The organism is uncultured Parabacteroides sp. (assembly GCF_902493135.1).
In the GTDB taxonomy this organism is placed as follows: Bacteria; Bacteroidota; Bacteroidia; order Bacteroidales; family Tannerellaceae; genus Parabacteroides.
In genome coordinates, this window is record NZ_CABUOD010000036.1 from 1 (window position 1) to 48,460 (window position 48,460).

The 48,460-nt window shown below is 50.1% G+C and carries 37 protein-coding genes and 1 pseudogene; 17 read left to right on the top strand and 21 right to left on the bottom strand.

Annotated elements, in window-relative coordinates; translation table 11 throughout:
- Nucleotides 1-56: 56 nt before the first annotated feature.
- Nucleotides 57-521 (top strand): annotated as a pseudogene (locus RDN79_RS14585) (DUF6383 domain-containing protein); the annotation flags it as partial.
- A gap of 286 nt (nucleotides 522-807) precedes the next feature.
- Here the strand turns inward: RDN79_RS14585 and RDN79_RS14590 are convergent.
- From RDN79_RS14590 to RDN79_RS14620, 7 genes are all read right to left on the bottom strand, one after another.
- Nucleotides 808-1,953, bottom strand: coding sequence for a Rid family hydrolase (locus tag RDN79_RS14590; protein WP_298549765.1), 1,146 nt, complete (start codon nucleotides 1,951-1,953; stop codon nucleotides 808-810).
- A gap of 122 nt (nucleotides 1,954-2,075) precedes the next feature.
- Nucleotides 2,076-2,786 (bottom strand): hypothetical protein, encoded by a 711-nt coding sequence (locus RDN79_RS14595; RefSeq protein ID WP_298549764.1) that lies wholly within the window; start codon nucleotides 2,784-2,786, stop codon nucleotides 2,076-2,078.
- Nucleotides 2,787-2,796: 10 nt separating this feature from the next.
- Nucleotides 2,797-4,011 carry a porin gene (locus tag RDN79_RS14600; protein WP_298549763.1) on the bottom strand — a complete coding sequence of 405 codons (1,215 nt, stop codon included), beginning with the start codon at nucleotides 4,009-4,011 and terminating at the stop codon, nucleotides 2,797-2,799.
- A 22-nt stretch (nucleotides 4,012-4,033) separates the two neighbouring features.
- Entirely contained in the window at nucleotides 4,034-5,467 is a 1,434-nt protein-coding gene (locus RDN79_RS14605; protein WP_298549762.1) for a di-heme oxidoredictase family protein, read from the bottom strand.
- A 16-nt stretch (nucleotides 5,468-5,483) separates the two neighbouring features.
- Entirely contained in the window at nucleotides 5,484-6,749 is a 1,266-nt protein-coding gene (locus RDN79_RS14610; RefSeq protein ID WP_298549760.1) for an imelysin family protein, read from the bottom strand.
- Between the two features lie 35 nt (nucleotides 6,750-6,784).
- Nucleotides 6,785-8,125, bottom strand: coding sequence for a hypothetical protein (locus tag RDN79_RS14615; protein WP_298549759.1), 1,341 nt, complete (start codon nucleotides 8,123-8,125; stop codon nucleotides 6,785-6,787).
- Between the two features lie 501 nt (nucleotides 8,126-8,626).
- On the bottom strand, nucleotides 8,627-8,923 hold the full coding sequence (locus tag RDN79_RS14620) for a DUF4884 domain-containing protein (RefSeq protein ID WP_298549757.1): 297 nt from the start codon (nucleotides 8,921-8,923) through the stop codon (nucleotides 8,627-8,629).
- Between the two features lie 277 nt (nucleotides 8,924-9,200).
- Here RDN79_RS14620 and ahpC point away from each other — a divergent pair, with 277 nt between their 5' ends.
- Together ahpC and ahpF are read left to right on the top strand one after the other, a co-directional pair.
- Nucleotides 9,201-9,767: an alkyl hydroperoxide reductase subunit C gene (gene ahpC / locus RDN79_RS14625; RefSeq protein ID WP_298549755.1), complete on the top strand. Its 567-nt coding sequence runs from the start codon at nucleotides 9,201-9,203 to the stop codon at nucleotides 9,765-9,767.
- Between the two features lie 5 nt (nucleotides 9,768-9,772).
- Nucleotides 9,773-11,338 (top strand): alkyl hydroperoxide reductase subunit F, encoded by a 1,566-nt coding sequence (ahpF, locus tag RDN79_RS14630; RefSeq protein WP_298549754.1) that lies wholly within the window; start codon nucleotides 9,773-9,775, stop codon nucleotides 11,336-11,338.
- Between the two features lie 322 nt (nucleotides 11,339-11,660).
- On the opposite strand, the gene RDN79_RS14635 is transcribed toward ahpF, so the two are convergent.
- The 4 genes from RDN79_RS14635 to RDN79_RS14650 form a co-directional block, all read right to left on the bottom strand.
- Nucleotides 11,661-14,129 (bottom strand): S9 family peptidase, encoded by a 2,469-nt coding sequence (locus RDN79_RS14635; protein WP_298549752.1) that lies wholly within the window; start codon nucleotides 14,127-14,129, stop codon nucleotides 11,661-11,663.
- 80 nt (nucleotides 14,130-14,209) lie between these two features.
- Nucleotides 14,210-16,534: a glycoside hydrolase family 20 protein gene (locus RDN79_RS14640; RefSeq protein ID WP_298549750.1), complete on the bottom strand. Its 2,325-nt coding sequence runs from the start codon at nucleotides 16,532-16,534 to the stop codon at nucleotides 14,210-14,212.
- Between the two features lie 37 nt (nucleotides 16,535-16,571).
- Nucleotides 16,572-16,958: a Dabb family protein gene (locus RDN79_RS14645; RefSeq protein ID WP_298549748.1), complete on the bottom strand. Its 387-nt coding sequence runs from the start codon at nucleotides 16,956-16,958 to the stop codon at nucleotides 16,572-16,574.
- 200 nt (nucleotides 16,959-17,158) lie between these two features.
- Nucleotides 17,159-18,010 carry an MBL fold metallo-hydrolase gene (locus RDN79_RS14650; protein ID WP_298549746.1) on the bottom strand — a complete coding sequence of 284 codons (852 nt, stop codon included), beginning with the start codon at nucleotides 18,008-18,010 and terminating at the stop codon, nucleotides 17,159-17,161.
- Between the two features lie 98 nt (nucleotides 18,011-18,108).
- On the opposite strand from RDN79_RS14650, the gene RDN79_RS14655 reads away from it, so the two are divergent.
- The 4 genes from RDN79_RS14655 (at nucleotide 18,109) to RDN79_RS14670 (ending at nucleotide 22,145) form a co-directional block, all read left to right on the top strand.
- Nucleotides 18,109-19,035, top strand: a complete 927-nt coding sequence (locus RDN79_RS14655) for a Mur ligase family protein (RefSeq protein WP_122298488.1) — start codon at nucleotides 18,109-18,111, stop codon at nucleotides 19,033-19,035.
- Nucleotides 19,032-19,580: a DUF4924 family protein gene (locus RDN79_RS14660; protein WP_298549743.1), complete on the top strand. Its 549-nt coding sequence runs from the start codon at nucleotides 19,032-19,034 to the stop codon at nucleotides 19,578-19,580. Before RDN79_RS14655 ends, RDN79_RS14660 begins: the two co-directional genes overlap by 4 nt.
- Nucleotides 19,581-19,586: 6 nt before the next feature.
- Nucleotides 19,587-20,447, top strand: coding sequence for a dTDP-4-dehydrorhamnose reductase (gene rfbD, locus RDN79_RS14665; protein WP_298549742.1), 861 nt, complete (start codon nucleotides 19,587-19,589; stop codon nucleotides 20,445-20,447).
- Nucleotides 20,448-20,564: 117 nt separating this feature from the next.
- Nucleotides 20,565-22,145: a peptide chain release factor 3 gene (locus tag RDN79_RS14670; protein WP_298549740.1), complete on the top strand. Its 1,581-nt coding sequence runs from the start codon at nucleotides 20,565-20,567 to the stop codon at nucleotides 22,143-22,145.
- A 90-nt stretch (nucleotides 22,146-22,235) separates the two neighbouring features.
- Here RDN79_RS14670 and RDN79_RS14675 read toward each other — a convergent pair whose 3' ends face one another.
- The 6 genes from RDN79_RS14675 to RDN79_RS14700 all read right to left on the bottom strand — a co-directional run bounded on the left by RDN79_RS14675 (nucleotide 22,236) and on the right by RDN79_RS14700 (nucleotide 25,706).
- A complete protein-coding gene (locus tag RDN79_RS14675) occupies nucleotides 22,236-22,364 on the bottom strand; it encodes a hypothetical protein (RefSeq protein WP_293731162.1) in 129 nt (42 codons plus the stop codon).
- A gap of 5 nt (nucleotides 22,365-22,369) precedes the next feature.
- Entirely contained in the window at nucleotides 22,370-22,615 is a 246-nt protein-coding gene (locus RDN79_RS14680) for a DUF6722 family protein (RefSeq protein WP_186931464.1), read from the bottom strand.
- A gap of 79 nt (nucleotides 22,616-22,694) precedes the next feature.
- A complete protein-coding gene (locus RDN79_RS14685) occupies nucleotides 22,695-23,387 on the bottom strand; it encodes a YjjG family noncanonical pyrimidine nucleotidase (protein WP_298549767.1) in 693 nt (230 codons plus the stop codon).
- Nucleotides 23,387-24,259, bottom strand: a complete 873-nt coding sequence (locus tag RDN79_RS14690) for a hypothetical protein (protein WP_298549738.1) — start codon at nucleotides 24,257-24,259, stop codon at nucleotides 23,387-23,389. The genes RDN79_RS14685 and RDN79_RS14690 overlap by 1 nt, the downstream gene beginning before the upstream one ends.
- Before the next feature lie 18 nt (nucleotides 24,260-24,277).
- A complete protein-coding gene (gene rsmI / locus RDN79_RS14695; protein WP_298549736.1) occupies nucleotides 24,278-24,988 on the bottom strand; it encodes a 16S rRNA (cytidine(1402)-2'-O)-methyltransferase in 711 nt (236 codons plus the stop codon).
- 16 nt (nucleotides 24,989-25,004) lie between these two features.
- The gene (locus tag RDN79_RS14700) at nucleotides 25,005-25,706 is read right to left on the bottom strand and encodes a hypothetical protein (protein WP_298549735.1); all 702 of its coding nucleotides are present in this window, start codon (nucleotides 25,704-25,706) and stop codon (nucleotides 25,005-25,007) included.
- A gap of 224 nt (nucleotides 25,707-25,930) precedes the next feature.
- On the opposite strand from RDN79_RS14700, the gene dxs reads away from it, so the two are divergent.
- From dxs to RDN79_RS14715, 3 genes are read left to right on the top strand one after another with little or no spacing between them, the layout of a single operon-like run.
- Complete coding sequence (dxs, locus tag RDN79_RS14705; RefSeq protein WP_298549733.1) at nucleotides 25,931-27,835, top strand: 1-deoxy-D-xylulose-5-phosphate synthase; 1,905 nt, start codon at nucleotides 25,931-25,933, stop codon at nucleotides 27,833-27,835.
- 29 nt (nucleotides 27,836-27,864) lie between these two features.
- Nucleotides 27,865-29,202: a Trk system potassium transporter TrkA gene (gene trkA, locus RDN79_RS14710; protein WP_298549732.1), complete on the top strand. Its 1,338-nt coding sequence runs from the start codon at nucleotides 27,865-27,867 to the stop codon at nucleotides 29,200-29,202.
- Nucleotides 29,203-29,230: 28 nt separating this feature from the next.
- Nucleotides 29,231-30,685: a TrkH family potassium uptake protein gene (locus RDN79_RS14715; protein WP_298549731.1), complete on the top strand. Its 1,455-nt coding sequence runs from the start codon at nucleotides 29,231-29,233 to the stop codon at nucleotides 30,683-30,685.
- Between the two features lie 32 nt (nucleotides 30,686-30,717).
- On the opposite strand, the gene RDN79_RS14720 is transcribed toward RDN79_RS14715, so the two are convergent.
- The 3 genes from RDN79_RS14720 to RDN79_RS14730 all read right to left on the bottom strand — a co-directional run bounded on the left by RDN79_RS14720 (nucleotide 30,718) and on the right by RDN79_RS14730 (nucleotide 32,302).
- A complete protein-coding gene (locus RDN79_RS14720; protein ID WP_298549730.1) occupies nucleotides 30,718-31,059 on the bottom strand; it encodes a type II toxin-antitoxin system RelE/ParE family toxin in 342 nt (113 codons plus the stop codon).
- Nucleotides 31,029-31,265 (bottom strand): hypothetical protein, encoded by a 237-nt coding sequence (locus tag RDN79_RS14725; RefSeq protein ID WP_298549729.1) that lies wholly within the window; start codon nucleotides 31,263-31,265, stop codon nucleotides 31,029-31,031. Before RDN79_RS14725 ends, RDN79_RS14720 begins: the two co-directional genes overlap by 31 nt.
- A gap of 230 nt (nucleotides 31,266-31,495) precedes the next feature.
- Nucleotides 31,496-32,302 (bottom strand): DUF4469 domain-containing protein, encoded by an 807-nt coding sequence (locus RDN79_RS14730; RefSeq protein WP_298549720.1) that lies wholly within the window; start codon nucleotides 32,300-32,302, stop codon nucleotides 31,496-31,498.
- Nucleotides 32,303-32,497: 195 nt separating this feature from the next.
- On the opposite strand from RDN79_RS14730, the gene ruvA reads away from it, so the two are divergent.
- The 7 genes from ruvA (at nucleotide 32,498) to RDN79_RS14765 (ending at nucleotide 45,720) form a co-directional block, all read left to right on the top strand.
- A complete protein-coding gene (gene ruvA, locus RDN79_RS14735; protein ID WP_298549719.1) occupies nucleotides 32,498-33,091 on the top strand; it encodes a Holliday junction branch migration protein RuvA in 594 nt (197 codons plus the stop codon).
- A gap of 36 nt (nucleotides 33,092-33,127) precedes the next feature.
- Complete coding sequence (gene sprA, locus RDN79_RS14740; protein ID WP_298549718.1) at nucleotides 33,128-40,600, top strand: cell surface protein SprA; 7,473 nt, start codon at nucleotides 33,128-33,130, stop codon at nucleotides 40,598-40,600.
- A 163-nt stretch (nucleotides 40,601-40,763) separates the two neighbouring features.
- Nucleotides 40,764-41,954, top strand: a complete 1,191-nt coding sequence (gene pstC, locus RDN79_RS14745; protein WP_298549716.1) for a phosphate ABC transporter permease subunit PstC — start codon at nucleotides 40,764-40,766, stop codon at nucleotides 41,952-41,954.
- Between the two features lie 8 nt (nucleotides 41,955-41,962).
- On the top strand, nucleotides 41,963-42,850 hold the full coding sequence (gene pstA, locus RDN79_RS14750) for a phosphate ABC transporter permease PstA (protein ID WP_298549714.1): 888 nt from the start codon (nucleotides 41,963-41,965) through the stop codon (nucleotides 42,848-42,850).
- Between the two features lie 13 nt (nucleotides 42,851-42,863).
- The gene (gene pstB, locus RDN79_RS14755) at nucleotides 42,864-43,616 is read left to right on the top strand and encodes a phosphate ABC transporter ATP-binding protein PstB (RefSeq protein ID WP_298549712.1); all 753 of its coding nucleotides are present in this window, start codon (nucleotides 42,864-42,866) and stop codon (nucleotides 43,614-43,616) included.
- 38 nt (nucleotides 43,617-43,654) lie between these two features.
- Entirely contained in the window at nucleotides 43,655-44,329 is a 675-nt protein-coding gene (gene phoU, locus RDN79_RS14760) for a phosphate signaling complex protein PhoU (RefSeq protein WP_298549711.1), read from the top strand.
- 188 nt (nucleotides 44,330-44,517) lie between these two features.
- The gene (locus tag RDN79_RS14765) at nucleotides 44,518-45,720 is read left to right on the top strand and encodes a porin (RefSeq protein ID WP_298549710.1); all 1,203 of its coding nucleotides are present in this window, start codon (nucleotides 44,518-44,520) and stop codon (nucleotides 45,718-45,720) included.
- Nucleotides 45,721-45,745: 25 nt separating this feature from the next.
- Here RDN79_RS14765 and RDN79_RS14770 read toward each other — a convergent pair whose 3' ends face one another.
- Entirely contained in the window at nucleotides 45,746-48,175 is a 2,430-nt protein-coding gene (locus RDN79_RS14770; RefSeq protein ID WP_298549709.1) for a glycoside hydrolase family 95 protein, read from the bottom strand.
- Nucleotides 48,176-48,460: the final 285 nt, after the last annotated feature.

Genomic DNA, 48,460 nt, shown 5'->3' on the forward strand with positions numbered 1-48,460 from the left:
CTTTTATTAATTAAATACACAAAAAGTAACCATACAGCAAAAGTGAACAAGACCCCCGTTATGTACATCCTGAAAATGCTAATAATGTAACAGCTGAAGGCAAAGAAAACTCATTCTTGTTCGAATCCAACAACTATGACGGTGAAAACATCGCTCCTGAAAATGCAGCATGGTTGAAGATCCAGAACGGTTGTGTTGTTCTGACAAAAGATCCTTCTGTGTTCTCCAATGCTAAGACCGGTGGCGACGGCGCCCTGATCTTCAACGTTGAAAACAAAGAAAACGACGAGTTGGCTACGGACAACGAAACAATCGCTACATCTGAAGTGACTGTTATCGCCGGTAACGGAAACATCCGGATCGCTGGTGCTGCCGGCAAGAAGGTTGTTATCTCTAACATCTTAGGCCAGACAATTGCCAACACGGTTATCACTTCTGACAATGCTGCAATCGCTGCTCCTCAGGGTGTAGTCGTAGTCGCTGTCGAAGGCGAAGAAGCTGTTAAGGCGATCGTTAAATAATAACGACATATTCATCATAAAGTAGAGATGCGGGTGACCGTATCTCTACTCAGATTGAAATAAAGAATTTATAATCAAAATAATGAATCATGCGTCCGGTCTTTACGACCGTTCAATTACCCCGCGAGGGCGAACAAGTGATACATTAATACTAAAGTAAAAAATAAGAATGCTGCCCGTACTTCTGTGAGGAAGGAGAGCAGACAAAAAACAAGCCCCGGTTGTATTCGTACTGCCGGGGCTTCGTTATTCTTCAATTATAGGAATATCGAAAAACTATTTCTTGTTATAATGCCGCAAACCGTTCCTCCCCTTTTGCAGTCACCGCCGTGCATTCCATTTCGATCAGCCAGCCGGTCCGGCAAACCGGAGCACGGACGATGATATAAGGAAGGGTTGGATGGTGTTCGTCTATATACTGTTTGACGCGTGCATAATCAGCCGTATCGCGGATATAGATTATCGCCTGCATGATATCGTCTAAAGTGGCCTCCGCCTCTTTCAGCAGAGCTTCGATATTCTCGATCATGCGGGAAGCCTGTTTCATGATATCGCCGGCATGCACGATTTCCCCGTACCGATCGATACTGGCCGTGCCGGAGATAAAGATATGGCGGCGGTCGCCGTAGGTGACAGCCGTTCCCCTTTCGAACGTGACGCCATATTCATACGTGCGGTTCAAGTGTTCGGGAGCGTATAGATAGCGGATTTGTTCAGGGCAAATACCGGAAACGGCATATGTGTCCATTGTCACGAACACCATCGGGTCGAAATAGCGGCCCTCGATCCCCGTACTGGCGATGAAATGAGTCTCTTCCGTCAGGTTCTGTGTCGCGAATACCTCTTTGCGGGCTTTTACCACACCCGGATAATTTACGTCTACATTCTGTACGAAGATCCACGTACGCAGGCAGTTGGCTGCCAGTGTGCAATTGGCTTCCGTCAGTTGAAGGATATAATCGCGGAAGATCAGGCGGGTCTGGTATTCCGAATTGGCTGCCCGGTTGCACTGGTTGGCGCCTAAAAATTGGCTGTATGCCCCGTGACGCGCCTCGAACAACCCGCTTGGCAATACCTGTGTCTGCACACCGGTCTGCAACCAGGCCCACAACGCGATCTTCGTCCCGTTCATCGGAGCCTGTTGCACGATTGACAGTGCGCAATAAGGGGAAAGCCGTTCCCGTTCCATCAGTTCATCCGTCTGGTTGGTTACGTCGCTCAGGAAATAACGCCGGAAGATGGCGACCGGATTGCCGGGCAACTCTTCCACCGAACGGGTGTAGGCATCTTGTATATGTTGCAACTGAGCGTGAAAATCCTCCATACAGTCCGTTTGTTGGAAGAAGAGATGGTATTCTGTTATACCTTTGGAAGATTGGAATGAGGAGATTTGCACCTCCGTCGTGCCGTATGTTTTCCTTATCAGGTTCATATCTGTATTATGTTTTGCTATAGGTTGTAAAAATAAAGCTATTTAATTGAAATTTGAAAATTGAGAGTTGAAAATTACTTAATAAAGTAAGGAACGGTATCAGGTACGGAAGTGGCGGATACTTATTCCTTAGCTCCGTTATTGATCCAATCGTCGAGCAACGTCAGGGTGCCGGACGTTGTGATGATGTTGGTATGATCGTATTTGAGAATGTTTTCGTGCAGGATGATGTGCAGGAAACTTTCTTCCGCGCTTCCCGGCTCGACCAGCTTCAGCCCCTTCTCGCTTTTATCGGCTACGACATCGACCAGAGCCTTGTGGCTTTTACCTTCCGTGAGGTACAGCCCAGCAGCCGGTGCCGTGCTTCCTCCGTGGCAAGCCGTACAGGAACGGTTGAAGATTCCGGTCTGGATGCTGTTGAACATGCCGGCATCCAGGTTCCCGGCGTCCAGCCGTATGGTGTCCGCCTGTTCCGTGTAGTCGGCGGTATAAAAGCTGGCGACCCTTTTACGCAGCTTGTCGATGACACAAACTTCGATCTGTGTCACTTCGCCGGGAATACCGGCCAAGACCATGTCTATCGTTCCGTCGGCCGACTGGCTGATCCCTTTTGCCGTTTGTGCGAAAGCATTGTCGGGAGTGAATCCGGCCAGCACGACGCTGTAACCGCCCGGCCAGGAATCGGCCCCGCTGATTCGGGCGGTCAACTTCACCGTTCCTCCCTCCCTTTCCGCTTGGTTGTTTTCATCATATATCTTGCCATCATCGCAGGAGATGGCAAGGCCGGAAAAGAACAACAGTCCGGAGATGAATGAATAAACTTTTCTGTTCATGACGTAAGGGTTAGAATGTGTACTGAAGTAAAACGGTTCCGGAATGCATGGCCAGTCCTAAGTCGTCGTTGTCGCGGTCAAGCTGCGTGTCATGTCCGGTACGTCCGATGAATTGATACATGGCTTGCAGTTTCAGGTTGCAGCCGGTGAAGAAATAGTTGAATCCGACGGCCGGCATATTCAGAAAACCGTTTGTGTCCAATCCATTGCGGTTGAAGAAGTCATAGCGGGCTGTCGCTTGCAATTTGCCGGTGACGAAATAACCGCCTTGCACGTAACCGCCTAAATAGTCATAGCTCTCGTCGATTTTCTGCCGTTTGGTAAAACCGACATTCATATAATAGATTTCAGCGCCGAGGTACAGGCGGTTCTTCAACATGGCGAATTCGGCTCCTGCCCGGAAGTCGTTCGTACTTTCGCTTTCGCTCTCCACATTCAATGAAGTGGAAAGACCGAACAGCATCTTGTCTTCCTTCAAACGGTTCGGACTGCCCTGGTTTGACGGCATGACTCCCTTCGGCATGTAAGTGACGCGGCCGGCATACAGCAATGACGGGATATGCCAGTCGTCGCTGAACGTTTTGGACGCCACATTGACGGAGCTTCCTGTTCCGTTGAAAATCCCCACCTCGTAGCCGAACTTCTCCTTTACCAATCCGTGCACTTCCACTCCGAGGTCAAAACCCATGCCGATATTCGGTGTCACGGCATTAAGGGAATAAGGCAGGATGACGGATGAGGTGAGCGATGCCGGCAATGTCGGCATTAACGTCTCACCCAGCGTAGTCAGGTAAGCGTGCGAGAACGGAGTCTTGAACTTGCCCACACGTATGGCGAAACTCCTCTTCATCTCTACGTCGAACCAAGCCTGCTGCAGGATGTTTCCCCCGCTTCCGGCGGCATTGATGGAGAGGTTGAATGTCACCCGGTCGAATGCCTTGCCCGTGAAACCAAGAATGGCGTAAGGGATCGAGAAACCGCTGTTGTGTATATTGTCCTGATTATAGGCAGGATCCAGTCCTTCATCGTCGTAGTAGTTGATGTTGGCGCTGGTCTGAACCAACATATAAGGTTTGAAAACGAAATCCCCCTTCTTGGTAGCGATCGCAAAACCTTCTTTGCCGTTTAATGAGACGACACCGTTTTCCGTCTCTTCCTCATATTGGGCCCTGACGGCCAACGGCAGGAGTAATAACGCTGCAATTATGATGATCAGTTGTTTCATTTCAGTTTGTCTTATGGATAAATTATAAGGAGTTGAGGAATGCGATCACTGCCTTACGCTCTTCCTTGCTCATTTGTTTGAATAAATTTTTAGAGGCTTCCCCTTCGCCTCCGTGCCACATGATGGCTTCGGTCAGGTTGCGGGCGCGTCCGTCGTGGAGGAAATAGGTATGGCCGTTGACTTTCTCCTGCAATCCGATGCCCCAGAGCGGCGTGGTACGCCATTCGTTTCCTCGTGCCAGGCCGCTGACATAATTGTCGTTCAGCCCGACTCCCATGATTTCCGATCCCATGTCATGCAGCAGGAAATCCGAATAAGGATGAATGGTTTGTCCGCCGAGCCACGGCAAACGCGTACCGTTGAGCAGGGTGGAACCGCCTGCCTGTGTATGCAACGTAGTGACGTGGCAAAGATGGCATTTGGCCTCGTAAAACTTTTGTTCTCCCAAAATGACCACAGGGTCGTTTAGGTTGCGTCGTGCCGGCACGCCGAGACTTTGCATATAGAGGTCCACATCTTCCATATCGGCGGTCGATATGTCGAGCTGGTCGTACGAGAGCCCCATCATACTGCCCTGGTTGATCTGGACCTGCCCTTCGCAAATCTCTTCCGGATAGCGGCTGTTGGTCACACCCATATCGCTTGAGAACCCAAGTTCGACAGTCAGGTCGAGATGCTGTGCCTTGTTGCCGGAAAGGCCGACACCGGTGACGCCTTTCTCGGTGATATAGTTGCAACGTCCGCTGATACCGTATTCCGGATAATGGCTTTTGGCTGCGAGCGCTTCGATTTCCCGGCGGTCGATCGCCATCATCTGTCCCATGCCGACGTGGCGTAGCGGGATGCGTACGGTGCAGAACAGATCTTCCGGGGCGATGCTGTCTTTATACCATTCGGTTATCGTGTAATTGGGTTTGCATAGTTCGTAAGTCTCTCCGTCGGGGAAGGAAAAAGTCTGCTTGTCATATGTGACGGACAACTTGCCTTCCGGTTTGACGCCATAGATGGCCTGGTCATGCAATACCCGCCCGTAGTCACGGAAGAAAGCGCCGTTGCGGCGGGAGATATAGACCAGCATGGAAGAGAAACCGTAGTTGCCCGAACCGCCGTTTTCCCACAATGTCGGTTTGGTCCTTCCTGCATTGCGGTGGCAACTGCCGCAGGAGTAACCGGCATAGACAGGGCCGAGTCCGCCTCCGTCACCGTTGTTGCTGGTGCGTACGTCATCGTAGAGACCGTCGCCGTTGTTGAAACGGATCGAGTTGGCTCCTGTTATCCAGTCGGCGTTCGTGTCATAGGCTACCGATGAGTTCAGGAAAATCGTTGAAGTCCCTGCCGACAGTGCGTATCCGTTCGGGACATCTATTTTATCCATATCCATTTTATCGTCCTCTTCACACGCTGCGCATGCAAAGAGGAGGAATAGCGAGGATGTTAACAGGTAAGATGGCTTCATGTTTTCAAAAGATCGTTTATTTTGCTCCGTCAACAGTGCGGGGTTGTCCGTCTTTGAATAGGAGATATTCCAATGTATGGTAACCACGTACGCTCTGTGCTGTCCCGATGGCTTCATCTTCTTCGTCGAAGTTCCCGCTCCATTCCAGGTCATCCCAATTCTGTGAGTTCAATACCTGTACGATACCGTTCTGATCCAAAGGCCAGCTGTCCATGTTCGGGTCCAGGCCTAAGTTGGCAACCGGGCCGATAAGGAAGGCTTCGCTCTTTTCCCACGGTTCGCGTGCCGCGATCCATACGTTACAGGCCTTCTCGAAGTTGTCGTCGCTTGGGTTTTGCCTGAACTGGTTCACCGCATCCAGCAAAAGTTTGTTTTTTTCCTGTAAGTCTTTATAAGTCGGAAGAACGACCGCGTCGACAAACTGTTCGGCTATTGCATCCAGGTCATCGTCGTATTGAGGATCGCCGAAAGTCCGGTTTACATACGGTTTTACTTCGTTTAACAACAGGTTGGCCAGTTCCATGCAAGTGTTCATGGCGGCAACGGCCTCTTCGCTGTCGATGTTGTTGCGGAAGGGTTGCGGAATAGCCTGGATCGTCTTTGCCGAGGCGAAAATCAGCGTTTTGATTTCTTCGTCGAGATCCGGATTGGCAGAAGCAATCAGCTTTGAAAGCGAGTGTTCTGCAATGTCGCCTTCATCGTCGAAATCCTTGTAAGAGTTGAAAGCGCTCAGATTCCCGTTCACTTTGGACACGTCGTTGTCGTCGATGCGGCCGTAGTATGTGTTACGGATGGAGAAGATGTTGTTCGTATAGTCGTCGCGCGAGTGCCAGCTATACCATGATTCGACGGCGTAAAGGCCGCCTTCCTTGTCACCGCTTGTATATTTGATGTACGGGTCCTTGATCTTGGCGTCACCCACTTCGTTGGCGATGTTCCACATGCCGCTTTCGATCATTTCCTCGATACACGAGAGCGGGCTTTGGTAAGCTCCGGCAGTCTGGTCTTTGAAGATCGTGGCATATGGGCCGTGTGAACCCTGTTCGTCGACATAGTCGGTTACCCAGGAATTGTAGAGTGTGGTCGCATCGTCGTTCAGCAGCATGGCCACGTTGTACATATAGTTGCCCCATGCACTGGCGTTCTCAGAACTGTAATCCAGGCTGACCGGATCTTTTCCGCTACCTTCTGGTTCCGGATCGTTGTTGTCGCTACATGCTCCCATCGAGAATGTCATGGCGAGCGATAGGGCTGCCAGACCGAAATAATTCTTCTTTTTCATTTTGTTGATAAGCTATTAAATTGTTTATGTTGTTTTTATTTGCTGAGGAACCAGCCGATGTAGGCGATAGCCAGGCTGAATTCGTTTTCGCTGTTGTATTTGCCGCCTCCGATTTTGCGTGTCGTGTAGTCCGCTTTCACGACAAGGTTCGGCAGGGCGTACCAGTTGGCGCCGGCCGTCCACATGCTTACTTTGTTGCGTAGATCCATCGTGTGCTTGCCTTCGCCTTTCTCCTGCGGGTTGTAGTATTCGTAGCGGACGAACGGATAGATTACGGGTACGTTCCTATTGTCTTTGCAAACCGCACGCAGGTTGAAGCCTACTTCGCCACCGTAGCTGACCGCGCGTTTGGCGATCGGGGTTGTCTGTGTGTAAGGAGAACCGCCGCTCTGGTGGTTGTTGACGTTGCTGAGGTCGTCGGCTTTGCTCAGGTTGCCGTATATCATGTTTGCGCGTGCGGTGACATATTTGTTTTTATATTGCAGGTCGGCCGTATAAATGCGTAAAGGGATGTTTCCATATTTGACGTAGGTTTCCGGTTTGTCTGAATTGGCTCCCGTATTGTGGCAATAATAGAAGGAACCGCCTATTTTCAATCCCGGTACTCCTAAATAGTTCAGGCGAGCCACGTAGCCCGGCGAGGTGAAGTTGTCTGTTTCGAACAGTCCCTGCTTGCCGCCGGCGACCCATGTGTTGCGGTCGAAACCGTTGGCGTTCAATCCGGCAACGACCAAAGCCCGGTAGTTGAAACGTGTGTAGCCCCGGCCGAACGTACCGAACACTTCGATGCCGTTTTCATGCCAGGTGGAAGGCAGCAGGGTCGTTTCGCCTTCCGGACGGGAAGTTCCGAAGAAATTGATCGGCTCGTGATGCTCGTTGGTCAAACCGACCGGGACGATCAGGTGGCCGGCACGGACATTGAAGGCCGGATGGACAAGACGTGTGATGTGGAATTGTTCCAAAGCGACTTCGCCGCCTTTTTCCACTTCCATTTCGTATTCTCCGTTTTCCGTGTTTTCTATCTCATAGGCACTTCCCGTACCTCCTGCCTCAAATTCTATTTCTGCGCCTAATACCCATTGGGAATTGAATTTGTAATCGAAAGCCAAGACAAAACGGGGGATGGAGATCGAATTGCGGTGGTCTTTCTTGCTTCCGTTGTCCGTACCCCGGAAACGGTTGATGCCATAATCCATAAAGTTCGCGAGGATTTCTCCATATCCGCCGAAGCGGAACTTGTCATAGCCGGCGGCATAAATGTCTGCAGACTGTTTCACTGCGGATTTTCCTGTCGTTGTTTCTTCTTGTTCCTGTGCAAAAGCTGTCACGCAGGAGATTAGTAGAGTGATTGCTAATAAATGAGTTAACCTTTTCATTGCGTTTTTTAATTTTTGGCAAAATTAGAGGGGTTGCGAACGGTGTGCAATCGCAATTAGTAGGTAAAAACGCTCCGAAGTTACCTATTTGTAGGTATTATACTCAAATATCACCTTGAATAGGTAGTAAAGGGCGGTTTTTTACTCACATGCAGGTATTGTAACAGACGGCATGTGCCCTTATCTTTGCAATGTCATTAAGGAAGTAACACTATTAGTATAATCGCTATATCAAAACCTTTTGTTAATTATGTAAGCATATAAGATGATTAACGATATCGGAAAGTTTTTATTGGTTATTTTCGATATAAAAAAGAAGCCTCTCTGTGAAGAAAGGCTTCTTTTTTATCATAAGGCTTCCGCCTTGTTGCCGGTTATGAGTTTTTTCTATCCCACTCTGACAGGAACCCGATCTGCGATTTCATAAATTACGTAATCATTCGGCCTGCGCCGAAATAATCAGTCCCGAAGCCATTCCGAACTTCGTCCTTTACATTTGTTTTAGGTAGGAGGAAAAGATGTGTTTTTTGCACGGCTGATCCGGTTGACTGTGCGGACGCTGTCGCTTTCAACACTGGTGACATCTCCCTCGCAGTTGGTGAAATAGATGTAATGTCCCATATCCATGAAACGATAGACCTTACACCCTTCGTGTTCGAACAGGTATTCGACTCGATAAGTGGAATTGTTTACCGGTTTTTCCCGAGTAAGGGGTATTTGTGTGACGCATGAAGAAAGCCATGTGCTGCAAACGAACGCTAAGCCCGCTGCAAATGTATACAAACTTGCTCTTCTCATTTTCGGACATTTTTAATGTTAATATCCAAAGGTAACGATTAAAGGAACACATGGTAGGATCGAAAGGTATTTTACCTACAATTAGGTATATTTTTATTGTTCCGGAAAACAAAACTTTGCTTCATATTGTCATTATAGACAAGTGTGTTTGCCGATAGAGATCCGTCTATCGGCAGATAAAAATTATCAATTTGAAAAATTCTTTCAATCAGTATCTTACGATTTACCTTTGCAGGGTAATCAAAAAATAGTAGTAACAAATTAAATAGTAAAAATCATGGAACCAATTATCAATTCACAAGTACCCGAATTCAAAGTTCAAGCTTTTCAGAATGGTAATTTCAAGACAGTAAGTAGCGAAGATATCAAGGGCAAATGGGCCATCTTTTTCTTCTATCCTGCCGACTTTACATTCGTATGCCCGACCGAATTGGTCGACATGGCTGACAAGTATGACAAATTTCAGGAAATGGGTGTCGAAGTATATTCTGTAAGTACAGACTCACACTTTGTACACAAGGCATGGCATGATGCTTCCGAAACAATTCGTAAAATCAAATATCCGATGCTGGCAGACCCGACAGGCGTTTTGAGCCGTGCGTTCGGTGTGATGATCGAAGATGAAGGTATGGCTTATCGCGGTACGTTCCTGGTAAATCCCGAAGGAAAGATCAAGATCGCCGAAATCCACGATAACGGTATCGGCCGTAACGCAGACGAATTGCTTCGTAAAGTCGAAGCTGCCCAGTTCGTTGCTTCTCACCCGAACGAAGTTTGTCCTGCAAAATGGAAAAAAGGCGAAGCAACATTGAAACCGAGCATTGACTTGGTAGGTAAGATCTAAAGGTTATGTTAGACTCAGCAATGAAAGACCAGCTTTCGGGGATTTTCTCCGGGCTGGTATCCCAATATGTATTTGATATACAAGTCGCTCCCGGTCATGAAAGCCGCCAGGAGCTGATAGACCTGCTTAGCGATGTGGCCTCTTGCTCGGATCATCTGTCATGCAACATTGCCGATGGCGAAGGTCTTCAATTTACAATAGTAAAAGACGGTATGCCTACCGGTATCCGGTTTCGGGCAGTACCCAACGGACATGAATTTACGTCCCTGCTGTTGGCTATCCTGAATAGTGATGGGAAAGGGAAAAATATACCGGACGAAAGTATCTGTGCCCGTGTCAGAGCGCTGAACGGCCCTATCAAGTTGACGACTTATGTCTCTCTTACTTGTACCAACTGTCCGGATGTGGTGCAGGCACTCAATGTCATGGCTACTCTCAACAACGGGATCACCCATGAAACGGTGGATGGCGCCATCAACCAGAAAGAAGTTGAGGCGATGAAAGTACAGGGAGTCCCTTCTGTTTTTGCCGATGGCAAACTGATCCATGTGGGCCGCAGTGATTTTGGAGAATTGCTTTCCAAACTCGAAGCCCAGTACGGGATTAGTGAAGGGGTTGTTGATAACTCTGTTGAAAAACCTGTTAAGAACTATGATGTGATAGTAGTGGGAGGTGGACCCGCCGGCGCAGCAGCGACTATCTATTCGGCACGTAAAGGCTTGAATGTAGCAGTTATAGCCGATCGTATCGGTGGACAGGTCAAGGAAACGGTCGGCATAGAGAATCTGATCTCTGTTCCGCAGACTACCGGACAGCAGTTGGCGAACGACCTTCTGGCACATATCAACGACTATCCGGTCGATATACTGGAGCATCGCCGTGTGGACAAAGTCGAACTGGACGGACCGGCGAAACTTCTGACCGCTTCTACCGGCGAACGTTTTTCGGCTCCTGCCGTTATTGTGGCGACAGGCGCGAGCTGGCGCAAGTTGAATGTACCGGGCGAAGCGGAATATATCGGAAGAGGAGTGGCTTTTTGCCCTCACTGCGACGGTCCGTTTTATAAAGATAAACACGTTGCGGTTGTCGGTGGTGGAAATTCGGGGATCGAAGCGGCTATAGACTTGGCGGGCATCTGTTCGAAAGTGACGGTCTTGGAATTTATGGATGAACTGAAGGCCGACCAAGTGTTGCAGGAAAAAGTGAAGGGTTTGCCGAATGTGGAAGTATTCCTGCATTCCCAATCTTTGGAAGTGATCGGCAACGGCGATAAGGTGACAGGCCTTCGTGTAAAAGACCGTAAGACGGAGGCGGAGCGGGTGATCGACTTGGACGGTATCTTTGTCCAGATCGGCTTGGCCGCCAACAGTGGCGTGTTCCGTGACGTTGTCGAAACGAATAAACCGGGTGAGATTGTGATCGATACGTATTGCCGGACCAATGTCCCCGGTATCTATGCGGCAGGCGACGTCTCGACCGTCCCCTATAAACAGATCATCATAGCAATGGGAGAAGGGGCAAAAGCGGCTCTGTCTGCTTTTGAAGATCGTATGAGAGGTTTAATCGGTTAATATTTCGTATTTGCTATGAATGAAGGGGGGCATTAATCTGTATATTAGAACACAGATAACACAGAGGAGATGGATTCACACAGATTGATTATAATAAAAACCTGCGGTTATCTGTTGAATCTGTGTCATCTGCGTTCTATTTTTATTTTGACACACCTTCATTGCGTATAAAGTCTTGAAAATGCAAAATAACGTCCACCCTGTTTCTTGCCCCGTTCATCATTTCCCTCGCTCCCGTCCGGTAAGACAGGGGACGGGGGTATAGTATCGGGATCCAAGCCGGTGCAAGTCATGATGGAGGCGGTGCACCAACTTTTCCATTTTACAACGACTTTTCCGGATACATGGCATTCCACCATTCCGGCTGGTCTTTGAGCCATTTGGCGAACCAGGCGTAGATGGTTTTGTTCCATTCGGCACGTTTTTTATAGTCCAGTATCTGGTGGTTCTGTCCTACGACCTGGACGAAAGCGGTCGGTTTGCCTAACAGTTTCAGCGCAGTAAACATCTGGATGCTTTCGCCGATCGGCACGTTGGTATCGACCGTCCCGTGCAGGAAAAGGATCGGGGTGTTGATCTTGTCGGCATTGAACAGCGGGCTTTGCAACGTGTACATATCCCGCGCGTTCCAGGGATAGCTGTTCGCACTTGCCAGGGCACTGTAGGAATATCCCCAGTAGCCTTCGCCCCAATAGCTGGTGATGTCGCTGATCCCGGCATGGGAGATGGCGGCGGCAAAGATATCCGTTTTTGTTTGCAGGTATTGTGTCATGAAACCGCCGTAGGACGCTCCTATGCAACCGATCTTCCGGGCATCGACAAAGTTGTGTTCGGCACAAAACTTCTTTGTCCCTTCGATGATCTCGTCTCCCGTACGCTGACCCCATGCATTCACGTGGCGGGCGGAGAACTCCTGTCCGAAGCCGGTTGCCCCGCTGGGCTGGATGATATAGACGATGTAGCCCAATGCCGCATACACGTGCGAGGGATACCGGTTTTCGAGCGAACGTTCCGTCGGGCTGGTTCCCCCGTAGTAATTCACGATCAGCGGGTATTTCTTGTTGGGATCGAAATGGGGCGGCAGATAATAGCGTCCGTAGATCGTATCACCGGCAGCCGCCTGGAAATTCCAGTCGTGCACTTCGCCGAGGGCGATATCCTTCAAGATGCCGGCAGAAAGGTCTTTCAGGCAAACAGAGGTATTCTTTTTCAGGTTGACGGAATAGAGGCGTTGCGAGTTGGAGGCGCTTTCGCCGAAGTAGACCAGTTCGGGAGTTGTTTCGGCAATCGTGAAATCCGAGAGGATGTCTTCTTTCAGCGGGATGGGGCTGATCTTCCCGGTTGCCGGATTCAGGACGTACAGGCGTACGCAATCCTTATCTTCTCCCTGTAGATAGATTTGTTTATCGCTTTTGTTCCAAACGAAGTTTTGAACCGAAGGATCGAAGTCTTTGGTGACAGGAGTCACCTGTTTACTTGCCGGATCGTAGAGGAAGAGTTGCCCGTCGCTCATGTTGGAAGTCTGTCCCGGTGCGATCTTCAAGCCTGTTTTGTCAAAAGCTTCGCCGGAGGCGGCTATAGCCAGCATCTTGCCGTCGGGTGAGAATTGGGCGTAGTTGACGAACGGGTCTTTCAGAAGGAGTTCCGTTTCCAATGTTTGCAGGTCCATCCGATAGAGCAAAGTAGTCGAAAACGGACGTCTCGTCAGCTCCCGTTCGCTGCAAGTGAAGAGCAGGTAGCGGCCGTCGTCGGAAATGTCGTTGACGGAAGTCGAAGTATGTCCGTAAGTAAGGCGTTGGAACACTCCGGTTGCCAGGTCGTACTTATGGATGAACGAACGGGTTCGCCATCCCGGCTGACGGTCGTCAGGCACAAGGATTTCCTGAAGGTCTTCTCCTTTCTTCGGCCCCTCTTCAGTGACGTTGAACAACAGGAAATCCTCTGTCGGAGCAAAGCTGAACCAGCCGTCGGGAAGGTTGCGGGCAAGGACTGTCTCTGCCCGGGTTGCAGGGTCGATCGTGACAAGCTCCTTTCCCTGCATGCCTTTGCGGGTATAATAAAGGCGATTGCTGCAGGGCATCCAGCTGTAATGATTGCTGCCGCTTTCCATTAAAACCTGCCCTGTGGCCCGGTCGGTCACTTGCTGGAACGATTCGGTGTCGCCACCGGGATAAGTCGTCTGGTAGGCGGTCAACAGGTATTTGCCGTTGGGGGAAAGGCTGACGGAGCGGAAGCGTGTGCCATCGAAGACATCGTTCAAGGTGTAGCGTTTCTCCGGATCGGTTGTCGCTGTGACAACGGCTTTACCGTCTGTCTTAAAGAGGGCTTTTGGAGTATGATTCGTTTCGCCTGAGGCAGTGAGATATTTGATTACAACTTCGTAGCGGCGGGGTTCGAGCGTAAGCTTGAGTTCGCCGTTGGCGGGTGCTTGTTTCTCGTTGTCGATATACACCTCGTAATGTTCCGGCCCGCTGATCAGAAGGCTACCGTCCGTATAGCGGTCGCTGTTCAGATAAAAGGAGGCGAGGCTGACGGAGTAGTTTTTGCTTTGTCCGGCCGGAGTTGCGGCATCCAGCGTCCGGTTGCTTTCCCGGACGTTGTTGAAGGGGATGGCGGTTTTTAATCGCTCGGCATCTGTGAATTTCTTACTGTTCACGTCAAGGCTGTCGACGATGAACGGCCCTTTTATCTCATAAGGGCCTGCATACCTGAACTGCTTAACCGGCACTTCTTCGGCAAAAAGGTTGCAACAGATGCAAAGGGCGGAAAGGATAAGTATGTTTCTTTTCATGGGGAAATGTGTTAGAATAGCAAAACTTCTTTATGTTTTTTAGGCACGGATTTCCGTGTAATCCGTGCCTAAATTTCTACTTATTGCAGATTGATCTCGTCCACAAACAAGAACGCCGGATTACCCGCACCTCCGTGCCATGCCGGAAGTTTGTCGCTCTTGATGATGACTTCGACGTAGCGGGCTTTTACCGGGCCGAAGGAGATTTCCTGCGGGTAAAGGCCGTCTTTGTCGTCTTTGCCTAAAGACGGGATAACCTTGGAAGCTACCTCCTTGAAGTTCTGTCCGTCGTCCGAGACCTTTACGGTAACGCCTGCCGCTCCCATGATCCAGTCCCCTTTCACAACATTCGTGTTGAAGGACACTTTGCTGAACTCGGTCGGTTCTTTCAGGTCGATAACGGCATCCAAGTCCTTGCCCTGGAAGCCGAGCCAGCGTCCGGTCTTGTAGTTGTCGTTGCCGCTCAGGCCGTCGGTCAGTTCCGGGCCGCCGTTGAAGTCATATCCTCTGCTGGGAGCCACCTTCAATGTGACCGGCTTGGCTGTCGCCTTGTTGAAGTCGATCTTTTCAGAGAAGATACGGCTGTTTCCGGTCGGGCGGACAGCCACGGCTTTCACTTCTGCATTTTGCTTGATGCGGAGAGGGGCTTCGTATTTCGGGCTGGTTGCCGTCGGTTCGCTGCCGTCGAGCGTATAATGGATATCGGCGTTGCCTTCGGTTTCGAGCGTCACGACGATTTCGCCTTTGTCACCGTCGGTAGCGAAGGAGGCGCGGATGTCGAAGATATGTTTGGCGTAGTTGTAGCCCAAACGGTCGTAGAGTTCGGTCATGCGGACCAAACGCGGCAGGAACGCCTTGAAATCTTTCGGAGCGTCGGTCCATTGTATTTCAGCCAATGCATCCATACGCGGCAATACCATATATTCGACCTGGCTGAATGTCGGGATATATTCTGTCCAAAGGTTCGCCTGCACGCCGGTTACATATTTCCGGTACTCTTCCGGAATTCCGGCAGTCGGTTCGAACGAATAGACGCGTTCCAACGGCAGATAGCCGCCGATGGCAAGCGGATCGTGTTCCGTGTCGGTAGACTGGTAATAGTCGAAATAGAGGTAAGAGTTGGGCGTCATGATCACATTATGTTTCTGCTTGGCAGCCTCGATGCCGCCGTCTACGCCGCGCCAGCTCATCACCGTCGCGTTCGGAGCCAGGCCACCTTCCAGGATCTCGTCCCAGCCGATGATATGGCGGCCTTTGCTTTCGACGAATTTCTCCATGCGTGAGATGACATAGCTTTGCAGGTATTCTTCGGCACTGTGCTTGCTGTCCGCCTTGATGCCTTCCGCCTTGATACGCGCCTGGCACTTCGGGCAACTCTTCCAACGCACTTTCGGGCATTCGTCCCCTCCTACGTGTATATATTCGGACGGGAAGAGGTCGATCACCTCGCCGAGCACGTCTTCGAGGAAGGTCATGGCCTTTTCATTGCCGGCACAGATCACATCGTCCGATACGCCCCACTGGGTCCATACTTCATACGGTCCGCCCGTGCAACCCAATTCCGGGTAGGTCGTGATGGCTGCCAACTGGTGTCCCGGAAGGTCTATTTCGGGGATGATCGTAATGAATCGTTCTTGGGCGTAAGCGATCACGTCGCGGATTTCATCTTGCGTATAGAACATGCCTTCGCCATACGGTTTGCCGTCATATTGGCCGGAGTTACGGCCGATGACGGTTTCCTTGCGTTGCGCCCCGATCTTGGTCAGTTCCGGATATTTCTTGATCTCGATGCGCCACCCCTGGTCGTCCGTCAGATGCCAGTGGAAACGGTTCATGTTGTGCAAGGCAAGAATATCGATAAACTTCTTGACCGAATCAACCGGGAAGAAGTGCCGGGAGACGTCTAAGTGCATACCGCGGTACGGAAAACGCGGATAGTCGTTGATACTGGCCGCCGGAAGTTCGATGTCCATCCCTTCGGCCACGGCGGGGATAGACTTGCGCAAGGTCTGCACGCCATAGAATATGCCGGCGTTGGATGCTCCGGCGATCTCGATGCCGTTCTCGCTGACCAGCAGGCGGTAGCCTTCCGGGTTCCGGATGTCGGAAGCGATCGACAGATGAATGCCTTTGTCCGCATTCCCGGCAATCACTTTCGGTTCATATCCCGTAGCCTCTTTGACATAGGAGGCAAGGAAACGGGCGGTCTGTTCCATTTCCGCATCACCTTCCTGATAAGAGATCGGGGTAGACGGTTTCAACAGGAACGGGGCGCTACCTTGTGTCACCACTTCTTGAGGAAGCGGGATAATGGCATAGTCTCCTTGTGCTTTTTTTCCTCCCGAACAAGCCACGGCTCCGGCCAGGGTTGTCAGGATACATGCATACTTTGTTAGTTTGTTCATGCGTTTAAAATGTTATAAGTGAGAAAAATAATAATTCTTATTTGGTCCAGTAGTCCACGACGGTGACGGCAGATGCCTTGTCTCCTAATACTTTCCCGAAAGCCTTATGCACCGGATGGATCAGGTAGGCGTCTCGGTCGGCATCCGAATGGAAAGTCAGGAAGAAACAGTGCGTCAATCCCTGTTGCAACCCTTCGGGACTGCAATCCGTTCCCCATTCGTACCCTTTGATCAGGTCTATCTGGGAAGGAAGTGCGCAGAAAGCATCTTCGACTTCCTTGATCTGTTGGGTGGAAACTTCGGGTTTGAAACCGAACATGACGACGTGGCGAAGCACTTTCTCCTGTTTGGGAGCATGGCAGCAACAAAGCATCAGGGCCGAGAATGCCACGATGGTCAGTGAAGCGAAGATTGTCTTTTTCATGATGATCAGGATTAATTTATGATTATATAAGGACAAAGATAAAGATAAATAGCAGACTTCCCTACCATACGACAGGCTTTTTCTTTCATCCGGCAGTTATCTTGTTTTAGTTTCATGCAAGGGAAACTTTTGTTTCCTGCCGATGAAACTTTTGTTTCACTTGCATGAAAATAAATTTTCCCGCAAGTGAAAATTTATTTTCACCCCATGGAAAAAAGTGAAACTTTTTGATCGGCCTTGAAAAAGTCGTTCACCTTTTTCACGGTAGTGCACCGGGTATAGGCATCGTGACAGTAGATGATCGCCTGCTTCTCTGCGGCCGCCTCTTCCAGCATCCGTAGTTTTTCGTTGTAGGAAACGACAGGATAGGTGTCGTATGCCGAGATCCAGAGAGGCGAAACGCTTGCCGCCAACGGGATGACGTCGCCTGCGAAGACATAAGTGCGCTCAGGCGTCGTGATGTAAGGTGCGATTTGTCCCGGCGTATGCCCGTCGAACAGCCGCAGGTCGATGCCGGGGCAGAGATCCGTGTCTCCTTCGATAAGGCGGAGCTTGCCGCTGTCGTAGGCGGCTTGCATGTTCTCGATGAAATAGGAGTCGGCTTCGAGCGCGTTCGGGTGAAGGAAATTCTCCCATTGTGCACGGCTTACCCAGTGGGTGGCGTTCGGGAAAGTCATTCTATAGGAAGGCTTTCCATCCGGTCGTTCTTCTTTTTGTGTCGTATATCCGCAATGGTCGAAGTGGAGGTGCGTGAGTATGACATCCGTAACCTCCTCACAGGCAACGCCCCGCCTTTGGAGTTCTTCCCTCAGGTCGATCAGGTCGAAGAAGTTGTAATAGCCGAGTTGTTTCAGGTGTTTGTCGCCCGCCCCGTTGTCGACGAGTACGATCTTCCCGCTTCCGTCACGAACCAACATGCTGCGCATGGCCAAGATGCATCCGTTTTGATCATCGCTTGGATAACGGCGGTTCCAGGCGGTCTTGGGGATCGCGCCGAACATGGCGCCTCCGTCCGCATGGAAAAAGCCGGTGTCTATAAGTTGAATATCCATGAATTATACTTTTTCCTACAAAGATAGGGAAGTTTTTTCTTTCGAACCCGTGCGAAGGGTAAATGAAATTGTGTACATTTGCAGGCAAAATCTGAGTGATGCGAAAAGTTCATTTAATCTCCGTAACCGAGCCTCTGTTGTTTGACTTAGCCTTGGCTATTCACCAAAAAGGATATGAAGTAAGCGTATCCGGTGCCGGACTGGTTGATACGGTTCTTGCCAGACTGGAAAAAGAAGGTTGTACTTGTCATGGAGACGGATGGTTCCCGGAGAGATTAACTAAAGATATACATTTTGTGGTATTAGGGGCCGCAGTCCGGCAGGACAACCCCGAATTGATACGCGCAAAGGAACTGGGATTATTAGTGCTTTCGATACCTGAATTCATCTTTCAGCGGACGAAAGAGAAGACGCGGGTCGTTGTTGCCGGCAGCCGGGGAAAGAAGACGATCATCTCGATGATTGTCTGCGCCCTGAAGCGGCAGAAACTTGCGTTCGACTATGCGTTGACCAGCGAAGTCCCCTTGTTGCCCGACCGTGTGCATCTGAGCTACGAAGCCCGGATCGCGATTATCGAGGGGGACGAGCATGTCACGTCTGCTTTGGAGAAACGGTTCCAGTTGGAGTTCTATCGTCCGCATATCGCTATTCTGACCAATCTGATGTGGACTTCCGCGACCGACCATGCCACGCCGGAGGCCTACCACACGACTTTCCGTACGTTCGCCTCTTCTATCGAACGCGGGGGAAAGCTGATCTATTTCGATGGTGATCCGGTTGTCAAACAGCTTGCGCAAGAGGTTCGCGAAGACATCACAGCCATGCCTTACGACCAGCATGTCGTGGTCGAGAAAGAGGGAAAGACCTATCTGCAGACTCGCTACGGGGACTTCCCCGTCTATATTCCGGACCGCTTTTTCCTGATCAATCTGAATGCTGCCCGCCTGGCTTGCCGCCAGTTAGGTGTAAAAGATGCGGACTTTTATCAGGCGTTATCCGAATATAGTGTATCTTTGCAACCATGATTATAGCAAGACAAAAAAGAAAAGAAAACATAGCCGAATATCTGTTGTACATGTGGCAGGTGGAAGACCTGATACGTGCCAACAACTTCGATATGGATTCGATCCGCCGCACGATCGTGGACCGCTACGACCAGCCGGACGATGTGAAGGAAGAGATTGCCAAGTGGTATGAGGAACTGATCGAGATGATGCGTTCCGAAGGGGTGATGGAGAAAGGACATATCCAGTTGAACAAGAATGTGATCATTGCCCTGACCGACCTGCACCTCCGTCTTCTGAAGTCGCCGAAGGAAATGGTGTACGGGGCGGCTTATTATAAGACACTCCCCTTTATCGTTCAGCTCCGTGCCAAATCGGGCGGTGAGGACTTGCCTGAGCTGGAAACCTGCTTCAACGCTATCTACGGTTTCCTGATGCTGAAGATGCAAGGGAAGGAAATCAGCCCCGAAACGATGGAGGGGATCAAACAGATCAGTTCGTTCCTGGCGCTACTGGCCGAGAAATATCGTGAAGATATGAACGGGGAACTGAAATTAGAAGAATAAGACAAGATGAAAACGATTTTAGTAACTGGTGCTAACGGGCAATTAGGCAATTCGATCCGTCAGCTGTCTGCCGGATATCCGCAATTTGCATTTGTGCTTACGGATGTCGATACGCTTGACATCTGCGATGCTCAGGCAGTGGATGCCTTTGTCAGGGAGAAGCAAGCCGACTACATATTGAACTGTGCCGCCTATACGGCTGTGGATAAGGCGGAGGAGGAGGAAGCGCTTTGTCGACGTATCAACCGGGATGCCGTACGGAACTTAGGCGAAGCGGCGCGTGCGGCAGGAGCGAGAGTGATCCATGTCTCTACCGATTATGTGTTCGACGGTACGAACTATCTTCCCTATGTGGAAACGGACAAGACTTGTCCGGCTTCTGTCTACGGGCGTACGAAACTTGCCGGTGAACAGGCTTTGCAGGAAGTTTGCCCCGATGCGGTCATCATCCGTACGGCATGGCTTTACTCCGAGTTCGGTACTAATTTTGTCAAGACGATGTTGCGGTTGGGAAATGAACGGGAGCAGTTGTCTGTCGTGTTCGACCAGATCGGTTCGCCGACGTATGCGGGGGATCTGGCGGCGGCTATCCTGGCTGTGTTGGTGCGGGCCGAGGAAGGTGCATTCGTTCCGGGTATCTACCATTTCTCCAATGAAGGCGTTTGCAGCTGGTATGACTTTGCGGTGAAGATCATGGAGTTGGGTAATGCTCCCTGCCATGTCCTCCCGATCGAGTCCAAAGATTATCCTGCAAAAGCAGCCCGCCCGCATTTCAGCGTCTTGAACAAGGCGAAGATCAAAGCAACCTATCGCATCAGCATTCCCCATTGGGAAGCGAGCCTGCGGACTTGCATCGCCCGTTTGTAAGATACGTATCTTGTTAGGCGCAGACGGGCGTCTCGTCAGGCTAAGACGTACATCTTGTTGGAACAAGATGCAAATCGACAGAAGTAAGAATAATAAAACGAAATAAGAGACATAACAATGAGTCAGTATTCAGAAGAGATTGAGAGAAGAAGAACGTTTGCTATTATCAGCCACCCGGATGCCGGTAAGACGACTCTTACCGAAAAGCTGTTGCTGTTCGGAGGCGCCATTCATGTGGCGGGGGCCGTCAAATCGAACAAGATCAAGAAGACGGCGACTTCCGACTGGATGGAGATTGAAAAGCAGCGTGGTATCTCCGTCGCAACCTCCGTGATGGCTTTCGACTATTCCGGTCATAAAATCAATATCCTCGATACGCCCGGTCACCAGGATTTCGCCGAAGATACGTTCCGTACGCTGACGGCGGTGGATAGCGTGATCATCGTGATCGATACCGCAAAAGGTGTGGAAGCCCAGACCCGTAAGCTGATGGAAGTCTGCCGTATGCGCAAGACTCCTGTGATCGTGTTCGTCAACAAGATGGACCGCGACGGTAAGGACCCGTTCGACTTGCTGGACGAGATCGAAGAGGAACTGCATATCCATGTGCGCCCGTTGAGCTGGCCGATCGACATGGGACAGCGTTTCCGCGGCGTCTATAATATATATGAACAAAAGCTGAACCTCTATACTCCGAGCAAACAGTATGTGACGGAGAACATAGAGTTTAAGGATATCAACAGCCCGGAACTGGAAAACTATATCGAGCCGGGACAGGCCGAAAAGCTACGTTCCGATATCGAACTGATCGAAGGTGTTTATCCCGAATTTGATGTCGAGACATATCTGAAAGGGGATATCGCTCCCGTATTCTTCGGTTCCGCCCTGAATAACTTCGGGGTGAAAGAGTTGCTGGATTGCTTTATCAACATCGCTCCTTCTCCCCGCCCCGTATCGGCTGTGGAACGGGTGGTCGATCCGGAAGAGGATGCTTTCTCCGGCTTCGTCTTCAAGATCCATGCCAATATGGATCCGAACCACCGCAGTTGTATTGCTTTCGTGAAGATTTGTTCCGGACGTTTCGAACGGAATGCGCCTTACAAGCATGTACGTTTTGGGAAGACATTCCGTTTCAGCAGTCCGACGGCTTTCATGGCACAGAAGAAGGAAGTGGTGGACGAGGCTTTTGCCGGCGATATCATCGGCTTGCCCGATACCGGCAACTTTAAGATCGGCGATACGTTGACTTCCGGTGAAGAGCTTCACTTCAAAGGATTGCCGAGCTTCTCGCCGGAAATGTTCAAATATATCGAGAATGCCGACCCGATGAAGGCCAAGCAGTTGAACAAGGGCATCGAGCAGTTGATGGACGAAGGCGTCGCCCAGCTCTTCACCAACCAGTTCAACGGACGTAAGATTATCGGTACGGTCGGACAGTTGCAGTTCGAAGTGATCCAGTACCGTTTGCTCCACGAATATGGCGCACAGTGTAAGTGGGAACCGATCAGCCTCTATAAGGCTTGCTGGATAGAAAGCGACAATGTCGCCGCCCTCGAAAACTTCAAACGCCGCAAGGCCCAATATATGGCGCTCGACAAAGAAGGCCGTGATGTCTATCTGGCCGATTCCGGCTATGTGCTGATGATGGCGCAACAGGATTTCCCGGATATCAGGTTCCACTTTACTTCGGAGTTTTAGTGGGAGAAGCATATAAAAAACGGGGAACCGGCTGAAGATTGATCTTCATCGGTTCCCCGTTTTCTTGTTTCTTTATGTTGTCAGTACGATTTATTCCTTATCTTCATCATCCCCTTTCAGCCATCTTCTGCCGGAGCGAGTACGTGAAGTCCACCAATACAGGATTAGTACAATAACTGTTCCTGTAATATTGATCATTGTCATCATGTCTATTTTCATTGTACTTATCGTTTTAATATATAATTAGCATATTTACTTAATGCAATAGTAAAACAAAAGCCTGAAAGAACTTTCATCCAGTTTTCCATATTACTTACATCCGAATAGAGAGGTAATATTCCTCCCAATACAATTGCGGCAAAAATAAGTTTTGCCAGATCATAGACGAACTTGCCTAAGTTCTCTATTCGTACCTTTTCCTTATACCTTAATTCTTCTCTGAATTTCTGTTGTTTGCTGAATGTTCCCATAGTTAGTTTATTTGGTTGCTATTCAAAAACGAATAGTAAGGACAAATATATAGTTTATCTTTGATAATCTGTAGATAATCTACAAAATCTTTTCGATTTCTTTTAAAGAGCCGACCGTGTAAGTCGGTATGAATCCTTTTGCCGGCAATCCTTCCGGGTTCAGCCATAGCTGGTCGATTTTGGAATTGTGGGCACCGATAATGTCGGCTTCCCAACTGTCGCCGATCATGAGGCTTTCTTTACGGCGGGAGTTGGTGTTTTTCAGGGCGAAATCGAAAATACCCTTATGAGGTTTCTGGATGCAGGCGTCCTCAGAAAGGATCATCCTTTCGAAGTAGGGGGCCAGGCCGGAATTGCTGAGTTTCTTGAACTGGACTTCCCGAAAACCGTTGGACAGGATATACATGCGATAAGAGGGACGCAGGTATTCCAATAGCTCGATCGCCCCCGGCACCAACCGCGTCTTCCGGGTGGTACGTTGCAGGAAGTCGTTGTTGATCGCCAATACCGACTGTGTGTCTTCTATTCCCAGCGGACGGAGCATATAGCGAAAACGTTCGATGATCAATGTCTGGCGGTCTATTTCATTGTTGCGGTACTGTTCCCATAGCAGGTTGTTATGCGGCCAGTAGATATCGAAGAAAGCCTCGAAGGAGGCATAATACCGGTCAAAGTGGTGAGCGGCATATACTTCTTCGAGGCATTCCTTATTATTATGGTACGTGTCCCAAAGGGTATCGTCCAAATCAATAAAAAGATTTTTATATTTCATCATCCAACTTCAATCACCAAATACTTGCCAAGACTCCAGAATGCTTTTTCATCTGTGATCTTCAACGTCATATTGCCGTCTTCGTCCTTTACAAATTCGTAAGAACCTTCCGGGTGATTGGATTTCAGTTTTGCCTTACCTGCAAACAAAGGGATTTCCTTCACTTCGCGAATATCGATAGAAATGAAATAATCTTTGTTGAAGCCGCTCTGTAACACTTTGGATTTGGCAAACAAGCCTCCGCCGGAAAGGATTTTCTGGTCTTTCAGCTCTTTAGACGTGCCGAAGCAATAGTAGGCAGTATGAAGTTTCTTGTCCTGCTCCTGCAACTTCTCGGATTGAGCCGCAGTTGTAGTGGACAAGTCTTCCACATCTTCGTTCAAAGAAGCAACCATTTCATCCAATTCCTGGATGCGAACATTCTTCTTCGCCAGGTCTTCCTGTAGCGTGACAATCATATTGGCTTTCTGGTCAAGTTCGGAGGAAAGGCGGCTGATCGTCTTCCTTAAAGCGGCAGATTGTATTCCGCTTTTTTTCAGTTTCTCTTCCAACTCACTGATCTGCTGTTTGTTCTTTTTCAGCGTTTCGCTGATCAACTGCATGTTTTCTTTGATCTGTTCGCGGCTGCTCTTGTTCAGATCCCCTTTTTGCTGCTGTATGTTGAGATAATTTTCTGCATCACGGATAGACTGGATATCAGCCTCTACGTCGTTGAGGGTACCGAGTATTTCATCCATCTCGGCATTACTTTTGGTGTTTTCGATTCTCAGAGAGTCGTTTTCTGCTTTCAGCTTCTTATATTCTGCTGAATTCTGTCCGCAGGAGGCCAGCATGGCTGTGCAAATCGTTGTTGCAATCAATACTTTCTTCATGTTCTTTCTGTTGTTACGTTAAACTTCTGTTCCTGTCTCTGTTTCTTTGTCCTTTTTATCTTTTAAGCCTGCTAATATTATAACAATTTCACCTTTCGGTTCGTTCACGGTAAAGTGAGCGATGACTTCTTCCAGCGTGCCGCGTACGGTTTCTTCGTGTATCTTCGATATTTCACGTGATACGGAAACAGGGCGGTCATTCCCGAAGAACTCGGCTAACTGTGTCAACGTTTTGACCAACCGGAAAGGTGACTCGTAGAAAATGATGGTGCGATATTCCGTCGAGAGTTCTTTCAGGCGCGTCTGCCTTCCCTTTTTCTGGGGAAGAAAACCTTCGAAGCAGAATTTCTCATTGGGCAATCCCGAAGCGACTAATGCCGGGACAAAAGCCGTGGCTCCCGGCAGGCATTCCACTTCTACACCCTGACGTACACATTCACGTACCAGCATAAATCCGGGATCGGATATCGCGGGAGTACCGGCATCCGACACCAATGCGATGTTTTCGCCGGCCTTGATACGGGCAGCCACCTGCTCGACCGTTTTATGCTCGTTGAACTTATGGTGCGACTGCATCCTGTTTTGTATTTCGAAATGTTTAAGCAGGATACCTGTAGTACGTGTATCTTCCGCCAGAATGAGATCGGCCTCTTTCAGCACGCGGATTGCCCGGAACGTCATGTCTTCCAGATTCCCGACGGGAGTAGGTACTACTGTTAATTTTGCCATACTTATTCTCCGTTCTTCAGAGAAAGCGTTTTTCAAGCAGCTTGATAAAGTCTGCTACCGCTTCATCTTCTATGTTCCACTTTAATTCGTTATTCAAATATGTGATCGAGTCTTCATACGAATGAAGATCGTTCAGGTCGTTGATCGCTTTGTTCATCCGTGCCTCATCCCCTCCGAACAGTTCGCGGCGGAAACGAAAACGGTCGTTCAAGCTGAATGCCTTACGGAAATCCGAAAGGTTTTTCTTTTCCAACAGGTCGTTGAGGAATAATCCGGGACGCTCTGCGGGGATTACTTTGCCGGGGGCTTCCACGACAGGAGCCTCCGGTTCTTCAACGGGGGTTGGCTCCGATTTGTGAGGGGCTTCTTTTTCTGCGGGAAGTTCCTGTTTGATTTCCGGTTCTTGGGCAACAGGTTCCGTTTCTGCCGGAATGGGGACGGGAGCTATGATCGGTGATTCCTGTAGCGTCTGTACCGGGACGGCAACCGATGGGGGAATTGACTGGATCAAAGCCTGATGCTCTTCCATCTGTTTGCGTAGCATTTCGATCTGGGCCGTTTCCAAAGCATGCAGATCTTTCAGGATCTTATGCGTGAGGTCGAAAGTCTGGCCGAAAAAAGACACCGGATACACTTCTGCATCCCGCATCCCGGCAACCAATGTTTCAAGCTCCCGGATATCCAGAAGCAGGTAATCTATTTTTTCTTTATTTGCCATTATCATTATTATTGCAACAAAAATAGCTATTTCTTATATACGTAACGTATTTATTGTATGAAATATTGTTATCCCTTTCGTTGCAAGGCTGCCGTCATGAAAAACGGTCATGTCCGTCTGGAGGGAAGAAGCGGCTTAATTGTGTCATACTGCTAAAGAATGACATACTAAAACTATTTTATCTCCCGTTAATTCTTTACATTTGCCACAAAATTATAGCGGTTATGACAGAATGCAAGGATGAACACATATTAAATTCCATTGATTATCCGGAGGATTTGCGCAAGTTGTCCCCCGACAAATTGGGAGAGGTATGTGCAGAGTTGCGTCAATATATAATAGATGTACTATCGGAGAACCCCGGACATCTCGGGGCAAGTCTCGGCACGGTAGAGCTGACGGTTGCACTACACTATGTTTTTAATACTCCCTACGACCGTATTGTATGGGATGTGGGGCATCAGGCGTATGGCCATAAAATACTGACCGGACGTCGGGAAGCCTTTCATACACTTCGAAAATTCAAAGGAATAAGCGGTTTCCCTAATCCCCAGGAAAGTCCCTATGACGCGTTTGTTGCCGGACATGCTTCAAATTCCATATCGGCGGCTATGGGCATGTCGGTCGCTTCTGCCCTGAAGGGGGAAAAGGACAGGCACGTGATAGCTGTGATCGGTGATGGGGCCATGACGGGTGGTTTGGCGTTCGAAGGCCTGAACAATGCGTCGGCTAATCCGAATAACCTGCTTATCATTCTCAATGATAACGATATGGCGATAGATCATGCAGTCGGTGGGCTGAGCCAGTATCTGGTGGATATCACGACCAGTCAGACGTACAATAAAATGCGTTATGACGTGTACCGGGGACTGCGCAAGATGAAGCTGATCAATAATGACCGCCGGGGAAACATCCTTCGCTTCAACAATAGCTTGAAAGCATTGCTCACGCAACAACATAATCTGTTTGAGGGATTCAGTATCCGCTACTTTGGCCCGATCGACGGACATGATGTCGATTATATGATCAAGGTGCTGAATGATATAAAAGATATGGAAGGCCCGAAGCTGTTACATATCAAAACAAAAAAAGGCAAAGGATTCAAGCCGGCTGAAAAGTCAGCGACGGAGTGGCATGCACCGGGGCTGTTCAATAAGGAAACAGGTGAGCGGATCATTGTCCATAAGCTGAATGAGCCCCAGCTTTATCAGGATGTTTTCGGGCATACCCTTGTCGAGTTGGCCGAAAAGGATGAGCGGATCGTGGGAATCACTCCAGCCATGCCGACGGGATGTTCCATGACTTATATGATGAAAGCCTTCCCGAAACGGGCCTTTGATGTCGGGATTGCCGAAGGGCATTCGGTAACCTTCTCTGCCGGACTCGCCAAAGAGGGGATGATCCCTTTCTGCAATGTCTACTCTTCTTTCATGCAGCGGGCCTACGATATGGTGATACACGATGTCGCCCTCCAGAATCTTCATATGGTGATCTGCCTGGACCGTGCCGGTTTGGTAGGCGAAGACGGGGCGACGCATCACGGGGTGTTCGACCTCGCTTATCTGCGTCCGGTCCCGAACTTGATTATCTCGTCCCCTTTGAATGAGCTGGATTTACGGAACCTGATGTACACCGGATATAAGGAAAGTAACGGCCCGTTCGTGATCCGCTATCCGCGCGGTAAAGGAGAAATGGCGGATTGGAGGAATGAGATGCGTGTGCTTCCGATCGGGAAAGGCAAGAAACTCCGTGATGGGGATGATATTGCGATCTTGTCACTCGGCCCTATCGGCAACGAAGTGATAAAAGCCATAAAGGAGGCGGGTGACGGCATATCGATCGCCCATTACGATATGATCTATTTAAAACCGATGGATGAAGAGTTGTTGCATGAAGTCGGTCAGAAGTTCAGCCGTGTAATCACTGTCGAAAACGGTGTGATCAGAGGTGGATTCGGCAGCGCTGTTCTGGAATTTATGGCGGATAACGGTTATACCCCGCAGGTGAAGCGGATCGGTGTGCCGGATGAGTTCGTCGAACACGGGCCGATTCCCGAACTGTATAAACTATGTGGCATGGATGCCAAAAGTATTGCAGGAGAAATAAGAAAGATGGTTATCGGAGGATAATATATCCTCATAATTAATCTCTATATAAAATGAAAATTATTATAGCCGGAGCCGGTGAAGTAGGAACCCACCTGGCAAAAATGTTATCACAGGAGAAGCAGGATATTATCCTGATGGATCCGAATGAGGAGCGTTTGAATTTTACGAATTCAAGCATGGAGATCCTTCCTATGGTGGGGAATCCGACATCCATTCGGGACCTGGAAGAAGCCGGTATCAGAAAGGCCGACCTGTTTATCAGTGTCACGCCGGAAGAAACGACCAATGTGGCAGCCAGCATTCTGGCGTCTAAATTAGGGGCGCGTAAGACGTTGACACGTATCAACAATTACGAATACCTGCTCCCTAAAAACAAGGAACTGTTCGAAAAGATGGGGATCGATTCCATGATCTACCCGGAAATGCTGGCAGCTAAAGAAATTGTCACGGCCGTCAAACGCCCGTGGACCCGTCAATACTGGGAGTTGTTCGGAGGCGCCCTGATCCTGATCGGTGTAAAGGTGCGCGATAATTCCCGGCTTGTGAACAAACATCTGTCCGAGCTGCTGAACGAACAGAAACTCTATCATATCGTTGCCATCAAACGGCAGAACGAGACCATTATCCCCCGTGGCACGGACCGTATAGAATCGGGAGATATCGTTTTCTTCACAACGACCAAAGGCCATATCGAAGATGTCCGGCTGCATGCGGGCAAGCGGGATCCCGAAGTGAAGAAAGTCATCATTATGGGAGGCAGCCGTATCGCGATCCGTACCTGCCAGTATCTCCCGAACAATATCCGTGTAAAAGTAATCGAGACAAACAAAGACAAGAGCCACCGCATAGCCGAGGTCGTTCCCGGAAATGTCTTGATCATCAACGGAGACGGACGTGATACCGACCTGTTGATGCAGGAGGGGATCAAAGACGCACAGGCATTTATCGCACTGACGGATAATTCGAGCACGAACATCCTGGCCTGCCTGGCCGCCAAACGTGCCGGAGTATTCAAGACCATTGCCAAGATCGAGAATATCGACTACATACCTTTGGCGGAAAGCATGGATATCGGTTCGGTGATCAATAAGAAACTGATCGCCGCCAGCCATATCTACCAATTCCTGTTGGATGCAGACGTGTCGAACGTGAAATGCCTTACTTTTGCCAATGCAGATGTGGCGGAACTTGTCGCCCGTCCCGATTCGAGGATTACCCGTAAGCAGGTAAAAGACCTGAACCTTCCGAAAGACTTGACGCTGGGCGGATTGATCCGTGACGGCGAGCCGATGATGATCAAAGGTGATACACATATCCAGGCCTACGACCACGTCGTGGTGTTCTGCCTGGATACGGCCATGCGTAAATTGGAGGACTACTTTAATTAATTGACAAGGGGCAATTGACAATTGTTATATGCTGAACATTCGTTTTATAATTAAGATGTTAGGGATGATGTTCATCCTGGAGACGTTGTTTATGCTGGCAGCGACGGCAGTCGCTTTCCTATATGAAGGAAACGACTTCTATCCGCTCCTCCAGTCGAGCGGTATCATGTTCGGAACGGGAGTCCTTTTTACGCTGATCGGGCTACGGGCCAACGAACATACGGCCGGGCGGCGTGAGGGGATGCTGACCGTCACTTTGACTTGGGCTCTCTTCTCCCTCTTAGGGATGCTGCCATTCTATTTAGGCGGGTATATAGATAATGTGACGGATGCCTATTTCGAAACGATGTCCGGTTTCACGACGACAGGCTCTACCATATTGACCGACATCGAAGCGCTTCCGCACGGGATCTTGTTCTGGCGAAGCCTCACGCAATGGCAGGGCGGTATCGGGATGATCGTGTTTACCGTAGCCTTGATGCCGATTCTCGGCGGCGGGGCCACCCAGATGTTCAATGCCGAGACTCCGGGGATCACGCACGAACGTTTCCGCCCGCGTGTCACCCAGGTTGCCAAGCGCCTGTGGGGCGTCTACCTGTTCCTGACCATTGTCCTTATCGGCCTCTTGTGGGCGGGGCCGATGAACCTGTACGACGCCGTCAATCATGCACTCACCTGCATTTCTACCGGCGGCTATTCGACGAAGAATGCCAGTATCGCCTACTGGGACTCTGCCTATATCGAATATGTCATTACGATCTTCATGTTTATCGGGGCGACCAATATCACCCTGATCTATTTCTTCTTCAACGGGAAGCCCAAGAAACTGTTTACGGATGAAGAGACACGCTGGTTCTTCTGGTTCGTGCTGATTATCACGGCGATGTCGACGGCCTGGATCATGTATAAGGGCATCGTGGACGATTTCGGCACGGCTTTCAGGGAGGCGGTATTCCAGGTTGTGACATTGGTGTCTACCTGCGGTTTCGCAACGACCGACTACATCCCGTGGGGACCGTTCTTCTGGCTGCTGGCACTGGTTCTGATGGTGGTATGCGGTTGCGCGGGTTCTACCTGCGGAGGGTTGAAGATGGGACGTTTCGTGATCCTGACCAAGAACCTCTTCAATGAGTTCAAGAAACAGACCCATCCTCATGCCATCATCCCGGTGCGGATGAACGGGCATGCCATATCCGGCGATGTCGTCCACCGGGTGCTGGCTTTTGCCTTTGCTTATATAGCGTTGATCTTTGTCAGTTGCATGGCACTGATGATCGACGGGATGGGGTTTGAAGAAACAATAGGCGCTGCCGTATCCTCGATCAGCAACGTCGGGCCTGGCCTGGGAAGTCTCGGCCCTGTCGGCAATTATGCCGAAGTGCCGACCGTATCGAAGTGGTTCTTGTCTTTCCTGATGATGGTAGGCCGTTTGGAGATATTCACGGTGCTGACGATCTTGTTGCCGGGGTTCTGGAAACAGTGAAAGAGGCTGTGTCAAAAGCCTCTTTCTATATGTTACTCTATATGGATCTGCCTGGTCTGCTTTATTTTATTCATACTGGATGCGGCATGGATAATGTCTAACACCTCAATACGCTTTTCACAAATACGGTAGATAATCAAGTGAGAATCCAGAATAATGTTCCGATACATACGGCTTTTCGTGGCAAGGTGGCGGCATTCGGGATAATAGGGATAAGCCGTTTTTAAATCGCGAACGGCATGCTCTATCGTATCTAAATAACGGTGAGCCTGGAAATAGCCAAACCGTTCGAGTCCCTCCTCCATCACATGAATAATACTTGCCTGAAATTTGATGGAGGTTATTACAGGTTTCTCCCTTGTTCTCTCATCCATCCCCGTATGTTATTGAAACATTCTTCAACGGAGATGAACGGGCCTCGTTCGATCTCATGGATATGTTCCCAGAATTCATCCTGGGTAGCATGGGTTGGTCTGTTGGGATTCCACTTGCTTTCATTAGGCAAGGCTTGGCTTCTCCGCAGTCTGCCGGGGATGGCTGGCTGGTTGGCTTTGGATGAAAGGTTACTTAATTTTGTCATAGTTGTAATTTGTTATAAATTAATACTGTGGCAAATATATACAATAAATCGGGAAGGACCTAATAAACCGAGAGGGTGTATCAAATTTGTTTTCATTTATAAGTAACCAGGCCTTTGGATAATTGGTATGCCAATGCTTAGCTTAATTGGCATATCCATGCTCAAGTGAATTGGTATACCAATGCTTGGTTAGATTGATATACCAATTCAGGTAATATATTGACGAGCGGTTATAATTCACCCGGACGTTCCTCTTCTCCCCCATTCGGGACCGGGGTCCCGTCGGTACATTTCAGTTGTTTGTCGCTGAAAGCCATACGTGGCGCTTTCAACAGTTGTGTCGTATTACCGCTTGAGCTTGCCTGCGTGACATGCACCAACCGATACATCTTCCCGATCACAAGCCCCGCCGGGACCATAAACATCAGGCGTTTCGGTTCGTTGTTGAGGATGATGGAGGCCTTGATGCGGGTATCGTCCGAAGCGCCTGCTTCCTGGAGGTAGATGCCGACCGAAGGGTCGTCACCCTTGATGGAGAGGTTCACGCCTTTGACTTCGAGCACCTGTGCGGAGGTGACGCTGAGGTTCACTTCGCCGTTCACGGTGTTGATGATGGTGTCCATCTGGGCGAAGTGCTGGGCGGGGCCCATGTTTTCGACCATTGTTTCCAACATCGCCTTGCGCACTTCGGGGCCTACCGCCATCGAGGCGGTCACCTCATGCTTCGGACGCGTGAAAGGCTCGTTTGCGGAGTTGAACACGCCCTTCGTGCCGAAGCGGAGGGTGAAGTAGTCGTAGTTGATGTTGTTGCCTTGCAGCCCCATCTCGACGCCTTTTTCGGCGATGAGGCGGAAGTTTTCGATCAGTTTCTCTTTCGAGTCGGTCGTCACGCCGCCGTTGACGACGAGTTGCGCCAGGTCGTCCAAAGAATAACTCATGCCGCCGATTATATTGAGCGTATAATCGTTCTCATCGGCAGTCAGGCTGTTGGGGACTGTGTTGCCTCTGAGTTTGCCCGGTTTTACTTTTTTAGCCATAATGATTAGCTTTAATGTTAATACTTGATGCTTCCACTTGATGAAACGACTGGTGGAAACGTTGTTTTTCCAGTCATTTGCAAAGATAAGATTTTTAATATAAGATCAAAGCTATTTTTTCCCTTTTACATATATACGCTTTTATGTATTTTTGCGTTATAATAGGTACGAATCATTAATAAGACCAGACAAAAGATGATAGAATACATAAAGGGGGAAATCGTTGAACTGACGCCTGCCGGCATGATAATCGAATGTGCCGGGATCGGCTATGAACTCTCCATATCCCTGAATACATATAGCTTTTTCAATGGGAAACAAAACGGGAAGGTCTACGTCTACGAGGTGATACGCGAAGACGCCCACCTGCTGTTCGGATTTGCCGGACGGGAGGAACGCGAACTGTTCCTGATGCTTACCAGCGTTTCAGGCGTAGGGCCCAATTCGGCACGGATGATCCTCTCCTCCCTGTCGACTGCCGAACTGGTCCGGGTGATCGCCGACAAAGACGAGGCGACCCTGACCACGGTCAAGGGGATCGGCACGAAGACGGCCCAGCGCATACTGGTCGACCTGAAAAACAAGGTGAAGCCTCTCGAAGGGCTGGCAGCGGCAAAAGGCACGCCGGCTGCCGTAGCCGGCGGAGCGGTGGCCGAAGAAGCGGTGGCGGCATTGGTGATGCTCGGATTCCAGAAGGCCGCCTCGCAGAAGGCTGTCCATACGATCCTCAAAGGCTCGCCCGCCCTGGCTGTCGAACAAGTGATAAAAACGGCATTGCGGATGCTTTAAATATTGACAATTGGCAATAGGCAATTGACAATCCTGATGAGAAAAATACTAAAATACATACTGGTAACAATTCTACTTTTCAGTGCGGGGCTTTATTCGTTGAATGCAGGCTACCTGTCCTACGCGATGTCGTTGCCGGACCCCGACCCCGAGCTGCCGGTCGTGCCGGACGATACGGTCCCGAAGGTGCGGACCCGTTTCCCGGTAGCCAAGACCGTGCCGGAAGAATACCGGGACCTGACCAAGCAGTCGCCTGCCGACCTGAAGACGCCGGACAATGTGAAGTCGGTGGTCGAATACGATATCAGGACCGGGACGTACGTGGTCCGTACCAAGTTAGGCGATGCCGACCTGACCACCCCCATCTCGTTGACTCCCGAAGAATACCAGGACTATAGTTTCCAGAAATCCGTCCAGTCCTACTATCGCCGGAAAAACGAGGAGGAGTTCCAGAAAGCGGCCAACAAGCAGTTCAGCCTGACCGACATGCAGTTCAATATCGGTGCGGCGGAGCGTATCTTCGGGCCGGGGGGCGTCCGGGTGAAAACGCAAGGATCGGCCGAAGTGGAATTAGGCTTGAAGCAGAATAAGACCAAGAACCCGTCTCTGCCGGAACGCGCCCGCAACCGTACCTTCTTCAATTTCGACGAGAGCGTGCAGTTGAATGTGCAGGCATCGGTCGGCAGCAAGGTCAATTTCGATATGAACTATAATACCGAAACCTCTTTCGACTTCGACTCCAAGAAGTTGAAATTGGCTTATACGGGTGAGGAAGACGAAATCATCAAGTCGCTCGAAGCCGGTAACGTGAGCATGACGACCAGCAACTCCCTGATCAACGGGGGAGCCGCCCTGTTCGGTATGAAAGCGGACCTACAGTTCGGGAAGCTGCGGGTCAACGCCTTGTTTGCCCAGCAGGAGTCGGAATCGAAGACGGTCAGCTCAAAGGGGGGCGTGCAGACGAAGCCTTTCGAACTGACGATCGACCAGTATGACGAGAACCGCCATTTCTTCCTGTCGCACTATTTCCGTGACCGCTATGACGAGGCGGTGAAGAACCTGAATACGATTTCTTCTCCCGTCACGATCAGCAGGGTGGAAGTTTGGGTGACAAACAAACGGGCGACTTACGACCAGGCGCGTAACGTGGTCGCTTTTGCCGATCTGGCCGAACATGCCAATATCTCGAATACGGCCCTCGTTTCTCCTTCAGGGGCGCTGTCTGTTCCCTATAATAATACGAATACATTATATAATACGCTTAACCAGCAATTTACCGGCGCCCGTGATATCAGCACGGTGAATCAGGCATTGGGGGGAACCTTCGTCAACGGCACGGAGTATGAAGAAGTCGAAAGCGCCCGTTTGCTGGATGCATCCGAATATACGGTCAATACGAAATTGGGATATATCTCGCTGAAAACACAGTTGCAGGCGGACGAGGTGCTGGCCGTCGCTTACAATTATACCTATTCGGACGGGAAGACCTACCAGGTGGGCGAGTTCTCGACCGACAATCCTTCTTCGGCAGCCTCCTGCCTGTATGTGAAGTTGCTGAAAGGGATCACCATGTCGCCCGATATGCCTTTCTGGGACCTGATGATGAAAAACATCTATTCGTTAGGAGCCTATTCCGTCCAGAAGGAGAAGTTCAAGCTGAATATCATGTACCAGAGCGATACGACCGGTACGTATGTCAACTATTTGCCGGAAGGGGCGATTGCCAACCAGATCCTGCTCAGGGTGCTGAACCTGGATAGCTACGATTCCAACAATCAGCCGCATCCGGATGGTATATACGACTTTATCGAAGGGGTGACCGTCCTCTCCGATAACGGCAAGATCATCTTTCCGAGCGTGGAACCGTTCGGCTCCTATCTGCGTAAGAAGATCAACAATGATGCGATTGCCGACAAATATGTGTTCCAGGAACTCTACGACTCGACATTGACCGTCGCCCGGCAGATTGCTGAAAAGAACAAGTTCAAACTGGAAGGGGAATACAAAGCCTCTTCGGGCGCCGAGATACAGTTGGGCGCTTCCAACGTGGCGCGGGGTTCGGTCAAGGTAACGGCCGGTGGGGCGATATTGACCGAGAATGTGGATTATACCGTCGACTATACTTCCGGCGTGGTGACGATCCTGAACGAAAGCATCATTTCCGCCGGTACGCCGGTCAGCGTCTCGCTGGAAAACCAGACGGCCTATAATATGCAACGCAAGACCATGATGGGATTGGACCTGAACTACCAGTTCAATCCGAACCTGATGATAGGCGCCACCATCATGCACATGTCCGAAATGCCGTTGACCACCAAGACGACGATGGGCGACGAAGCGATCAAGAATACGCTTTGGGGTGTCAATATGGCTTATAAGGGCGAGAGCCAGTGGCTTACCAACATGTTCGACAAGCTGCCGTTGCTGAACCTGAGCAAACCGAGCCAGATATCTTTCAATGCGGAGTTCGCTCATTTGATCGCCGGGCATTACGAAAACAAGAACACGGGCGGATACTCGTATCTGGATGACTTCGAGTCGACACAGAGCAATTTCGACCTCTCCGACCCTTACCCCTGGCAGTTGTCCAGCGTGCCTTATGACGACGGTACGCCCCAGCTGTTCCCGGAAGCCGGGCTGACCAATAATATCGATTACGGGAAAAGCCGCGCATTGCTTGCCTGGTACACGATCGACGGATTGTTCACGCGCAAGAATTCCTCTTTGCGTCCGAAGTATATCACGACAAAAGATCTGTCCAACCATTATGTCCGTGCCATCGAGACGAGAGAGTTGTTCCCGCAACGGCAGCAAAGCATGAGTGAAAGCAATACGCTGACGGTCTTGAATATGGCTTACTATCCGCAGGAACGCGGTCCGTATAACCTGGATGCCGATAACATCAATCCGGACGGGACATTGCAGAACCCGGAAAAGCGTTTCGGTGGTATGATGCGCAAGATAGACCAGAGCGACTTCGAGACGGCGAATGTCGAATATATCGAATTCTGGATGCTCGACCCGTTCATCTATGACCAACAGGCCGCAGGCGGCGACCTGTATTTTAACTTGGGTGAGATATCGGAAGACATATTGAAGGATGAAAAGAAGTTCTTCGAGAACGGATTGCCCATCGATGGCGATACGTCGAAGGTCGATTATACGGTTTGGGGTAAGGTTCCCAAGCAGCAGAGTACGGTCTATGCATTCGACAATACGGCAGGTGCACGCCTGTTGCAGGATGTCGGCCTGAACGGTTTATCCTCGGAAGAAGAAAAGGAATATCCGGCTTACCGGGAGTATCTGGACAAACTGCGCCAGAAACTGAATGCGGCAACCCTTGCCGAGATGGAAGGAGAAGACCCGTTCGGATTGTCACCGTTCAACGATCCGGCAGGTGACAAGTTCCACTATTTCCGTGGTTCGGACTATGATGATCATCACGTTGATATCTTAACCCGTTACAAACGTTACAACGGGACGGAAGGGAACTCGAAAGATATCAACGATTCGGGCGAGCGCTACAGCACTTCTTCCAAGACTGTGCCCGATGTGGAAGACATCAATCAGGACAATACGCTGAATAAGAACGAAAAGTATTTCGAATACAAGGTCAGGATCACTCCGCAGGATACGGTTGTCGGTGAAAACTTTATTGCGGATAAACGTACCTCATCGGTAAGACTGGCGGATGGTACGACTGAATCCGTCACTTGGTATCAGTTTAAGATTCCGGTGAAGCAATACCAGCGTCGTGTGGGAGCGATCAATGATTTCAAGACGATTCGTTTCATGCGTATGTATATGACCGGATTTAAGGAATCGGTCGTATTGCGTTTCGGTACGTTGCAACTGGTACGTGGCGAATGGCGATCCTATGAACAGGATTTGTCCGATCCGAAGATGCCGCCCGCAGTGAAGGGCAAATTGGAAGTCTCGACTGTCAATATCGAGGAAAACAGTGACAGGGATCCGGTCAGCTATACATTGCCTCCTGGGGTCAGCCGCGTACTGGACCCGAGCCAGCCGCAGATCCGTCAGGAGAACGAACAGGCGCTTTCTTTGAAGATAACGGACCTTGCCGCTCAGGATGCACGTGCCGTGTATAAGAATACGAATTACGATTTGCGCCAGTACAAGCGCTTGCAACTCTTTACACATGCAGAGGCGCCGAAATTGGATATATATGATTTGAAGAATGGGGATCTTTCGGTCTTTATCCGTTTGGGTTCGGACTACAAGAACAACTATTACGAGTATGAAATCCCGTTGAAGTTGACTCCGCATGGGGAGTATAACTATAATAATACGGAACACCAGGAGACCGTCTGGCCGGCGGAAAACATGTTTAATTTCCGTTTGGAGGTATTGACCGATTTAAAACTGGAACGTAACCGGCAGAAGCGTTCCGGAGAGAACGGCGTATCCTTCCAGACCGTCTTTATGGGGAGAGATCCTGATTACGATAATAAGGGAGAAGGTTCAAGGATCATCCGTGTCAAGGGGAATCCGAGCCTTGCCGAAGTGAAAACAATTATGATCGGTGTGCGTAATACCCGGAACGAAATAAAGAGCGGGGAAGTTTGGGTGAACGAATTGCGCCTGACCGACTTCAATGAAGAAGGCGGATGGGCAGCCAATGCGAATCTGAATGTCGCACTTTCCGACTTGGGCACAGTGAATGTGGGCGGGCGTATCGAGACGGCCGGTTTCGGCGCTCTCGATCAGTCGTTGAACGAACGCCGGATGGAGGATTTCAAGCAATATAACGTGGCGACCTCTATCGAATTGGGTAAGCTGTTCCCTGAAAAGGCGCAGGTCAGCATCCCGTTCTATTATGCCTATTCGAAGGAGACATACGATCCGAAGTACAATCCGCTGGATCAGGATATCAAACTGAAGGATGCGATCGATAAGGCGGAAACGAAAGTAGAGAAGGACTCGATCCGCAGCTATTCGCAGGACAGGACGGTTATCAAGAGCGTTTCGTTCAATAACGTGCGTGTGAATATCAAGAGTAAGAACCCGATGCCTTACGATCCGGCAAACTTCACGCTCGGATATTCATACAGTATTAATGATAAGAAAAATCCGGAGACGGAATATGAGACGACAAAGGACTACCGCGCCAATTTTGCCTATAGCTATATGCCTTATGTCAAGCCGATCAAGCCGTTCGACAAGTTGTTGAAGAAAAACAATGGCTATACGCGCTATGCCAAGCAGTTGGCGTTCAACGTGGCTCCGTCTATCAACTTCCAGACAGCCATGATGCGTAATTATTACGAAATAAAATTACGCGACCTGACAGGGGCGGCAACCGGTGTCACCAACGATATCCCCGTGACGTTCAGCCAGAACTTCTATTGGGATCGCGCTTTCAGCTTGAACTGGGCTTTTACGAATAACCTGAATATAACGTTCAGTTCCGGAACGAACGCCCGTATCGAAGAACCGTATGTGCAGGTGAATAAGGAGTTGAATCCGGACGGTTACCAGCTATGGAAAGATTCCGTAAAGAAGAGCATCGCCGACCTGGGAACGCCGATGAAGTATGACCAGCAGTTTATGGCGACCTGGCAGTTGCCGTTGCAGCTGATCCCGGTTCTGGATTGGACCAATGCTTCCTTGAGCTACAATGCTACTTATAACTGGGACCGTGGGGCGACGGTTAGCGAAGATATCGAGATGGGTAACACGATCAAGAACCAGCGTCAGTTCGATTTGCAAGCGAACCTGAACCTGTTATCCCTCTACAACAAAAACAAATATCTGAAGAAGATCAACCAGAAGTTCAACAATACCCGGGCTACGGCTAAAAAGCCGGAGAAGAAGAAAAAGCCGAAGCTGGAGAAGGAGGTTGTCCTGAGCCCGGATAGTGCTACGGTTGTCGAGCATGGTATGTTTACAAAGAAAGTGCAAATCACGGCCAGAAGGACAGACGGGCGTGTGTACAGAGTCAAGTTCAAGCCGATCAACTTTGCGCAGGTCAAGATTTTGAACCAGGACACGGTACGCCTGAAGCTGACGATCGTACCGGGGCCGGCTCCTACCGAGGATTTCCTTTACAAGGCTTTAGAACACAGTGCCCGTTTCCTGATGATGGTCCGCCGTTTCAATATCCAGTTTACGAACTCTGCCGGCATGATGTTGCCCGGTTTCCGTCCGGAGATCGGTGATATCTTTGGACAGGGACGTTCTTCATTCGGACTGTCTCCGGGGATCGGTTTTGCTTTTGGTGACGTGCGCCGCAGTTATATCGACGAGGCGTATGAAAAAGGCTGGCTGATTACGGATACCGAAAGGGACGTAAATGCCGCCGTCATGACCAGTACGAAGAATCTGAATATACGGGCGAGCCTCGAACCGATCGCTGGATTGAAGATCGACTTGACGGCTCTTCGCAACGATACGCGTAATACGGAAATACAATTTATGTATGAAGGCATGCCGGAAATTATGGGAGGTAACTTCACCATGACGACGATCGCGCTGGGAAGTACCTTCGGAGGCAGTGGCAATGCCATGAACAACTATTCTTCGAAATCCTTTGAGAAGTTGTTGGCAAACCGCGAGATCATCGCCCAGCGTATCGAAGGCAAATATTCGGGCTTGAAATATCCGGATGTGGGCTTTATCCATGACAAAGGTCTGGGAGGAATGCCGTATAATCCGGGAACCGACAATGTGAACGGCGTCAACCGGAATTCGGCGGATGTCCTGATCCCTGCATTCCTGGCCGCTTATACCGGTAAGAACCCGAAGAAGGTCGGCCTATCGGCTTTTCCCTCCTTGAGGAGCATGTTGCCGAACTGGCGCGTTACTTACGACGGGTTGATTAAGATTCCGACTGTCAAGAAATATTTCAAGAACGTGACGTTGAGCCATCAGTACCGTTGTTCCTATTCGGTAGGCGCTTTCACTTCCTTCCTGAACTGGGTGGATGCCGGACAGGACGGATTGGGATATATCCAGTCGATCCTGAACGATAACCCGACACCGTCGTCTCCTTATTCGATTTCGTCTGTCAGCCTTACCGAAGCATTTAGTCCTTTGTTGGGTGCGGATGCAACCTTGTTAAACAACGTGACGGTTCGGGCGGACTATTCGACTACCCGCAATTTGAGTTTGAATACGACATCCTACCAGTTGGTTGAAGCGCTTTCTAAGAAAGTGACGATCGGTCTGGGTTACAAATATGCCGAGTTTAACAAGCTATTGAAGATGAAGAAGACGCGTGATTTCAGCAATGACCTCACCGTCCGTCTGGATTTTTCATACAACAAGATGCAGTCGTTGATCCGTAAAATCGACACGCAGCTGACGCAGGCTACCAGCGGTAACATAGCAAAGACCATCTCGTTCTCGGCTGATTACGGTTTGAGCCGTGCGTTGACGGTCCGTGCATTCTATGATATCCAGATCAACGAACCGTTGATATCGAGTGCTTCTTATCCGACTTCAAACTCAAACTATGGTATCAGCCTGAGATTCTCCCTTGCACAGTAGTCCAGACTGGTAAATCGTCATTTGATTAGTTCAGTTTTTCTTAAATATGAACTATTTTTTGAAATACAAACGCAACGACATCGTAACACCTCATTCACCTCCATGTAATCACTTCGTAATACCTGTTTCGTTCCTTTGCAGGTAGAATAAAAAGGTAAACAAAGTGAGAAAGTTTTTCGAAAAGAGTATTGAAGGAGGATTGCTTATCAGCGGAAGCATCAGCAGTTTTGCTATTTTGCTGATCGTGTTCTTCCTGTTTAAAGAGGCCGGCGGCCTTTTCAATGCTCCGGCCACAGAAGAAGGGTATGTTCTTGCCGTAAATAAAAACAACGATGTCGGAAAATTATCACCAGAGAAGATCATGGATATCTTCGACGGCAATATAACCAACTGGAAAGATATCAACGGGATGGATCAGGAGATCCTGATATTCCGCTTCTCCGATCTGACCAACTATTATCCGGAGGAAGAACTGGGCGACGAGTTCCAATATGTCCCACAGAAGATCAGTGAACTGGTGGCGAAAGAGCCCGGTATCATCGCATTCTTCCCTAAACAATATTTATTGGAAAACGATTTCCAAGGAAAAGTCCTGCCCGAAGAGAAGATCACATGGGGGGAATTCTTCGGAGGGACGAAATGGTATCCGACCTCCACACCCGCCCCGATATTCGGATTGATCCCCTTGCTGTTAGGGACTTTGCTGGTCAGTATCGGTGCAATCGTCCTTTCACTTCCTTTCGGAATCGCGGTAGCCATTTACATGGCCGAAATAGCGAATAAGCGGACACGCGACCTCCTGAAACCGGTCATCGAGTTGCTCGCGGGCATCCCGTCTGTCGTCTATGGTTTCTTCGGCCTGGTGGTGATCGTACCGCTTATCCAGAAAACCTTCAACCTGCCTGTCGGCGAGACGGCATTTGCCGGCAGCGTGGTCCTGGCGATCATGGCGCTCCCTACGATCATCACCGTTGCCGAAGATGCCATGCGGACGACACCCCGCGCCATGAAGGAAGCAAGCCTCGCCTTGGGGGCGACCCAATGGCAGACGATCTATAAAGTAATCATCCCGTACTCCATTTCCGGTATTACATCCGCAGTCGTGTTAGGTATCGGACGTGCGATAGGCGAGACGATGGCCGTCCTGATGGTAACCGGAAACGCGGCTGTCATCCCAACTTCCTTCTTCGAGCCGGTGCGGACCATTCCCGCGACGATCGCCGCCGAATTAGGTGAAGCTCCCGCCGGAGGCGCACACTACGAGGCCTTGTTCCTGCTCGGCGCCGTCCTCTTCCTGATCACGTTGATATTGAGTATCTCCGTCGAGTATATTTCATCTAAAAGAAAAATCTGATTAGCATTATGGCACCTGTACAAAAGTTAGGAAATATAGACTTGAAGAAACGGACCTCACAGAGGTTTGCATTTAGCTTCTTCACCCTGTTGAGTTATCTGGTCGTGGCGATCCTGTTCGTGATCTTAGGGTTCATCATCATGAAAGGAGCCAGCGTGATCAGCTGGGACTTCCTGACGAAAGCACCGGAAGACGGCATGACGAAGGGAGGAATCTTCCCGGCGATCGTCGGGACTTTCTACCTGATCCTCGGAAGCAGTATCATCAGTTTCCCGATCGGGATCATGAGTGGCATCTACATGAACGAATATGCGGCCAACGGCAAGCTGGTCCGCTTCATCCGCATCATGACAAACAATCTGAGCGGAGTCCCGTCGGTCGTATTCGGCTTGTTCGGTATGTCGCTGTTCGTCAATACGCTGGGTTGGGGCGACTCGATCATAGCCGGTTCGTTTACGTTGGCATTGATGTCGCTGCCCCTGATTATCCGCACGACGGAAGAGGCCCTGAAAAGTATCGACGACTCGTTCCGGCACGGCAGCCTGGCTTTGGGCGCAACGAAGTTACAGACCATCCGCCGGGTCGTGCTCCCGATGGCTTTCCCGAATATCATCACCGGCCTGATCTTGTCGGTCGGACGCGTATCGGGCGAGACGGCGCCGATCCTGTTCACCGTGGCGGCCTATTTCCTTCCCCAATTGCCGGGAAGCATCTTCGACCAGTGCATGGCATTGCCTTACCATTTGTATGTCATTTCGACCAGCGGAACGGACATCGAAGCTTCGCGCGGCATGGCATACGGAACGGCTTTGGTCTTGATCGCGATCGTCCTGGTCGTCAACCTGCTGGCGAACCTATTGCGTAACTATTTTGCCAAGAAAGTAAAAATGAATTAATGGATAATTATTTATGATAAAGATTGATGCTCAAAACGTAGACTTCTACTATGGCGACTTTCATGCTTTGAAGAATATTTCAATGCAGATAGAAGCGAATACCTCGGTTGCCTTCATCGGCCCGTCGGGGTGTGGAAAGTCTACCTTCCTCCGCTTGTTCAACCGCATGAACGACCTCATCCCCGACACACGTCTGGAAGGTAAGATATTCATCGACGGACGAAACATATACGACAAGGGGGAAAAAGTCGATACGCTCCGTAAGAATGTCGGGATGGTGTTCCAGAAACCGAACCCGTTCCCGAAAACGATCTTCGAAAATGTGGCATACGGCCTCCGGGTAAATGGTGTCAAGGATCATGAATATATCGAAGAGACCGTTGTCAGAAGCCTGAAACAAGTGGTTCTCTGGGACGAGGTGAAGGATAAGTTGAAGGACTCTGCTTTCGCCCTTTCCGGCGGCCAGCAGCAACGCCTTTGCATCGCACGGGCTTTGGCTGTCTCGCCTTCCATCTTGCTGATGGACGAGCCGACTTCTGCCCTCGACCCGATCTCCACAAGCAAGATCGAAGATTTGATTCATGAACTGAAAAAGGAATACACGATCGTGATCGTCACACACAATATGCAGCAGGCTGCCCGTGTAAGCGACAAGACGGGATATTTCTATTTAGGCGAACTGATCGAATACGGCGAGACCCGTAAGATCTTCACCAATCCGGAGAAAGAATCGACGCAGAATTATATTACAGGGAGATTCGGGTGATTGGGAATTAAGAATTAAGAATTAAAAATTAAGAATTGATGAAGGTTATTGAACAAGAGATTGCGACGCTAAAGAATACGATCAACGAGATGTGGGCACTGGTCCACCAGCAGATATACAATGCCGGCGAAGCCATGCTGACCGGAGACAAGGAGCTTGCCTATAAAGTCCTCAGCCGTGAACGTCGCGTGAATGCATTCGAGTTGAAAATCGACAGTGATTGCGAGGATATCATCGCTTTGTACGCACCGGTGGCCATCGACCTGCGCTTCGTACTTGCCATGTACAAGATCAATACGAACCTGGAACGCCTCGGCGACTTCGCCGAAAGCATCGCACGCTTCTCCGTGAACCTGCCGGAAGGAGAGCCGATCGACCCGGAACTGGTGAAGATCACCCGCGTGGAAAAGATGTTGCAGGAACTGCTCACCATGATATCACTGGCGCAGGAAGCCTTCGAAAAGGAAAACTCCGAGATCGCATCCCGTATCTTCCTGAAAGATACTATCATCGACAAGATCAATCACGATTCGACTCCCCTCATCGCCCAATATATCGAAGCGCATCCGGGCAGCGCCCTTGCCGGCCTTTACATGGCAGGCGTCATCCGCAAGATGGAACGTTTCGGCGACCATTGCACCAATATCGCAGAAGAACTGATCTTCTTCTTAGATGCAAAGGTGATGAAGCACATGGGGAAAACCGAGAATTGAATTTCGGCGCCTTCCTTGGCGCTGTTTAGCGCTGCCTAAGGCGCGGAACAGCGCCAGGGAAGGCGCGGAACAGCGCGCGAGGGGGCGCCAAACAGCGCCAACGGTGTCGCCGAACTGCGACAACCGCCCCCCAGTTCAACTCTTTTTAATATCTTTGTGCCTTGAATCAAAAACTATCAGTATCGACAATGAAACGACTCACGGCATTCCGGCTGTCAGCCCTCCTTTTATGGACTATTTCCGTACAGGCGCAATCCTTCATTCCCGAACGGGATTCATCGGACATCTCCCTCTTTGAATACGCGACGAAGATTCCCAAGCGCACGAATGTATTCAACCTGGACCTGGAGATGCACGCTTCTTTCAACACATTCTTCACCGGAAAGAAACTGGACGAGGCCGCTTTCCGTTTCAACCACATCAAGGTCGAAGCGACCGGAGAGGTTAACGACCGGCTTTTCTACTGGTACCGCCAAAACCTCAACCAGGGGAATGAAGGCATGGATCTGGAGAACCTGCCGGAATCGATCGAATATGCCCTGATCGGCTACCGTCTCAACGATCAGTTCACGGTTACTTTAGGGAAACAGGATGCTGCCTGGGGCGGATTCGAATATGACCTCGACCCGTATGCGATATATGAATACAGCGACATGAACGAATACATGGATTGCTATTTCACCGGGGTCACACTGGGTTATCAGCCGGTCCCTTCACAGGAACTTCGCTTACAGGTCACGGACAACCGCATCGGGAGCATGGAGGACGCTTACGGCACGCTTCCTGCCGGAATCGAAAAACCCCGCGCCCCGCTTTTCTACACCTTCAATTGGAACAGCAGCTATCTGGACGAAGTCCTGAACCTCCGTTATTCGGCCACCGCCGGCGAACAGGCAAAAGGGAAATGGATGTATATGGCATGGGCCGGGCACAACGTTTGCACGGGGCCGTTCGACGGGTATCTGGATGTGATGTACACGCGCGGTCCGCTCGATCCGTCAGGCATCCTGACGGAACTGGTTCCGCCGTCCGGTGAGAATGAGGAAGAAGCTGTCTGCCTGCGTAATGTCCAGTATCTTTCACTCGTGGCGGAGATGAATTACCGCTTTCATCCGAAATGGAACGCCTTTGCCAAAGGGATGTACGAAACCGGCTCGGTCTATAAGGCCGGAGATGGAGAAGGAGAACTCCCCAAAGGCAAATACCGTACGGCATGGGGCTATCAGGCCGGTATCGAATTCTATCCGATGGCGGATGAGAACCTGCATATCTTCCTGACCGGAACAGCCCGCTCTTACCACCTGACGGAAAAAGCAAAAGCGCTGGGCGCTTCGATTGAAAACACACAGCGCTTGTCGGTGGGGTTCATCTATAAATTACCGCTTTATTAATTTTTTCATTTATCTTCCGTATGTATCAAAACATCAGTCCCAACTGATCCCCGGCCTGCAATTCCACCGCCAACATGCCATCAACAACCGGGAGAGAGACGGCTTTTTGGTTGATCTTGATGCTCATATTCGCCGAATCGGCCGGGAGCTTGATACGGAACGAACCGGGAACCAAGGCTTTCAAACCGGCTTCCGTCAACCGGCCTTCTTTCCATTTGGCAGACACTTCACCGCCTCCACGGACTTTCAGGCCTTTGAAGCTGCCGCTTTTCCAGGCGGAAGGCAAGGCGGGAAGCAGTTCGATTTCTCCCGTCTGGCTCTGTACCAGCATTTCGGCAATACCGGCACAACCGCCAAAGTTACCGTCTATCTGGAAAGGAGGATGCGCACAGAACAGGTTCGGATAGGTCCCGCCGCCATTCGTCATATTCGTCTTACGGTCCACACACGGACGGAGCAGGTCAACAAGCAACTTATAAGCATGGTCGCCATCGTGCAAACGCGCCCAGAAATTGATCTTCCAGGCCATCGACCATCCCGTGCTCTTATCGCCACGGGCCACAAGCGATTTGCGGGCGGCCTCGGCAAGCTCAGGCGTACGCTTCATCGATATCTCATTGCCCGGATACAAACCGTAAAGATGGGAGACATGGCGATGATGCGGTTCTACCTCTTCAAACGGTTCGAGCCATTCCATGACACGGCCGTCCTTGCCGATTATCGTCGGCATCAGGCGGGCACGTTTATCTGCCAGTTCGCCGGCGAAGGCGGAATCGATCCCTAAGATACCGGCAGCCTCGATCGTATTGGTGAACAGTTCGCGGACGATCTGGTTGTCCATCGTCGAACCGGCACAGATATGCGCCGTCTTGCCGTTCGGCAACTTATACCCGTTTTCAGGCGAAGTGGTCGGAGCCGTCACCAGATATTTGTTACGGGGATCTTCCACCAGCATATCCACAAAGAACCGGGAAGCCCCTTTCAACACAGGATACACATCTTTCAGATATTCCTTATCCAAGGTATAGAGATAATGCATGTACAGATGCTCGCAAAGCCAAGCGGCAGAAGTATTGGTCGCTCCCCATGACGGATGTTCGCCCGGTGCGGTGAACTCCCAGACATTTCCCAGGATATGCGTCACCCATCCACCGGCATTATAATAGGCTTTAGCCGTCCGTTCGCCACTGGCAACCTGCTGTTTCGTCCATTCCACAAGCGGAAGATGGAGCTCGGAAAGGTTCGCCACCTCAGCCGGCCAATGGTTCATCTGAAGATTGATATTCAAATGATAGTCGCCGTTCCAGGGCGTATTAATCGTATTGCACCACAATCCCTGCAAGTTGGGCGGCAACAGCCCTACACGTGTGGAAGAGATCAGCAGATAGCGGCCGAACTGGAAATAGAGCGCACATAAGGAAGGATCGTCCGGATCGGCATTGAAAGCGGCGAGGCGCTCGTCTATCGGCAGATCCTCACGGGAAGAATGCCCCAAATCCAGGTCCGCACGACCGAACAGGGAACGGTAGGCTGCAATATGCCCTTTCTTCAAAGAGGCGAAATCTTTCTTTTCGGCATTCGCCAACAGGGAAGCGATCTTCCCCTCCAAGTCCTTATCAAAATAATCGGTCGCCATGCTTACCAGCAGAATCGCTTCGGAGGCATTCCGCACGGAAACAGTCGAATCGCCCGGAGTCACATTTCCCCCTTTCGGCAGGATGACGCGAACGCGCGACGCATAGCGGAGACCTTTCATCTCCAGCGTATCGACACCGTCAGGCATTTGCCCTTGCATCAGAAGGTCATGGCCGTCGGCCGTCACCTTATAGTGTTCCGGACGGTTCATGCCAAACGAGAAATTCAATGCCCTATCCGCATCGGCAGTCAGATGGATCACTCCCAAATCATCGGCAAAAGAGGTAAAGACTTCACGCTCATACGCCACCTTTCCCCTTCTAAAAGAAGCTGTTGCAATCGCGTTGTCAAGGTTCAATTCACGCCTGTATCCGGAAATCGAATCGGAGTTGCCTTGATAATCGTAATTCAGGATGAGGTTGCCCAACAGTTGGTAACTGCCATACGGGACATTCGCCCCTTGGCCCTGCCCGCTCCCCTCGCCTTTGCAGACGAAAGTATTGTACATCAATTCCTGTGCCTCGTCGTTACGTCCTTCGAACAGAAGTTTGCGGATCGTCCCCAACGAGTAATATGCCTGCGGGTTATCTGTATCCTGCTTACTGCCCGACCACATGGAGATCTCGTTCAAGACAATCTTTTCCGTATCGACCCCTCCGTCCGGCATCAATCCGAGGCGTCCGTTGCCCAGAGGAAACGTCTCTTCCCATATCTCGGCCGGAGCATCGAAATGATAAGACAACGGTTTGCCCGTTTTCACTTCCGGCATACTGCATCCTGCGAGGATCAGCAATACGAATGATAGACATTTTAGTTTCATAGTATTAAAATATTTAATAATTATATTTTCTCTCTTACTTTTCTCTTGAAAGAAAAGTAAGCAAAAGTTCAAGGCTGAACCGTCCAGGCTACTCCGGGCAAAGGCTACGCTGTCGTCTGCGAAACTCGCTTCGCTCAAACAGCGCAGGCTCCTACCGCTCCGCCTTTCCCCTCCGCTTTACGCCTGTCCGCTTAGGCCTTTCATAGAAAGCTACGCTTTCTCTTGGGATAGCCGATACTGCCTGCTACATAGGTGTCGGTATCGGCCATCCCCAAAGAGCCGTCA

Bases quoted from the DNA above. Each gene is read 5' to 3' on its own strand.
- RDN79_RS14590 (WP_298549765.1), bottom strand. From the start codon at position 1,953: ATGAACCTGATAAGGAAAACATACGGCACGACGGAGGTGCAAATCTCC.
- RDN79_RS14595 (WP_298549764.1), bottom strand. From the start codon at position 2,786: ATGAACAGAAAAGTTTATTCATTCATCTCCGGACTGTTGTTCTTTTCC.
- RDN79_RS14600 (WP_298549763.1), bottom strand. From the start codon at position 4,011: ATGAAACAACTGATCATCATAATTGCAGCGTTATTACTCCTGCCGTTG.
- RDN79_RS14605 (WP_298549762.1), bottom strand. From the start codon at position 5,467: ATGAAGCCATCTTACCTGTTAACATCCTCGCTATTCCTCCTCTTTGCA.
- RDN79_RS14610 (WP_298549760.1), bottom strand. From the start codon at position 6,749: ATGAAAAAGAAGAATTATTTCGGTCTGGCAGCCCTATCGCTCGCCATG.
- RDN79_RS14615 (WP_298549759.1), bottom strand. From the start codon at position 8,125: ATGAAAAGGTTAACTCATTTATTAGCAATCACTCTACTAATCTCCTGC.
- RDN79_RS14620 (WP_298549757.1), bottom strand. From the start codon at position 8,923: ATGAGAAGAGCAAGTTTGTATACATTTGCAGCGGGCTTAGCGTTCGTT.
- ahpC (WP_298549755.1), top strand. From the start codon at position 9,201: ATGGAACCAATTATCAATTCACAAGTACCCGAATTCAAAGTTCAAGCT.
- ahpF (WP_298549754.1), top strand. From the start codon at position 9,773: ATGTTAGACTCAGCAATGAAAGACCAGCTTTCGGGGATTTTCTCCGGG.
- RDN79_RS14635 (WP_298549752.1), bottom strand. From the start codon at position 14,129: ATGAAAAGAAACATACTTATCCTTTCCGCCCTTTGCATCTGTTGCAAC.
- RDN79_RS14640 (WP_298549750.1), bottom strand. From the start codon at position 16,534: ATGAACAAACTAACAAAGTATGCATGTATCCTGACAACCCTGGCCGGA.
- RDN79_RS14645 (WP_298549748.1), bottom strand. From the start codon at position 16,958: ATGAAAAAGACAATCTTCGCTTCACTGACCATCGTGGCATTCTCGGCC.
- RDN79_RS14650 (WP_298549746.1), bottom strand. From the start codon at position 18,010: ATGGATATTCAACTTATAGACACCGGCTTTTTCCATGCGGACGGAGGC.
- RDN79_RS14655 (WP_122298488.1), top strand. From the start codon at position 18,109: ATGCGAAAAGTTCATTTAATCTCCGTAACCGAGCCTCTGTTGTTTGAC.
- RDN79_RS14660 (WP_298549743.1), top strand. From the start codon at position 19,032: ATGATTATAGCAAGACAAAAAAGAAAAGAAAACATAGCCGAATATCTG.
- rfbD (WP_298549742.1), top strand. From the start codon at position 19,587: ATGAAAACGATTTTAGTAACTGGTGCTAACGGGCAATTAGGCAATTCG.
- RDN79_RS14670 (WP_298549740.1), top strand. From the start codon at position 20,565: ATGAGTCAGTATTCAGAAGAGATTGAGAGAAGAAGAACGTTTGCTATT.
- RDN79_RS14675 (WP_293731162.1), bottom strand. From the start codon at position 22,364: ATGAAAATAGACATGATGACAATGATCAATATTACAGGAACAGTTATT.
- RDN79_RS14680 (WP_186931464.1), bottom strand. From the start codon at position 22,615: ATGGGAACATTCAGCAAACAACAGAAATTCAGAGAAGAATTAAGGTAT.
- RDN79_RS14685 (WP_298549767.1), bottom strand. From the start codon at position 23,387: ATGAAATATAAAAATCTTTTTATTGATTTGGACGATACCCTTTGGGAC.
- RDN79_RS14690 (WP_298549738.1), bottom strand. From the start codon at position 24,259: ATGAAGAAAGTATTGATTGCAACAACGATTTGCACAGCCATGCTGGCC.
- rsmI (WP_298549736.1), bottom strand. From the start codon at position 24,988: ATGGCAAAATTAACAGTAGTACCTACTCCCGTCGGGAATCTGGAAGAC.
- RDN79_RS14700 (WP_298549735.1), bottom strand. From the start codon at position 25,706: ATGGCAAATAAAGAAAAAATAGATTACCTGCTTCTGGATATCCGGGAG.
- dxs (WP_298549733.1), top strand. From the start codon at position 25,931: ATGACAGAATGCAAGGATGAACACATATTAAATTCCATTGATTATCCG.
- trkA (WP_298549732.1), top strand. From the start codon at position 27,865: ATGAAAATTATTATAGCCGGAGCCGGTGAAGTAGGAACCCACCTGGCA.
- RDN79_RS14715 (WP_298549731.1), top strand. From the start codon at position 29,231: ATGCTGAACATTCGTTTTATAATTAAGATGTTAGGGATGATGTTCATC.
- RDN79_RS14720 (WP_298549730.1), bottom strand. From the start codon at position 31,059: ATGGATGAGAGAACAAGGGAGAAACCTGTAATAACCTCCATCAAATTT.
- RDN79_RS14725 (WP_298549729.1), bottom strand. From the start codon at position 31,265: ATGACAAAATTAAGTAACCTTTCATCCAAAGCCAACCAGCCAGCCATC.
- RDN79_RS14730 (WP_298549720.1), bottom strand. From the start codon at position 32,302: ATGGCTAAAAAAGTAAAACCGGGCAAACTCAGAGGCAACACAGTCCCC.
- ruvA (WP_298549719.1), top strand. From the start codon at position 32,498: ATGATAGAATACATAAAGGGGGAAATCGTTGAACTGACGCCTGCCGGC.
- sprA (WP_298549718.1), top strand. From the start codon at position 33,128: ATGAGAAAAATACTAAAATACATACTGGTAACAATTCTACTTTTCAGT.
- pstA (WP_298549714.1), top strand. From the start codon at position 41,963: ATGGCACCTGTACAAAAGTTAGGAAATATAGACTTGAAGAAACGGACC.
- pstB (WP_298549712.1), top strand. From the start codon at position 42,864: ATGATAAAGATTGATGCTCAAAACGTAGACTTCTACTATGGCGACTTT.
- phoU (WP_298549711.1), top strand. From the start codon at position 43,655: ATGAAGGTTATTGAACAAGAGATTGCGACGCTAAAGAATACGATCAAC.
- RDN79_RS14765 (WP_298549710.1), top strand. From the start codon at position 44,518: ATGAAACGACTCACGGCATTCCGGCTGTCAGCCCTCCTTTTATGGACT.
- RDN79_RS14770 (WP_298549709.1), bottom strand. From the start codon at position 48,175: ATGAAACTAAAATGTCTATCATTCGTATTGCTGATCCTCGCAGGATGC.